This is a genomic window from Streptomyces sp. NPDC017936 (assembly GCF_044328485.1).
GTDB lineage: Bacteria > Actinomycetota > Actinomycetes > Streptomycetales > Streptomycetaceae > Streptomyces.
Genome location: NZ_JBIRHK010000001.1, coordinates 169,236 through 209,927, shown reverse-complemented (window position 1 = coordinate 209,927; position 40,692 = coordinate 169,236). Strand labels below are relative to the sequence as shown.

Below are 40,692 nucleotides of genomic sequence, written 5' to 3'. Positions count from 1 at the left end.
CGGAGGCCAAGGCGGAGCAGGAGCGCGAGAAGGCCGAGGCCAAGGCCGAACAGGCCGCCGCCAAGGAAGAGGCCGAGAGGGAGAAGGCGGAGGCCAAGGCGGAGCAGGAGCGCGAGAAGGCCGAAGCCAAGCAGGCGGCGGCCGAGCAGCAGGCGTTCGTCCTCGCGCAGAACCAGAAGGCGCAGGACGAGGCGAAGAAGGAGCGGGAACGGGCCGCGGCCCAGGCCGAAGCCGACCGCGCCGAGGCCAAGGCCGAGCAGGAGGCCGCCAAGGAAGAGGCGGCGAAGGAGAAGGCGGAGGCCAAGGCCGAGCAGGAGGCCGCGAAGGAAGAGGCCAAGCGCGAGCAGGAAGCCGCCAAGGCCGAGCAGGAGAAGGAGAAGGCCGAGGCCAAGGCGGAGCAGGAGCGGGAGAAGGCCGAGGCGAAGGCGGAGCAGGAGGCCGCCAAGGCGGAGGCCGAGAGGGAGAAGGCGGAGGCCAAGGCCGAGCAGGAGGCCGCGCAGGCCGAGGCGAAGCAGGAGCAGGCCGCCGCCAGGGCCGAGGCCGAGGCCGAGAAGGAGGCCGCGAAGGCGGAGGCCGCCGCCGAGAAGGAAGCCGCCGAGCAGGAGCAGGCCGACGCGCAGGCCAGGGCGGAGGCCCAGCAGGAGGAGGCCCGCCGCGAGGCCCTGCAGGAGAAGCAGCAGGCCCGGCTGGACGCCCAGAACGCCAAGGCCGACGCGCAGGCCGACTACGAGCAGCAGAAGGCCGAGGCCCGCGCCGAACGCGACGCCGCACTCCAGGATGCCGACCGCCAGGAGGCGGCGGCGAGGCAGGAGTACGAGCAGGAGAAGGCCGAGGCCCAGGAACAGCGGGACCAGGCGCGGGCGGACGCCGAGCAGGAACGCGCCGAGGCCCGTCAGGAGTACGAGCGGGAGATCGCCGCCGGCGCCGACGAGGACGAGGCCCGCCAGGAGTACGACCGGCGGATCGCGGAGATCGACGCCGCCGAACAGGAGGCCGTCGAACGGGCCGACGCCGCCGAGGCCGAAGCCAGGAACGAGTACGACCAGGCGAAGGCCGACGCCCAGGCGGAACGCCAGGACGCGCGCACCGAGGCCGAGCAGGCACGCAAGGACGCCAAGGCGGAGTACGACCGGCGCATGCGCGACATCCAGGCCGAGTACGACCGGATCGACGCCGACGGCAAGGACATCGACGAGCTGATCCGGCAGCGCATCGCCGACCTCCCCGAGCCCCCCGACCTCTCCGCCTACACCTCGGGCGGCTCCGCGGGCTCTTCCGGCTCCGCCTACTCCTCCGCGTTCAGCGACAACCTCTACAACCAGGACGACCTCGCCTCGGCGCTCGGGCGTCCGCAGAGCAGCGACGCCCTGGCGGGCGCCTCCGCCGACGCCTCCGGCACGGGGGCGGGCTCGCCGGGGATGTACCCGCCGATGATGCGCGGCGCGGGCGGCGAGGCCGGCGGCAACTCCGGCGAGCGCACCAGGACCGTCATCGAGCCCGCGGTCGGCCGGTCCGGCCGGACGGCCGCCGCCGCACCGAGCGTCGACGACGAGGAGCACCGCGTCATCCCCAGGTCCACGCAGACCAGCAGCAGCACGCCCTTCATGCCGCCGATGGGACCCATGGGCGGGGCGGGGGACAGGCCGCAGACGGAGAGCGGGGACAGGGAACGGACCACGTGGCTGGCCGAGGACGAGGACGTCTGGGGCACCGACGAGGGCGGCGCGCCGCAGGCCCTGGGCCGCTGAGGGGAAGGGAACCGGAATGAGTCAGCCGATGGAGGACCGCGTGGCCCAGGCGATGGCCCACCTCAAGGCGGCGGAGGAGGCCGCGGCCTCGGCACGGGCCGAGCTCGACGCGGCGTCGGTCAGCGCGCGTTCGTCGGACCGCTCGGTACGGGTCTTCGTCGGCGCGAAGGGAGAACTGACCGGCCTGGAGTTCCTCGACGGCAAGTACCGGACCATGGCCGCCGCCCAGCTGTCCGCGGCGGTGCTGGAGGCCGCGAACAAGGCGCGGGCCGAGATGGCCCGCAAGGTCGTCGCCACCCTCGACCCGCTCACCAGGATGACCGCGCGCGGAGCCGCCCCCGAACGGATGGGCGTGAACTGGGAATCCCTCTTCGGCTCGCTGCTCAGCGAGACCGCGGTGGCGGAGGGTCCCACGGCGATGAGCAGGCTCCGGGACGAGATCGTCGAGGACGAGGAGTGGGCCGCGCCCCCGTCCAGGGCGGCCCGCGGCACGGACGACGCACGACAGGAACGGCAGGAGGGCAAGTAACCATGGCCGGCAACTATTCCGCCGACATCCAGGCGATCCTGCAGGGTTCCCGGCACCTCGCCGACGCCGTCCGCTACGGCGACGAGATGCTGCCCCGCTTCGAGACCGGCTGCGCCGCGTACGCGGGCTGGTGGGGCGAGGAGGGCGGCGACGACGACTTCGCCAACGCGGTCGGGGAGCAGGTCCGGCAGGAACAGCAGCAGGTGGCGGACACGGTCCTGGCCATCACCAGCGGGTTCATGGCGCTGGTCGACGCGGTCGCCGCGGAGGCCGACCACGTGCAGCGGCCGCAGACCCAGGCGGTGGACGACATCGAGGCGCAGGGCTCGGAGAGCGAGAACAGGCGCTGAATGGCCATCATGTTCCCGCCCGGACTGCGGGAGTTCATCGAGGTCTGGGTGGGCGCGAACGTCGCCACCGGCAACGAGGACCTGGGCTTCGCCAGCCGTAACCCCTACAAGCGGCTGGCGGACGACGTCAGGGACCTGTCCGACGCGATGAAGGGAGCGATCTCCACCGCCGGGAACTCGCTCCCGCCGCGGATCGCCGGCGAGTTCGTCGCCGCGATGAAGCTCTTCGTCGACGACAACGGCCACAACCACCTGCAGAAGTTCTCCGACGAACTCCGGGACCTGGGCGCCCGGCAGGTGGACCGCTCCATCAAGCTGTCCGAGGCGAAGTACCAGATCCTGCTCGAGTTCATCCTGATGAACATCGAACTGGCCCTGATCGCCGCGCTGGCCGTCTTCACCGGCGGCACGTCGCTCACCGAGATCGCCATCCAGAAGGCGCGCACCGCGCTCACCATCCTGCTGATCCTCCAGCGACTGGGACGGGCCGTCCCCACGCCGCTGTCGGTGCTGCTGGAGGCGATCCAGGAGGCGTTCGTCTCGTTCGCCTCGCAGCTGATCTCCATGACCGCGCCGGACGACCCGGAGCGCCGGCGCGTCAAGTTCGACTGGAAGGACATCGGCCAGTCGGCGGTCGCCGGTGCCTTCGCGGGACTCTTCGGGGGCGTCTTCGGTGAGGTCGGCGGGAAGTTCATCAACAAGTACTTCAAGAACAACACCTTCTGGAAGGAAGCCTCCGAGCTCCCGTTCAGCTTCGTCAACGAGGGGCAGGCGGAAACCTTCGCCGAGGCCTTCACCAGCCTGATCTTCCTGGGCACGTTCACGCTCAACCCCGGCACGTTCCTGAGCGCCGGCCTCAGCGGCCTGGTCTTCGAAGCGGCTTCCACCGGCGCGGAGTTCGGCGGAAAGTTCGCTTACGACAAGTTCTTCCGGAAGCCCGACTTCGGCCCCGCCGACGTCAACGACCTCCCGGGCGGCCGAAACCGGTACGAGGGCGGGAACGGAAGCACCGACCGGTACGAGGACGAGAACCGGTACGGCAAGACGTACGACGGCGGAAGCGCGTACCAGGACCTCCACGACGACCCGTACAGCGCTCCGTACACGAGCAGCGGCACGTACCGGAACACCCACGACGACACGTACAGCGATGCGTACGACGACTCCGGCTCCTCCGTCGGCGACACCAGTGACACCGCGTCGGTCTTCAGCGACACCAGCGACGTCTCGTCCGTCTCCTCCCTCTCCTCCCTCCCGGACTACGGCACCGGCACCGGAACCGGCACCGGCGCGTACGGGCTCCCGGGGGCGACGGGCGCGGTCAAGCCGTCGTCCTACTCCACCCCCTCCTCGAACGCGTACACGAACGCCCACCGGGACTCCTTCGTGGACGACCCGGACACCGACACCGTCTTCTCCACCCTCACCCCGTCGGTGACCAGGACCCCGGGAACAGACTGGACCGCCGGCCCCGACGACGCCCCGCCGGTCGACAGGCCCGCCACCGTCGGCTCCTCCGTCCCGGAGCCGTCGTCGACCCGGACGGGCGGCAGCGGATTCACGCCGGACGGGACCGAACGGCAGCGGTCGACGGGCGACGACACGACCCGGTCCACCTCCGAGGGGCAGCAGCCGGATCCACCGGCGCCCCTCACGACCCACACCGCGCCCGCCCCGTCGACCACCACGCCCCCGGGCCAGGCCGCGCCGAACGCCACCCCGCAGTCACGGCCCCAGACCACACCGCCCGGCGACCCGGCGGTCACCGCCGAGCCGTCGGACCCGGACACGGACGAGGTCGCCCCGGACGGCGTCCGTTCCCCCGCGCCCGAGGAGTCCGGGCAGTCCCGCCCGTCCCCCGCGGTGCCGAAGGACGGGGCCCGGACCACGTCCGACGTCCCGGAGCCCTACCGGCCCGTGCGCACCGAGTCCGAGGAACCGCCGGCCGCCACCGGTTCCACGGCGGAGCACGCCCGGCCCCTCACCGTCGACGAGACGCCGCTCAGCTCCCGGGCGCCGGACGGCATCCCGACCGGGGAGTCCTCCGCGCCCGGATCCCCGGACTCGGTCGACATGATCATGAACTGGGAGGACGACCAGGACGCGTCCGAGTCGGACGTCGAGCCGGCTCCCACCACCGAGGCGCCGTACGACCGGCTGCTGACGGACGTGTTCGGTCCCGCCATCGCCACGAGCCCCCTCCACCCCGCCCTCCGCGACACCCTCGCGCACCTCGACCAGCTCCGGCAGGCCGTTCCCGCGCTCCGCGGCGGCCCGCTCGACCTGGACGCCGTGACCCGCCAGGTGCTGCTCCTGGACGCCGACCGTCCGGTGACCGACGCGCAGCGCGGCGAACTGTTCCGGGTGGCGATGGCCCCGGAGGTGGAGTCGGCGGGCAGCCTGGCCGCCCTGGCCGCCTTCCACCTGGAACTCCGCGGCGCGCTCTCCTCCACCCAGGCGCTGACCGCAGACGACGGCGGCGTGTGGGGCCGCAACTGGACGAACGCCACGATCCCCGACCTCGACCTCACCGAGGTGGGGAAGGTGGTCCGGCAGCCCGACGGCACCCTGGGCCGCGGCGACGTGCAGCCCGCGCCCTGGCACCGGCCCGGTGAGCCGGAGCCGTACGTCGTCATGGCGGAGGGCGACCACCGGCGGATCGTCGTCCGCGGCTACGACGGCGCCCCGCGCCAGGTGCCGATCGACGTGTTCGCCGAACTGCTGGCCCGCGACCCCCGGCTCGCGGCGCTGCCCCCGGGCACCCCCGTGGTGCTGCTCGTCCCCGACGCCGGCGCCCGCGGCCTGGACCTCCCGCGCCGGGCGGCGGACCGGATCGGCCGGGACGTCTGGTCGGCCAACGGCACCGTGAAGGTCTCCCCGCAGCGCGACCCGTCGCAGCCGCACGTCGTCTCCCTGCTGTTCGGGGACGGGCTGCCGCGCGCCGACTGGATCCGCAGCACCCCCGGCCAGGTGCTCGACCCGGCGGAGCGCGAGAACGCGCCGGAGTGGGAGCGCGAGATGCTGTCGCACAGCGTCGTCGGCGACGGGGGCACGACCATCGGCAGGGGCGTGTTCGAGGACTCCGAGGCCCCGCGCCGGATCGCGGTGCTGAAGCTCGCGACGGAGTCGTCGGAGCTGTGGCACTACAACCCGGTCACCCAGGAGGAGACCAGGGACGACGAGCCGGTCCCGTTCGCCGGCAAGCCGGTGTACGTCTTCAGCGCCCACGCCCGGCCGGGCGCGACCCGGGTGCCGACCACGACGGACCCGAGGCACCACACCCGCGGGCGGGAGACCGGCGGGATGCTCAGGCGGCGTCCGAGCCTGGCGCGGCTCCCCCAGGACCACGCCGTCCTGATGGAGGCGTGCTCGAGTGCCGCGTCGCCGGGTGTGGTCCGCACCCGCAGGGGCATCGACGACACCTTCGTCCCCGACCCGCTGGCGGTCGTCAGCGAGAGCCAGCACGTCGCCAACGAGACCGGGCGCACCACGTACGGCGGCACCCACATGGTCAGCTTCGCGACGCGACCGGACGGGACGTTCGTCCACCGCCTCTACACGGACTCGCGGGGGCGGCGCGGGAAATGGGTGGAGCACCGGCCGGAACCCACCGGCGCGCTGCTCGACGACCGCGCCCGTGCGGCCGGCCTGCACACAGACCCCGAACAGCCGGTCACGGACGCCACCCGCGAACGGGCCCTGCGGCTGGTGCGCGCGCTGCGGCTGGCCTTCGGCGCGGCGATCGAGGACGACAGCCGGTACGGCGATCTCCTCGCCGGGATCGGCGCGCTGGAGACCATGCGGGCGGCCGACCCGGCCCTGCGCGACCTCACCCCGTTCTCCATGGACCTGTTCGAACGCGCCGCCCACGCGGGCCGGCTGGGTGACACCGGCCCCGACGCCTACCGGGGCCTGCTCACCGACGCCGCCGACGCCGTACACCGCCGGCCGGGCACCGCACTCTCCGACTTCGTCACCCTGCCCCATGTCACCGCCGCCGCACAGCGGCTGGGCGGCCTGACGGACCAGGACCTGGACACCGAGGCCGCCCGCGTCCTGAACCTGGACGGCGGACCGGCGGCCGTCGGGGAGCCTGAGCGGGCCCGGCTGTTCTGGGCGACGGTCAAGGCCCTGGAGTGGGAGAGCAGAACCCCCGACCCGGACGCCCTCACCGGCAGGGTCCTGCACCTGGACCGGCCCGACCCGGCCCGGCGGCCCGAACTGCTCGACCTGGTCGCCCGGGCGGCGGCCGTCGGCGTCGACGTGGACAACCCGGTCGAGCTGGGCGCGTTCCACCTGGAGACCCTGGGCGCCCTCGCGCCCCGGACCCAGTTGCTCGACCTCAACGGCGTGCCCACCGGGCGGCGTTGGTCCCCGACCCCGCCGGACGCGCCCACGACTACGGTCACCGACCGTGTCGTCGTCGCCGCCCCGAAACAGGGCGGCGGCTACCAGGCCGTGGGCCAGGAACGCCCGCCGTGGAGCGCCCCCGGCGGATCACCGGCCTACCTGGTGTGGGCGGGCGGAGGCCGGGACCACCTCCTCATGACCCTGCCCGGCGGCTTCCGCGCCCGGGTCCCCTACGACGAGGTCGCCGAGCTGCTGGCCCGCGACCCGGTGCTCAACGCCCGGCCGCAGGACACCACGGACATCGTCCTGGCCGTTCCGAAGGCGGCCCCGGCGGCATCCACCGCACCGACCGGCGGCGGCCCGGACCCCGATCCGCGGGCCGTCGTCAGCGCCGGGACCGGCCGTACCGTATGGGCCTCGCAGGGCAGTGTGAGCCTGGCCCCGGCCGGGCCGTCACGGCCGTACGTCCCCTCCCTCCTGCCCAGCGCGCCAGGGCGTCCCGCGGCGGCCGACTGGGCGGCCGTCCGGCCCGGCGCCGGCGGCACCGGAGTGGACGACGTCACCTTCGCGGACCGTCCCGGGACCGAGGCCCCGTCCGAGCCGCCCGTCGCGCTCGCCGACCTCCTCGATCCCGGACCGGTCGGGGGCCTCGACACCCCGTTGCCGAGCCTGGACGGCCTGCTGGAGGGTTTCGACGCGCCGCTGTCCGACCACCAGGACGACGGCGCGGACGGGGACCGGGGGGCGGAACCGACCCCGGAGGAGATCCGGCACCGGGAACTGCTGGCGGACATCTACGGTCCCGACATCATGTCGAGTCCCCTGTACCCGGACATCCGCGACGGGCTCGCACACCTCGACCGGCTCCGCCGGACCGACCCCCTGCTGGACTCCGGCCCGCTCGACCTGGACGCCGTGGCCCGCCGGGTGCTGCTCCTGGACCCCGCCGATCCGGTGACCGACGTGCAGCGCGCCCGGCTGCTGGGGCTGGCCTCGGCACAGGAGGCGCGGGCGGCGGGCGGTCTGGCCGCCCTCGCCGCGCTCCACCTCCGGCGCCAGGGCGTGTTGTCGCCCACCCACGCCCTGTCCACGGGCCCCGACGGACGCCCCCGCGGCCGCGACTGGACCCGGGGCAAGGACGGGCTCGACGACCTGGACCTCACCCGTACGGGAAGGACCGGTCCCCGGGCCGACGGCGGCCTGTCACGCGACGAGGTGGGGCCCGCGCCCTGGCACCGGCCCGGCGGCCCGGACCCCTACGTCGTGCGGGCGGACGGCGACCGTGACCAGGTCGTCGTACGCGGCCACGACGGCGCCCCGCGCGAGGTGCCCCTCGACGTGTTCGCCGAACTCCTCGCCCTCGATGCCGAGCTGAGCGGGCTCCCGGCGGACGTGCCGGTGCTGCTGCTCGTCTCCGACGCCGGCGGGGGCGGCCTGGAGCTGCCGCGACGGGCGGCGGACCGGACCGGCAGGGACGTCTGGGCGGCCAACGGGGTCGTGGACGTCGCCGAAGGTCCGGACGGCAGCGCCTCCCACCCGTACGTCGTGCCCCTGCGAAGTGCCCGGGGCAGTGACCGCACCGACTGGATCCGCAGCTCTCCCGGCCTGCTGCCCGACCCCGCGGAGTCCGCCCGCGCCCCCTTCTGGGAACAGGACCTGAACTCCCACACCATCGTCACCGACCAGGGACCGATCGGCAGGGCCGTGTTCGAGGACGGCGACCGCGTACGGCTGCTGCGGGGGATCCGGCACGCGGCGACGGCGACCGAGCTCTACCACGTCAACCGGCAGGACGGGACCTGGGTCAAGGACGACGAACCGGTCCCGTTCGCCGGCGAGCCGGTGTACGTCTTCGCCGGGCACGGCTCGCCCGGCGAGACGGCGCTGCCGACCCGGTCGAACCCCCGCCACCGCAAACGGGACCGGGCGGTGGGCGGCATGCTCAGGCGCCGGCCGAGCCTGGCGCGGCTCCCCAAGGACCACGCCATCGTCATGCAGGAGTGCTTCGCCGCGACACCGCCGGGCGTCACCCGCAGGCGCAAGCTGGTCACGGACACGTTCGTCCCCGACCCTTTGACCGACATCAGCCAGAGCCAGCACGCGGCCAACGAGACCGGCCGCACCGTCTACGGCGCCACCCAGGAGGTCGGCTTCAAGTTCGAGAAGGACGGCCGGGTCGGCCACTACATCACCATGGATTCGCGGGGCCGACGCGGGAAGTGGGTGAAGCACCGGCCGGAACCCGACGACGCCGCGCTCGACGACCGCGCCCGCGCGGCCGGCCTGCACACCGACCCGGTGGGATCGGCTCCGGAGGAGGTCCGCGAGCGGACGCTGCGGCTGGTGCGCGCACTGCGGCTGACGTTCGGGGTGGCGATCGAGGACGACGGCCGCTACGGCGAACTCCTCGCGGGCATCGGCGCGCTGGAGTTCCTGCGCGCCGCCGATCCGGTGCTGCGCGACACCGTGCCCTTCTCCATGGACCTGTTCGAGCGCGCGGCCCGCGAGATCCGGGCGACGGAACACGGCGATCCGGACGGCGAGCTGGGACCCGACGCCTATCGGGACCTGCTGGCCAGGGCCGCCGACGCCGTGCGCCGGGACCCCGGCGCCGTGCTCACCGACTTCGTGACCTTGCCGCACGTGACCACCGTGGCCGAAGGACTGGACGGCCTCACGGACGAGGAGGTGAACGAAGAGGCGGCCCGATTCCTGGGGCTGGACCCGGACCAGGTGGTCATCGGGGCGCCCGAGCGGGCCCGGTTCTTCTGGGCGACCGTGAAGACCCTGGAGTGGGAGAGCAGGACCCCCGACCCGGTCGCCCTCACCGGCAGGGTGCTGCACCTGGGCCGGCCCGACCCGGACCGGCTGTCCGACCTCCTGGACCTGGTGGCGCGCGCGGCGGCCGTCGGCGTCGACGTGGACGGCCCGGTCGCGCTGGGCGCGTTCCACCTGGAGACCCTGGGCGCCCTCGCGCCGGACACCCTGCTGCTCGACGGCTCGGGCGCCCCGGCCGGCCGGAGCTGGACGCCGGGCCCACCGGGTGCGGTGGTGGACGTCAGGTCCGCCCTCGTCATGGCGGCGACACCGGACGGCGGCCATCGTCCGCTGCGCCAAGCGAAGATGCCGTGGACCACCGACCCCGCCAAGCCCGCCCCGTTCCTGGTGCGGGGCGAGGCCGGACCGGACCACCTCACCATGGAGCTGCCCGGCGGATTCCGGGCCGCGGTCCCCTACGAGGAGATCGCCGAACTGCTCGCGGTGGACCCGGTGCTGAACGACTTCCCGCGCACGGCCGACATCGTCCTCGCCTCCACGGCCCCGACCCGGACGGACCCGCAGGTCACCGACCGGCGAGCCCTCGTCGGCGCCGGGACCGCCCGCGCCGTGTGGACCTCACCGGGACCCGTGGGCCTGCTCGCCCAGAGCGACCCGTCGCTGCCGCACGTCCTCTCCCTGCTGCCCACGGCGGACGGTCGGCGTCAGCAGGCCGGAGACTGGTCGGCCGTGCGGCCGGCCTCCGCGTCCCCGGCGGACACCCGCCTGTCACCCACCACGGCCTCGACCGGGAAGGAAACCGTCACTCCTCCCGGCCCGCCGCCGGACCCGGCGGCGGCCCTCGTCACGCCGACCACCGAGCCGGACCCGCCGTCTCCCGACGCCCCGCGCCTCGACCCCGCCATGGCGCCCCCGCCGAGGCGCCGCACCCCGGCCCGGTTCCAGGACGGCCGACGGATGCCCGCGTACGTCGACGACCTCCAGTCGCTGCTGCCGTCCACCCTGACCGCCGCCGAGATCGAACAACTCCTCGCCAATCCGGGCACGTTCGGCCAGAGCACGGTCGTCCTGCGCGGCCTGGAAGACGTCCTGGACACCATCGACCGCGAACTGGGACGCAGGCCGGACGCCCGGCCCGCGGACGGCGCACAGCTGCTGGACGACGTCCGGCGGACGCTCCGGGACAAGCCGAAGACGCTGGCGGACGGCGAGGGACGCCCGTTCCCGTACGTCACCGCGGACGGGAAGGCGCGCGTCCTGTGGGTCAGAGCGCGTCACCACGGCAACTGGGCCCCGTTCGACGACGGCATCGGCGACTCGACGAAGATCGACAGCATGCACCGGGCGGCCGCGACCTTCGGGCTGACCAAGAACATGCAGGCCAACTCCCAGTACGGCCTCGGCGGGCCGATCGGCCCGGCGGGCACCGCGGCGTTCGGCGGCTTCGGCCGTCTCGCCCTGCGGTTCGGCTTCATCAACAAGGTCGGCTACACGCTGACCGACCAGCGCATGAACCAGATGGAGACCCGGACGCTGGACAAGTCGCGGGCGTTCCTGGACGACATCCACTACGAGTTCCGCGTCACCGATCCCGCCGGGCGGGTCGTCACGGGGATCGACCCCGAGCCCGGCACCGCCCCCGATCCCGGGACCGACCCGGCCGTGCCCGCCCGGTTCTCCTTCGGCGTCCGCAAGGGCCTCCTGGTCCGCCTGCCCGACAGCGTGACGAAGATCCCGAAACCGGGCCGGATCCCCCGGTCGATCACCCTGGACCGCGACTCCCAGTACCGCTTCGTCCGTATCGAGGGGTTCGGCCCCGTCGCGGCGATCCGCGACTGGGCGGCCCGGCAGATCGGAGTCCTCCCCGGCAGCTCCGCCTACACCGAGCTGGACATCTTCTTCTCCGGCGACAGCTTCCAGCGGCACGGCGGCACGATGGCGCGCGGCCGCGTCACCACCCCGCCGCTGTTCGCCGACGACAGGAAGAAGTCTCCGCTGGGCGTCTTCGTCGTGGAGGAGATGATCCCGCAGACGGCGATCCTCGTCGGCGAGACCGACCAGGCCGAGATGCGGGACATCAACACCTCGACGGTCCGCAGCGAACGGAGCCGGGCCGACGGCAGGAGCCTGCTGCTGCAGGCCGTCGCCGGACCCGCCTTCAACTTCTTCGACCCCGGCACGGCCCCCTTCGACCTGCGGCTCCAGTTCGGGCCGACCGCCCAGTACTCGTACGCGAAGACCTGGTCGGTCGGACTCGGCGCGGCCGGCACCCTCAAGTCGGCCGGACAGGTGAAGGGCCCCAGGACCGCGCTCTACCTGGTCGTGAAGTCGGTGCGGGTGCGGCGGGCCGGTGACAACGCGCCGCCGACGCGCTTCCTCACCTGGAGCCTGGACCGGATGACCAGCTCCGAGGCGCGGCGGCTGGCCGGATGGGACGACGGGACCACACTCGCCCTGCGCAACGGCGCCGCACCACCGTACGCGCCGCCCTACCTGACCGTGGACCGCCCGCGCACCCTGGGCATGCACCGGGTGAAGGAGTTCACCTTCGACGACGGCCTGCGCACCCGGGTCACCCCGGACGCGGCGGACGGCGTCGGCCGCACCCTGCTGGACGCGTTCGCCGACGGCGTGGTCGACGCCGTCTCGAACCTGAACCAGGACCTGGTGGTGCCCCTCGACCAGCTGCTGCCGCCGGACCTGCCGAAGGGCTGGCGCACCCGCTTCGACGACCTGCTCAGGCGCAAGCCCGACCAGGTGCTCCGGGCGGCCCAGAGCCTGCCCGTGCCGCCCCGGTGGACCGATCCCGTCAAGTACCGGATCGCGCTCCAGAACACCCTGCAGATCCTCGGTGTGCTGTCCCAGCAGAGCGTCACCGCGAACCTGGAGGCGCTCACCACGGTCGGCCTGCCGGTCAGGCTCAGGGACCCCGACTCCGTCGGGACGACCTACTACACCCTCCTCGTGCACGGGACGCTGACCGGGCGCCGCTACGAGGGCAAGGACGTCGACGAGGGCATGCGCTTCAGCGCCCAGGGCGTCGACCGGATCGACGGCCAGACGAGCGCGAAACGAGGCGTGGACCTGGGCTTCGAGGGCACGTTCTCGGGCCGCGACAACGACCGCGACGAGGCGGGCCTGCCCCGGAACACGCTCGGGCTGACCCTGGGCGCACGCCAGGGCCGGCAGTGGGAGTCGGAGACCGGCTTCGGCTCGACGGTCACCAACGAGCCGATGTCGGTGACCAACCAGCCCACCCACCTGTACCGCTACGACCTCGCCCTCACCGCGAGCCTGAGCGGCTACTGGCGGCCCCGCGGCCTGATCCGCGGTCTCGGCCTCGGACTGCCGGGACTGCTGGTGCTGGACGAACCGGTCAACGTGCTCTTCGGCCGGACACCGCGGGGCCACCTGCGGGGCGGCGGCCCGATGACCGGACAGGTGCTCATCGGTGTCCCCGTACAGCACGCGCCTGACGCGGACCCGCACGCGGACGGGGCGCTCAACCCCTACCTGTCCGACGAGCCCGCGCCCACCTCCATGACCAGCGAGCGGGCCCTCGCCCTGGCGAAGGGCGACCTCGTCCTGCCCGCCGGCACCGGCGCGCAACAGCCCGCCGGACGGCTCGCCGACCGCGGGACACCGCAGTTCAAGGAGTTCCGGCAGCACCCGTTCGTCATCGTGAACGTGGTGCTGTCGCCCACGCTGGCCGCGGAGGTGGACCGGGTCCTGCGGACGGCGTCGGGCAGCGCCTGGCAGCTGGTGAAGGAGGGCGCCCCCACCCGGGACGCCATCGTCCGCACCTTCACCCCCCAGCAGCTGACGTCGAGCTTCGACCAGAGTTCGGGGCCGCTGGGCCTGGTGGGCAGCGGCCTGCTGGGCAAGGGGCCGTACGGCGAGCTGTGGGGAACCTTCCGGTACACCACGACGGTCGGGAACCTGCGCGCCCTCACCCCGTCGATGTCCATGGACACCGAGATGACGCTCGGCGGCACCCGCCAGGCGGCCGGCAAGACCAGCAACAGCACCGGCTTCGTCTTCGGCGGCCAGCTGGTCTACTCCGTCGCCCGGAATCCGGGGCACGGACTCATGGGCGCGTACGGAATCGTCGCCAACCCCGTCTTGAGAACCGGCACGTACAGTCTCAGCGTCGTACGCACCGTCGTCGCGGACATGAACCGCAAGGGCTTCACCCACCAGGTGCTCGTGGCCGGCGATGTGCAGCACTGGTTCGCGCTGTTCACCAGCCGGCTGGGCACCGGCCGCGTCGGAACGGCCGCGGCGGGCAGCGCCCTCGTGCCGCGTTCCCTCGCCGGAGCCGCGGGGACCGCGCTGACCAGCCCGGGCGGTCTGCTGGGGCATCTGCCGGAGAAGAGCGCCCACCGGATGGGGCTGATCGACGACGGCATGGGCGACGTCCCCCGCTACACGAGCCAGGTCTGGACGCCGCAGCCCTGGATGCGCGGCGCCGCCTTCGGCACGTACGCGGTGAACGCGCTGGACCCCACGGACGTGCTGCTCGCGTTCGACAAGCGGATCGGGAAGCTGGGACTCGACGACGAGAGCCGGGAGCGGATCCGGCAGCTGGTGACGGGCCGCGCCACCCGGGCGCTCAAGGGGGAGATGACGACCACCGGTCCGTCGACCCTGGTCAAGGCCGGCGGCTGGGGCTGGGACAGCATCCGGATCGGCAGCCGGCGGGTGCGGGCACGCGTCGAACTGATCCCCGGGACGCCCGTGTTCGACGGACTCGACCACAGCGCCGAACTGGAGGAGAACCGGCGGGCGATCGAGACCGCCCAGCAGAACTCCGAGTTCTCGGCCGGCGCGGACCTGGGCTTCCTGACCAGCCAGATGGTGTACACCGGCAACTCCCAGGTCCCGGCCGCCGGACCCACGTACACCGAGGGCGGATCCAACCGGAAGACGGTCGCGTCGAGCCACACGGTCACCACCGTCACCATCTACCGGGCGGCGTCCACCGAACCGCACGCGGAGGTCGTCACCCCGTACCGGATGCGCATCACCCTGGAGGCCGACGACACCCCCCACACCGGCGCGCCGGCCGACCCGGACCTGGAGGAGGCGGAGTCCACGGCCCTCGACCGCTTCCGGGGCCGGCTGAGCATCGTCGAGGAGGACGACGTCGGCGAGCTGCGCGAACACGTGCCGCTCAGCCTGATGGAGCCGGCGCCGTCATCCACGGGGACGGACGGGACCGGCACCTCCGGGGCCGGCCGACGGCTGCCCGCGCCCGACCCGGCGGCCGACCCCGCCCTCGCCGGTCCGCCCCGCCCGGTGCCGCTCTCCGGGGTGGAGGGGAAACTGACGGTCCGGGACGGGGACGGCGTCACGCGCCGGTTCACCTTCCCCGAGAACGGCATGCACCCGCGCGGGATCATCGGCATCGAGAACATCCGCATGGCCGGCGACCTCCTCCTCACGAAGGCGTACGACGTCGGCTTCTCCCTCCGGGCCCTGGAGGCCGAGGACGGTCCCGACGACGACGCCCTCACCGACCTCCTGCGCAGAACCAGGGAGACCGGGCTGACCCGCCTGGGCACCGGCTCGGCGCAGGCACTGGAGGACGGCACCAGCTCCACGGCGGTCACGGCGTTCTTCCCGCGCACCACCGAACCGGACGGCTACCAGGTGGCGGGGCTGACCGAGAAGTCCCTCGTGGGCACCGACACCGGACAGCTGTCGCTGCGCTCGGCCCCCGACTTCAGCCGCGCGCTGCTGCTGACGGTCGCCGACGGCAAGAAACTGGAGGTGCTCAGACGGTACGGGGACAACGCGGGCACGTCGTCGTCCGTCGAGCACAGCCAGTCCTCGGGCCTCGGCGGCGGCTTCCTGTACGACTCTCCCGACAACGCGGGCCTCAACCAGATCGGAGCCTTCGGCCCCGGTCCCAACGACCTCGACGGTGACGTCATGCCGGTCGGGGACGACCACCTGACCTCCCGCAACCTCAAGCCCAAGACGGGCCGGTCCTTCCTGTTCGCCGTCCCGGCCACCTGGATCGGCGTCGGCGACGTGCACCGCGGCATCGTGGACTCCAGGCTCGCCAACCGGATCCGGGGCGGGACCTTCGCCAAGGCCCGGTCGGGCCCGCAGGCGATGGAGTCCGAGGCGTACGTCGTCACCTGGATCCGGGAGGACGTCGCCCGCGAACTGCGGGTCATCACCGACACGAACTTCCCCGAGCGCGTCTCGAAGGCGTGGGACGCGGTCGAGAGCGCGAGCAAGGCGTGGGTCGACGCGGACAAGGCCTACTGGAAGAAGCGGCGCGCCTCCGGCGGGCTGCGCGCGGACCTCGACGCCGCGCAGGCCTCCCTCGACAAGGCCGCCGGGATCGCCCGCGCGGCGGCACGCCCGGTCGACCTCGCCCGGACGGGCGTCGAGGACGCGGACAGGGCCCTGACACAGGCCGAGGCCGACGCCCGCCGGGACCACGGCATCGCGGACGCGAACGTGGCCGCCGCGCGGGCCGAGGCCGACGCCTTCGCCGAGGACGAGTACACCGCGCCCGAGCACGACGGCTGGGCGGAGCTCCTGCGGGACGAGCAGGACGCCGCCCTGGCCCGCCTGGCCGACGCGGAAGAGGCCGCCGGGAAACTGCGGAAGGCGGCCGACCTGCGGCTGGAGACCGCGCGCACCGAGAAGGCGTTGGCCGACGGGCGGCTCGACGCGGCCCTGCTGTCCGCGAGGGAGCCCCGCCGGGCCCTCGACGAGGCCACCGCCCGCCGGGACACGGCACGCGACGCCTTCGAGACCCGGCGCGCCGAACTGGACGCGCTCAGGGACACGGCGGAGAAGGCCGCGGCGGAGTACCACCGGGTACGGGCCGGGGCCGACCAGCTCACCCGCTGGCACCGGCTCGCGGCCACCGAGGAGGGCCGCAAGCAGCTGGACGGTCTCGCCGAGCCGCCCGCGGTGACCTACCAGGCGCCGCCCAAGGAGTCCAAGGCCAAGCCCCCGGCCCCGCCGCGCTACACCAGGACCGGTGAGGCACCGGACACCGTCCTCACGTCGCCCACGAGCGAGACGTACACGCTCCACGACGTGCCGGAGGACGGCGACGCCTTCTTCCGCGCGCTCGCCGAGGGCCTCGAACGCGCCGCGCCGGGGCTGCTGGCCGCGCAGGGCATCGACCTCACCGACCCGCGGGCGATGTCCGAGATGCGCCGGAGGACGGTCTCCTGGCTCACCGACCACGCCGACGAGGACCTGCTGGCCGCCGTCGCCCCCGACCACTCCGACGCCTTCAGCGCGGAGGAGATCGCCGCGGCGGGCCTGGACCTCGGGACGGACACCCCCGCCCGCCGTGAGTTCGACGGCCTCGGCGGTCTCATCCCGCACGCCGTCGATCTGAGTCCCGCCGAACGGGCCGAACTGGCGATCGCCCAGCTCCTCCGCCGGGGCGACGCCCCGTCCGAGGCCGGCTGGAACCACGCCGCGGCCGACCTGCTCCCGCTGCTCGCCGCACGCACCTTCGGCGTGCGCGTCACGGTGGTCGGGAGCGACGGCGGCTTCCAGGACTTCGCCCCCGAGGACCCGACGGGCACCGGCGACCTCCAGAAACTCGTCGGCCCGTCCCCCCACTCCGGCGCACACGTGGTCCTGAGCCTCGACGACCGCCACTACCGGCTGGCCCTGCCGACCAACCCGGACCCGAAGCCGGACCCGAAGCCCCCGGCTCCGGAGCCGGCTCCGAAGGCGGAGCCGAAGCCGGAGCCGAAGCCGAAGCCGGAGCCGGAGCCGGCTCCGAAATCGGAGCCGAAGCCGGCTCCGAAGGCGGAGCCGAAGCCGAAGCCGGAGCCGGAGCCGGCTCCGAAATCGGAGCCGAAGCCGGAGCCGAAGCCGGACCCGTCTCAAAAGGACGGCAAGAAGGGCTCCGAGTCGGAGAGCGACAACGGTCGGGCGAGAGGCCGCCGGGTGCCGGTGCCCGGTACGGGGGAGTGCCTTCTGTACTCCTTCATGGCCGGTGACCCCGTGCACGTCCGCAGCCGTCTGGGCGGCCTCGCCGCCACCGACCGCGCCGCGTACGACTGGCTCGGGGACCCCGACGCGGTACGCGCCGAACTGCGTCACCAGACCGAGGTCCGCGCCAGGACCGGCAAGGCCCCGACCAGTCCCTCACAGGCCGCGCTCCGGGCCATGCGGTCCCACCTGGAGGACTACGTGGCCCGCAGCGCGGGTCGGCTGCATCCGCAGATCGTCGGCCAGTTCCGGCAGACGGTCGCCGACGCGTTCGCTGCACGGGTCCGGGGCATGAACCGGGCCGAGAGGCTCGCCCTCCTCGCCCACCACGGCGTCCGACGCGTCCCCGTCCCCGAGGCCCTCGACCCCGCCGAACTGCTGAAGCGGTACGTCGACGCCCGCATGGCGTCGCTCCCCGCCGACCCGGGCGTCTCCCCGCAGGACGCCCGGGCCGTCCTGGAGGCGGAGGCCGAGGACCTGAGCCCGCGCCGGATGTTCGAGCACCTCGATCAGCACGGCCTGCTGCCGACACCCGACGAGCTCGACGACCGCGCACTGGGCCGCCTGCTCGGCACCGCCCACACGCAGAGCACCGCACCGCTGGACGACACGGAACTGTCCGGGCTCCTGGACGCCGTCGTCAACTGGGAGCAGCGCTGGGGGACGCCGGAGGGAGAGATCTTCCTGCCCCTCCTCGCGCACGCGTTCGACCTTCGGGTCGACGTGGTGCGGTCGCTTCCGTCGGGCGCCCGACGGGTCAGCGAGGCCGGGCCCGACAACGCCACGCGGCAGACGGAGGTCTACTACAACGGCGTCGACCACTACGACGGCAGCGACGCCGGAGCCCGCGACCGGTTCGGTGCCCCGGTCCTCCCGAAGCGGATCAAGGACGAGGAACGCGACCAGGACGGCGACGTACGGCTCAACCCCCTGTGGGTGCCGCTGGACGAGGTCGACCCGGACCTGCTGATCACCGGCAACCGGGACGCCGTGTGGCTGTACACGGTGACCGATGACGGGCGGGTGATCCTGGGCACGGAGGACCTGAGCGGGATCGTCACGCCGGAGCAGTTCGACGCGCTGCTGGCGGGGATGCGGGAGAAGGACCCCGACCTGACGGAGGAGTCGCTGCGCCGGACGCTGGACGGGCTGGGCCACACCGGCATCGCCGCCGGTTTCGCCGGCGACGGCGGGGAGGAGGCCGGCCGGACGCTGCCGGGCCGCAGCCGGGTGTCCGGCGAGTTCCGCTGGAGCGAGAAGCTGCGTTCCTGGGTGGTGAACGACAAGTCGGGCCGCTACATGAGCGAGTCGGTCCGGCCGGGTCTGGACGCGGCGGAGGCCGCCGACTGGCTGACCAACGTGGCGGCCCTGTTCAGCGACCGGCTGGGCGTCGTCGTCCGGACCGACCAGGTGAAGACCGCCGCGACCGTCCCCGCACCGCCCCCGGCCCCGCCGAAGGAACCCGCACAGCCCCCGCCGCCCGCACCCCCGCCCCCGCCGTCGGCGCCCACCGCCACTCCGGCCGCCCGTGCTGTTCCGGCCCCCTCGGGAACGCCGGGCACGCCGTCCGGTGACGACACCGGCAAGCTGGACGTCGCGCGCCGGGTCGGCGCCGTGCTGCACGGCCTCGGCCACCCGGTGGTGCTGGCCGGAGCCGCCCGCGGCCGGGTGCAGTTCGGTCAGTCCCGGCCGCTGGGCGCCGTGCAGTTCCAGCTGTCCGCGGCCGCCCCGCCCGCCGCCGACGGGATCCGCGGGGCGCTGGAGCGGGAGATGCCCGGAGCGTCGGTGCGGGTCCGGCCCGTCACGGGCGGCCGGGTGCTCGACCTGTCGGTGAACGGCGTCGACATCACGGTCACGGCGGTGGACCGGCCGGACTCCGGCACGGTCACGGTCGACGGCTTCACCGTGCCGGAACCCGCGGACTCCCTGGCCGACGCCGCCCTCGCCCTGGCCACCGGGACCGATCCGGAACTGCGCGGACGCGACCTCCTCGACCTGCTGTGGGTGCTGCACCGCACTCCCGCCGACGGCCCCCGCACGGTCACGCCGGTCCTCGCGCGCGAGGACGCCTACCGTGCCGCGCGGCCCGCCGGCGCCGCCGACTCCCTCGCCGTACGGCTCAGCGAACTGCTCGACTCCGCCGCCCTGGACCCCGACGCCCTCGCCCGCCACGAGGAGACCTGGCGCGCCCTCGGCGTCACCGACGCCGACCTGCCCGCGCTGCACGCCGAACTGACCGCGCTGGCCGACGGGCTGCGGGTCCGTCCGGAGGTGACCGCGGACCCGGTCCGGACGCTCGCCGCCCGGCTGCCCGGCCTGTCCGCCGCCGACCGCGACGCGGCGCTGGCGTCGCTGCCGCCCGCGGACCGCGAGCGGCTGGCCGCCGACCCCGCGCTCGTGGACGCCCTGCGCGCCGGGCTCGCCCCGGCCGAGTTCGCCTCGGTCGCGGCGCGCCTCATGACACAGGTGCCCGACGGGGTCGAGCAGCCCGTCTCCGCCGGTGACCGGGCCCGCACCCAGATCGCCCGGCTGCTGCAGGACCCCGACGTCGCGGCGCGGCTGCTCAAGGGCGGTTCGCGGGTCGTGGTGGTGCCCAGGAACGAGGCACTGACCTCCCTGGACGCCTTCCGCTTCCTGCGGGGCGCCGTCACCGGCGACGGCCGCCCCTGGGACGACGTCCGCGGTGTCGGCACGCGCACCGCGGCCGTCACCGAGGAGAACCTGCTCGGCGAGCGCACCACCGTCGGCACCGGCAAGTCCGCCTATCCCGACGGCTACTCGACCACCCTGCACGAATTCGCCCACACCATCCACCTGCACGGTCTGGACGCCGTCGACCGGCAGCGCATCACCAACACCTTCCGCACCACCACACGGGCCGGCGAGGCGGGCAACTGGCCTGACGGCCCCCTCCACGGCTACGACGCCGACGGCCGCCGCAGCGCCCCCAACTACAGCAGCCGCAACGAGCTCGAGTTCTTCGCCCAGCTCACCAACGTCTACCTCATGGCCAACGGCGGCAGCGACCCCTACACCGGGCTGCCCCGCAACAACGCCGGCCCGGAGTGGGTGCGCACCCGCCAGCCCGCCCTGTACCCCCTGCTGCGCCGGCTGTACGGCGAGGGCCCCCGGCCCCGCCCCCGTCATCCGCGCAGCGTCGAACCGGCCCGTCCCCGCGGGTCGCGCCCCGCGGACGTCAACCCCGTCGAGGCCACCGACGTGGAGAACGAGGCGCTGGCCCGCGCCCGTGCGCTGTGGGACGTCGCCGAGGGCGACCCGGGTGACGGCGGCGACCCCTACGTGGCCGTCCGCGCCCTGTGGGACGGCGCCACCGGCGCACACGCGCCGCAGCCGCACACCCCCGCGCCGTTGCCGTCGCCGTACCCGGCTCCGGTGCCGGCGGCGCGGTCCGCCGCCGCACCGCCGCCCACCGACAGCGCGGTCCAGCGACGTCTCCAGGAACTGTGGGCACTCGTCGACGCCACCTTCGGCTCCCGGCCGCTCTCGCAGGAGCTGCGCACCGGGCTGTTCAACTCGCTGCGCGTGATCGAGGCGGCGCGCGCCGGACACCGCCGCTTCGGCGCCGGCCTGGACCTCGACGGCGTCACCCGGATGCTGTTGCACCTGGCGCCGGACGAGGAGGTGGACGCGGCCCGGCACTACGACGCCCTCACCCTCGCGAGCAGCGCCCATCGCCGGGGCCGCGCCGGCAGCCTGGACGCCATCGCCGCCTACGGGCTGACCCGGCAGGGTTACCCGCAGCAGTCCGCGCTCAGCGGGGCCGACGGCGCGCCGTACGGCAGGAACTGGACCGGGCGTCCCGGTATCCACCTGCACATGGACGTGGTCGCCGGTCCCCGGGGCGTTCCCCCGTCGCCCTGGGGGCCCCACGCCTACGCGGTGGTGGCCGAACGGAACGCCGAGGGAAGGGTGCTGGTGGGCGGAAGCCCGGTGTCGGACGAGGAGTTCGCCGAACTGGTGCTGCACGACCCGGAGCGGCGGCCGGACGTGCCCGTGGTGGTCCTGATCGGGGAGCAGGACGGCCGCAACGAGGTCCTCGCACGGGCGATCGCCGACCGCACCGGCACCCGCGCCTGGTTCACCTACGGCGACCTGCGCCTCGAAACGGCTCCGACCGGCCGCCGGGTGCCGTTCCTGACCGCGCCGACCCCAGGGAGCGATCCGGCCGGCACCTGGGTCCCCGCCGACCCGGAACTGGTCCCGGACGACCCGGAGGCCACCGTCAGGGCCTCGGACGGCACCCTCTTCCCCGACTCCGACATCCACTCGTACCCGCTGGTCACGGTCGACGGGCAGGCACTGACCGGGCGGGCGTTCCTCGACGCGCACGACATGGCGCTGCGGGAGGAGGCCCTGCGGGTGGTGTCCGCCATCCAGCACTACGTCAACGTCATGGAAGGGCTGCCCGGTGTGTACGCCGGGCGGCAGAGCGGCCTGCTGCCCCTGCCGCGGGGCCTGGCCGGCTCCTACATCGCCGTCGGCCACGGCGACAGCGGACGCACCACCCTGCCCCGCCGCAGCACCGGCGCCAACCAGGCCGTCCACCCCCGGCAGCTGGGCCGGGTGCTGGCGCGGCGCAGGAGCATGCGGGCGCTGCCTCCCGAGGCGCCGGTGTGGCTGCTGCTCTGCGAGCTGTCCATGACGCGCGCCGACCAGGACCTGCTCGCCCATCCCTCCTCCGCCCAGTACGTCGCCAACGAGACCCGTCGCACCGTCTTCACCGTGGACCGGCAGATCTCACCGAGCGAGGCCGAGGACGGCCTGCCGCCGCACCTGGTCGTGTACGACGACCCCGACAACCCCGAGGGCCACGTCGAGGAGTTCCGTCCCGAGCCCGGGACCGCCGCCCTCGACGCGCTCGCCGACCTGGGCGGGCTCCCCGACGACCTGCCGGGACGCGCCGACCGCGCCCTGCACTGGGTGCGGGCCCTGCGCCAGACCCACGGCGTGCGCATCGACTCCGACCCGGCCCGCGAGGAGGAGTTCCACGAGCTGATCGAGGGCTTCGGCGCCTTCGAGAAGCTGCGGTTCCAGGCGGCCGGCAACGCCGACCCCGGCCTGCTCACCTGGGGCGGGCTCCGGCACACCGTCGGCCGGTACGCCGCACGGCAGGGCTGGGACCGGTCGCTGACCGCCGGCTCCCTGGCACACCTGCTGCGCGCCGCGCACGCCGGCCGGCTGCAGCCCTCCGACGCCGCGGAACCCACCGCCGCCGCCGCGCCGCCGGCCTCCACCGGCACCCTGGCACCGGCGGACACGGCGCCGCGGCCGACCGGTCGGGAGGCGCTGTCGGACCCCGCCCCCGACCCCGACTCCGACGCCGACGTCGACGAGGCCGGGAGCGTGACGGCGGCGGACGACGACGGACCCGCCGAGCCCACCCCGGTGCCGCCCCCGCCCGGGGCCCGGGTCGCCTTCGAGCACCGCCACCGGGACATCACCGATCCGGTCCAGCGCCGCCGACTCGCCGACCTGGCCGAGCAGATCGTGGTGTCCGGCCTGCGGGACCTCAGGGCGGGCCTCCGGATCCCCCGGATCACGGTCACCGGTTACAGCAACGGCCCCCGCTTCGCGCTGTCGGGCGCCGCCGTCGAGCACGCCGGGACGGTCGGCCGGCAGCGGGCGGAGGGCGTGCGCGACCTCCTCCTCGAGGAGATCCGGCGTCAGCTGGAGCTCCACGAGCGGGCCGTGCGCGACGTGGCGGAGGTACGGGGCGGCACGGTCCGGGCCGAGGACTTCCCGATCACCACGGAGAGCGGCGGCCGGGACATCGGCGCCGTCGGACCGTTCGACGGGGTCACCGGGCGGGCCGCACGGCGACAGGCGGTCGTCACGGTCGACCGTTCCCCCCTGTCGGCGGCCGTCGCCCGGCTGGCGGAACTGAGCCCGGAGGACTTCGGCCCGGAGGACTACTTCGCCGGCCCGGACCGGCTCGCCAGGAACCTCCTGCACCTCGACGACAACCCCGGGGACGACCCCGACTCGGACGACGACTCGGACAGCGACTCCGGCGGTGAGTCAGGCAGCGACGCGGACGGCGGGTCCGCGCACTCCGCTCCCGCACCGGTGCGCTTCGACGCCGACGACCTGTCGAACCGGGTGCGCCGGCTGTACGAGCTGGTGGACGAGGCGATGACGGCCGGCCGGGCGACCAGCCCGGCGGCGCTGACCGCCTACCACCTGGGCAAGCAGGGCCTGCTGTCCGACGCCACCCGCCTGACCGCACCGGACGGCACCCCGCTGGGCCGGAACTGGACGGGCCGGCCCGGCCAGGACGTGGACGTCTCCTCGTACGACGTGGTGGACGGCGACGACCGGGACCCCCGGCCGCCGCTGTGGGCCCGCCGGCCCGGTGCCCCCCTCCCGTACGTGATCGGGACGAAGGACGGCGACCACACCAAGGTCGGGCTGTCCCTGCCGGACGGCGGCAGGCGGTGGCGGCTGTCGCCGGAGGAGTTCGCCGAACTCCTCGCGCTGGACGAGGAGCTGGCGGGCCGCGAGGACGCCGCCGAGGTGGTGCTCGTCTCGCCGAACGCCGGCGCCATGGGGCTGGACCTGCCGCGCAGGGCCGCGGCCCGGGCCCGCAGGACGCTGTGGTCGCACAGCGGCGAGGTCGCCCTCAAGCCGGACCCCGGCACCGGCCGGCACCGCATCGAGGTGACCGACGACCGGGCCCTCGGCGACGAGCCGACGGACGAGCCGCTGGGCGAGCCGATGGGGGAGTGGATCGCCAGCGACCCGGACGACCTGGGCCCGGACGAGGGACGGCCGGAGTCCGGCGCGGGCGTCCTGCACACGATCGACGGGAGGACCCTCCGGGACGCGGACGTCAAGTCGGTCACCCTCACCGACGAGGGCCGGCCCGTCGGCCGCGCGGTGGTCAACGGTGCCGACCTGCTCCGGCGCGAGCCGTGGCTCCAGGCACTGACCCGGTCGACGGAGTGGTCCGTCTACGACCCGGTCACCGGCGAGCCGGTCGGAGCGCCCCGGCCGGTGCCGTGGAAGGGCCGCAAGCCCTACTTCTTCCTCGTGCACGGCCTGCCGGGCCAGACCCTCATGGTCGAGCACATGCTCCAGAACGACGTCCCGGTCCGGGGCACGGAAACCGGCGGCTACCTCCGGCGGCGCCGCAGCGTGACGCGGCTGGACCGGGACACCCCCCTCGTGTTCCTGTCCTGCTGGGGGAGCGGACCGGAGGGGTACACCGCCGCCGCCCTGAAGCGGAGCCGCCCGTTCGTCCCCGACCCGCTCGCCGTCTCGTCGGCGGCCCAGGACGTCTCCAACGTGACGGGGCGCGAGGTCTACGCCCCGACCCGGGAGCACTGGAGCCGCTACGCGAACGGCAAGCTGTACGACCACGGCATCCCCACCACGCCGGCGAACGACCCGGTGGACATGGTGAAGGTGCGCCCCGAACCCACCCCGGACGAACTCGACGCCCTGGCCGCGCGGGCCGGCCTGGAGACGTCCCCGGACTTCACCCCCGCCATGGCCCGGGACACGGCGCTGCGCCTGGTCCGCGCCCTGCGGGTGACGTTCGGCGTCGACGTGGAGGACGACAGGGACGTCCCGCCCGGCACGTACCACCGGCTGCTGCGCGGCATCGGCGCCCTGGAGGTCATGCGTCGCGGGGACGGGAACCTGCGGGAGCACGGCGAGCTGACGCTCGACCTGCTCGACCGGGTCACCCGCGCGCACCACGGCCTGACGACCGCCCCCGGCGCCCGCCCCGCGCCGCCGGACCCGGCCGACGTACGGACGATGCTCGAAGCCGCGTCGGCGCGCCTGTCCACCGGCCCCGGGTCCGCGCTGTCCGGCTTCGTCCGCCTGCCCTCCGTGGACCGGGCCCGCGAACTGATCGCCCGGCACGGTCCGGACCAGTGGGCCCGCGCGGTGCTGGGCCTGCGCACGTCGGCGCACGTCACCGCGGCCCACCGGCAGAACGCGCTGTGGGCCACCGTCAAGGCCGTGGAGAGCGTGGAGAACCATCCCGATCCCGACGCCCTGACGACGAAGGCGCTCCACCTGGGCACCGGCACGGATCCGCGGGACGAGGCCCTGCGGGCGGACCTGCTGCGGATGGCGGCCACGGCGGCGGCCCTCGGCCGCGACACTTACGACCCCACCGCACTCGCCGCGTACGACCTCGAACGCAACGGCGCGCTGGACGACCGCACCCTCATCACCTCCGTGAACGGCACGAGCACCGGCCGCAGGTGGACGGGGAAGCCCGCCCCGAGCCGCCTGTGGGCGGACCGCTACGTGATCTCGCCCGACGGCGGCCTGAACAACAGCCGCGGGGCCCTGGCGCCCTGGCACCGGAAGGGCGCCGGAAAGAGCGACCACCCCGGTGGATACGTACTGGACATGAGCGGCACCACCCCGGGACGGGTCGACATGCCCTGGCCGGACGGCACCACCCGCCCGGTGCCCTACGACGAGATCGCCGAACTGCTCTCCCACGACCCCGTCCTGGCGCGGCTGGACCGCGACGTCACGGTCGTCCCCGTCGGGGTCGGGGCGGGGGACACCGACCTGGCCGAGGCGGTCGCCGCCCGGACGGGGGCCGCCCGGACGGTGTGGCTGCCGACGCGGCCCCTCCGGCTCCTCGACCGGCGGCCGGCGGTGAACGAGAGCCTCCTGGTGCTGACCGCGCCCCAGGACGACACGGGAGCGCACTGGTCGCGGACCCGTCCGCCCGCGTTGGCGGACCGGCCTGCCGAACCCGCCCCCGACGTCATCACGGCCGGCGACGGCACCCCGCTCGCGGCGCCGCCGTCCGAGGACGCCCGGCGCCGGTGGATCACCCGTCAGGTGACGACGGAGGACCTGCCCGCCGACCCGCCGGGGTTCACCGGCGCCGACGTCGTCACCCTGGCCGAACTGAGGGACGCGGGCGTCGGGATCACCCCCGGAATGGACGTCGAGGCGCAACTCGGCGGCGGCGTGCGGGGCAGCGGACTGGCACCGCTCGACCGGGTACGGCTGCTGCTGGCCCGCCCCGGCCCGTGGCCGGACGCCCTCGACGCCGTCGTGGCCGCCGCGTCGCGCCGCATCTGGCGGTCGGCCTTCACGGACTTCGAGAGCACGACCGCGCACACGGACGCCGTCCGGGCCTGGGACGCGGCCCTCGGGATGCTCCTGCCGGGCGACCCGGACTCCGTGCTCGCGGACTGGCGGTACGCCGGGGAGGCGTACCGCGACGCGGTGCGCCGGCTCGCCGGCCTGCTGGCGGCGGAAGGGACGGACCCCCGGACGGTCACGCGCCTCGCCGCCCGCTTCCGGGAGATTCTCGGACTGCCACCCCTCGGGAAAGTGAATACGGGTGAATGAGATGAGTGAGCGGAGCGGGGCGGCGATGCCCGCACCCCCCGATGACATCGTCGAGGCCGCACGGCTCGCGCCGGAGCACTGGATCAGCATGATCGACCCCGGCTGGCACGGCGAGGGCGTGCCGCCCGACCGGGTCGTGGTCGGCCGCTGGCGCACCGGAGCGACCGGCGAGATCGAGGAGTGGGAGGACAACGAGGCGTACCGGCCCTCCCCGGAAGCGCTCGGCTGGCCCGAGGCCACCGACGACGTCGACGAAGCCCTCCAGCTCGCGGCCACCGGCCACGGACCGGCCGAGGACGTCCTGCGCGCGCTGGCCACCGCCGAGGTGGCGGTGCTGACCCTGCCGGACGGAACACCGGTGACCGCCGCCGTGGCGGACGCGGGGCTCGTCGTCCCGGTCTTCACCGCCCCGCCCCACCTCGACGCCGTGGGCGGCTTCGCCTTCGCACGCGTCACCGTCGCGGACCTCCTGGACCGCCTGCCCCCCGATCACGCGCTCTACGTCAACCCGGCCGGCCCCGCGGGCACCGTGCTGCGGTCCGACCGGCTCAGGGCCCACCTGGGAGGACCGGCATGACCGGGCCGAGTGCCGCGAGCACCACGAGCACGAAACCGGGAAGCGGAGCGGAGTCACGGTCCGGTTTCGCCTGATCGGACATCGAAACCCCAGGTCAGCGGCGTGAGACGGTGGTCGCGGCGTGGATCTGTGCCGATGGCCACAGCAAAGGGGGTGCGCGAAGGCGCATACTGAACCATGACCAAGCCTGCTGCGCCGAAGCGTCACCTGCCCACCAGCCCCTTCAAGGCCCCGGTCACACCGGTTCCCCCGCACTTCGCCGTGGGCGACCAGGTCACCCATGACGTGTACGGCCTCGGCCGGGTGATCGGCGTCGAGGACGGGATCGCGGCGCTCGTGGATTTCGGCCCGGCGCAGATGCGGATCTTGAGCCCGTACGCCAAGATGACCAAGCTGTAGAACCGCTGTGCCCCGTCACGGCACACCCAGGTCCCTCCGGGGACCTGCAACGAAAGAGAGTCCTCCCATCGATACGACGTCGCTGTTCTCCGCCCTGGAAGGGCAACCCCGCCGCTCCGCCGCGGCATCCCCGCCTCCGTCGACCGATCCCTTCCGGGCCCCCGACTTCGGGGAGGACGAGATGGCGCCGCTCGAGGACGTACAGGAGCCCGCCCCGGGCCTGCGTGCGGCTCGCCCCGAGGCGGCTTGACGCTTCGGTCGGCGGATCGAGCGCCGGGGCGTGGCACATCGGCGCACGAGGCTCGCCTCTCGGGGCGTCGTCACGGCTCCGCCGGCCCCGGCGACCTGGGTCAGTCGAAGAGGGCGACGAGTCCGTTCACCCAGATCGCGAGGAACGCGAGGACCGCCACCAGACATCCGGCCCCCGCCAGGAAGCCGGAGAAGGCGCTCCCGGCGCCGGCCGCCTCCTCGTCGGACGGCACCGCGCCCCAGTCGACGGGGCGTCCCATGGCCTCGGAGCAGGCTGCCCGTACCGCCGCCAGTCGCTCTTCGGCGAAGGCTGTTCCGGCGAGCGACTCCGGACCCTGCCAGGCAAGTGCCCGCATGCGCTGCGGAGCCGTGCGGTACCTCGCCTCGAAGGCGGAGGTCTCCGCCGCGTCCCGGTCCTGTTCGAGGTACATCCAGCGGCCCGCCTCCGCAGGCTCTCCGTACAGGCGGTACACCTCGGCCAGGCGCCGGCGAAGCATCAGGTCGTCCGGGAAGGACGACACCAGCCCGCGCAGGCGCTGGCGCGCGACGGGGACCCGGCCGGCGGCCAGGTCCGCGTCGACTCGGGCAAGGGTGTCTCTCACAGGCATGAACGCATGATCGGGCACCGCGGTGACCACCGTCGACCCGGTTTCGTCGCTCGGCACGGGCTCGCCCCCGACGGCATCGGCCGGACCGCTCCCGCTCGTCGAGCTCGCCCGGCGGACGCGTCGTCGGCCGCGCCTGCGCTGCCCCGCGGTCCCCGGGGACGGGTCCGGCGCCCCGGCGACGGCTTCTCGGCACGGCACCGGCATCGCCGACCCGGTCAGGACTGCCGGGATCCGGCAGTGCGGTGGGGCGTCGACGCGGGGCAGGACGGGCGGCGAGGGGAGCACACGCAGGAGGTCGCGATGCCGGGCACCGGCGGGTGCCCGGCATCCGGCCGCCGAGCCGTGCCGCGACCGCGCGTCTCTCCGTCCGGCCCCGGGAAGGGAAGCGTTCGGGGTATCGGGGGCAAGGCCCGGCGGGCTCCGTGCCTTCGCAGCGCCTGTGTGCGAAACCCGGGCAGGTCTAAGCTCGGCGGATGACCTTGAAATGGCAGCATGTGATTGTCCACTCGGCGGATCCGGCGGCCCTGGGGCAGTGGTGGGCCGAGGCCCTCGGCTGGGTCGTGGTCCACTCCTCCGACGTGGAGTTCGCGATCTGCCCGGAGCCGGATCGCCGGCCGGGGCTGGAGTTCGTCCTGCTCGACGAGCCCAAGAAGGCCAAGAGCCGGCTGCACCTCGACTTCGTGCCGGACGATCAGGACGCCGAGGTGGCCCGTCTCGTGGCTCATGGTGCACGGCGGGTCGACATCGGCCAGGGTGATCAACCGTGGGTCGTCCTGGCGGACCCCGAGGGCAACGAGTTCTGCATCCTCGGCCGACGGGACCAGTGAGCACTCCTTCAGGCGTGGACCGGGCCGGCCTTCTTGCCGGGGCGCACAGCCGTTCCTCGTCATCTGTCGCTTCCGGCGCGGACGTGGAGCGGTACAGGGGGGTGGGGTGCGGGTCGCGCGGCGCGCACCGTCGGGCCCGCCGTCGTTTCCTGACGTGCCTCATGGCCTGACCGCGGGTGCGGCAGGCGCTGCCGGACTGTCGGCTCTTGCCCGGAAGCGGGCGCTTCCCCCCTGAAAGGGCGCGAGCGCCGGGCGGTGACCGGACGGGCGAAAAAAACAGGCATGAGTCGTGTCTGCCGGGGTAGCCGGATGCCTGCTGGGGAAGGGCCGTCGTACCTGGGGAGGTCGAAGCGGCCCTTCCCTTCTCCTTTCTTCCGCTCCCCGGCTGGTCCTCGGCGTGGCGCCGGTGAGGTCGAGGCCGGTCGCCGTGGCCGCGAGGGACGACGGCGTTCTCTGCGCTGAACGGGGGCCGAAGTGGTGCCCGGCCGCACCGGCCACCGGAAGCCCGCCGACTGATACGTCCGCTGTGCGCGGTGAGCGCGGTGGTGTCCGGTTCTCGCCAGTCCGCGGTAAATGCCTGGACTGAGAACATCCCCGGACGGGAAACTTCCGACTTCCGAACCTCCGGGAGTGTGATGGGGACTACAGAGACGCGAGGGCCGGCGCCGGGCAGGAGCGCGGTCGTCCTGGCGCTGCGCCGCTACGGCCGGGAACTGTTCCGACTACGAGTGCTGGCCCTGCCCGCGCTGCTGCTGCCGGCCCTGGGGAACGTCGGCACCCGCTACGTCGCCCCCCTGCTGATCGCCAAACTGGCGGGGCAGGCCGCCGACGACGGGGGCCTCACCCTCGCCTCGGCGCTGCCGTACGTGCTGGGCTTCGGCGTGACGCTGCTGCTGGCCGAGGTCGTGTGGCGGGCCGGGCAGCACTGCCTGAACCGAGTGGACGCCCTCGGCATGGAGCACCTGTACGTACGCGGAATGGACGAACTGCTCGCCCAGGACGCGGCGTTCTTCCACGACAACTTCGCCGGATCCCTCACCAAACGGGTGCTGAGCTTCGGCAGGCGCTTCGAGGACTTCGTCGACACGATGACGTACCGGGTCGTGGGCAGCCTCGTCCCCCTGGTGTTCGGCGCCGTGGTGCTGTGGACCTACGAACCGATGCTCGTCGTCGGCCTCCTGGCGATGATCGCGCTGACCGTGGCGGCCGCGACACCTCTGGTCCGACGCCGTCAGAGGCTCGTGAACGACCGTGAGGCGGCGATCGCCCGGGTCTCCGGCCACGTCGCCGACAGCCTCACGAACATGGAGACCATCCGGGCGTTCGCCGCCGAGCGGCGGGAGGCCGACGAGCACCGCCGCCGCGTCGCGGAATCCCGGCGCCTGACGCTGAGGTCGTGGGACTACGGCAATCTGCGCGTCGACGTCCTGGTCGCCCCCATGTCCGTCCTGACCAACGTGCTGGGCCTGGTGGTCGCCATCGCCTTCGGCGGCTCGGGCCAGGGAGTCGAGGAGATCGTCGTCGCCTTCGCCTACTACTCCAACGCCACCCAGATCATGTTCGAGTTCAACCAGATCTACCGGCGTCTGGAAAGCGCGATGACCGAGGCCGCGCAGTTCACGGAGCTGCTGCTGGACCCGCCCACCGTGCTCGACCCGACGGAACCCGAACCGCTCGCGCCGGAGGACACCGGCATCCGCTTCGAGGCGGTGAGCTTCGCCCACGCCGGGGCGAAACCGATCTTCCGGGGTCTGGACCTGGACGTGCCCGCCGGCGCACGGATCGGTCTGGTCGGCAGGTCCGGCGGCGGCAAGACCACGCTCACCCGGCTCCTGCTGCGGATGTCGGACATCGACGACGGACGCATCCTGATCGGTGGTCAGGACATCAGCCGGCTGCGCCAGAGCGACCTGCGCTCACTGATCGCCTACGTCCCGCAGGAACCCGCCATGTTCCACCGCAGCCTGCGGGACAACATCGCCTTCGCCCGGCCCGGCGCCACCGACGAGGAGATCCACGCGGCGGCCGCGGCCGCACACGTCACCGAGTTCGCCGACCAACTCCCGGACGGCTTCGCCACCTTGGTGGGGGAGAGGGGAGTGAAGCTCTCGGGCGGCCAGCGCCAGCGCGTCGCCCTCGCCCGGGCCGTCCTGCGCGACGCTCCGATCCTGCTGCTCGACGAGGCGACCAGCGCGCTGGACTCGGAGAGCGAGCTCCTCGTCCAGGACGCCCTCTGGCGGCTGATGGACGGACGCACGGCCCTTGTGGTCGCCCACCGTCTGAGCACCGTCGCCGGCATGGACCGCCTCGTCGTGCTCGACCACGGAAGCGTCGTCGAACAGGGCACCCACGAGGAGCTGCTCACGGCGAACGGCGCCTACGCGAAGCTGTGGCGGCACCAGTCGGGCGGCTTCCTCGGCGAGAACGGCGAGAACGGCGAGAGCAGTGAGAGTGCCGGGTCCGCCCCCGGATCCCCGGTTCCGGGAGCCGGTCCCGGTGGGCTGCCAGGACCGGCCGACCCGGTGCCGGACGGGGACGACAGGACGTCGTCGCACGTGCGTACGAGCACCGGGCCCACGTGACCAGGATGATTCCGGCCATTCTCGACCGCCGGTGACGTCACGCCGTCACCTCCCCCGCACGCCGCTACGGGCGGGGGAGGCGCCCGCGGAGCCGGAGCGATCGCCCCGCTTGCCGTCCGTTTGCCGCCCCGCTCGGCGATCCCGCAGAACACCGGGCCGCAGGGGAGCGCGGTGAATCATCGACCCGATCGGCGGGACCGCGGGTATCGCCCGGGGCGGCAAGGGAACCTGTCCGTCATGAGCGCACTTCACCGCCCCGTCATGGACCACACCCTGCCCGCGCTGGCCGAGGGCTACGCCTGGCTTCCCAACCGGATGAGGGAGAGCCCCGGCCAGGTGGTGCGGACCCGACTCATGGGCCGGCCGACGCTGGCCGTGCGGGGCCCGGAGGCGGTGCGCTTCTTCTACGACGAGCGGCACGTGCGCCGCCACGGCGCCATCCCCGGACCGGTGCAGAGCACCCTGTTCGGCCACGGGGCCGTCCACACCCTGGACGGGGACGCCCACCGCGCGCGCAAGGCCCTGTTCCTGCCCCTGCTGCACGTCGACCGGATCACCGGTGTCGTCGAGCACGTCACCGCCGCGTGGGACGACGCGGTCCCCTCCTGGGCCGGGCGTGAGCGGGTCGTGCTGCTCGACGAGGCGAGCGTGGTGCTCACCCGCGGAATCTGCCGCTGGGCGGGTGTGCCCCTGGACGAGGAGGAGGCGGAGCCGCTGGCCCGTGACCTGGTCGCCATGGTGGACGGGTTCGCCACCGCCGGGCCGCGCCACTGGCGGGCCCGGCGCGCCCGCGCCCGGCAGGAGGCGCGGCTGGCCCGGCTGGTGGAGGACGTGCGGTCCGGCTCGGTCACGGCACCCCCCGACTCCGTCCTGGACCAGGTGTCCCGCCATCGCCACGCGACCGGTGAACCGCTGGAACCGCGGACGGCCGCGGTGGAGTTGCTCAACGTGATCCGCCCCACCGCCGCCGTCTGCTGGTTCGTCGCCTTCGCGGCACACGCGCTGCACCGCCGGCCGCAGAACCGGGAGCGGCTGCGGGCGGGCGACGCGGCGTACACCGCGGCGTTCACGCACGAGGTCCGGCGTTTCTACCCCTTCGCCCCGTTCCTGGGCGGCCGGGCCGTCACCGACCTGTCCTGGCGCGGCGAGCACGTTCCGGCCGGCGGGCTCGTGCTCCTGGACGTCTACGGGCAGAACCACGACGAGAAGCTGTGGGGCGATCCGTACGCCTTCCGCCCGCAGCGGTTCCTCGACCGGCCGGTCGAGCGCGACGAACTGATCCCGCAGGGCGGCGACGACCCGGCGACCAACCACCGCTGCCCGGGCGAGGGCGTCACCATCGGCCTGCTGGAGGCCCTCGCCGCCCGCCTGGCCCGCCTGGACTACACCGTCCCGCGGCAGGACCTCTCCATCCCGCTGCGCCGCATCCCGGCGCGGCCCCGCAGCGGCTTCGTCATCACGGACGTGCGCGCACCCGCGCCCCGGTGATCCCCGAGCGCCGGCGCCACGACGGAAAGCCGTCCTCGGTGAGGAGTCCCGCTCGAACCGGACCCTGCCCGCCGGCCCGGTGGCCCCTCACTCCCGCGGCGCCCGCAGCCGCCGTACCCGTGCGGGCGCGGGGCCGGTCGACTGGCGTGCGACGTAGGCGGTGCGCAGGGTGTGACGGCGGGGGCGGGCCGTGGAGCCGTTGATGCGGCGGACCAGGATGTCCGCCGCGAGCCCGCCCAGTTCCTGCACCGGCTGGCTGACCACGCTCAGCCGGGGCCGGACGAGCGTGGTCCACTCGGCGTCGTCGAAGCCGATGACGGAGACGTCGTCGGGAATGCGCGCGTCGAGGTCGAGCAGGGCGTCGAGGGTCCCGAGCGTGGCCACGTTGTCGGTGGTGAACAGTGCGGTGGGCCGGTCGTCGGAGCACATCAGCTCCAGTACGGCGGAGCGCGCCCAGGTCCGGTCGTATCCGGTGTGCCGGATCAGCTCCGCCTCGCGCGGGATGCCGGCGGCACGCAGCGCCTGCCGGTAGCCGGTGAGCCGCTCGGTCGTGGTCCAGATGTCCGCACCCGGTGCCAGCCGTGCCGAGTTCACGTCGGGGGACGCCGAGGTGACCACGGCGATGCGGGTGTGTCCCGCGTCGGTGAACCGGGCCACCGCGGCTTTGGCGGCACCGCGGTTGTCCACCACGACCGTGTCCAGCGCGGCGCCGCTCACGACACGGTCCAGCAGGACCACGGGGATGCCCGCGGCGACGGCCTTGTCGAGGTGCTCGTGGTCGGCCGCGGCGGGCGCCACGACCAGTCCGTCGACGCGCCGCTCGATGAACAGCTGCACCACGGACTTCTCCGTCTCGCCGTTCTCGTCGCTGTTGGCGAGCACGACCTGCAGGCCGGCCTTGGCCGCGACGTCGCTGACGCCGCGCACCGCGCGGGCGAAGTAGGCGTTCTCGACGTCGGCGACGACCACGCCCAGGGTGTGGGTGCGTCCGCTGATCATGCTGCGGGCCACCGCGTTGGTGCTGTAACCCAGCTCGGCTGCGGCGGCCAGCACCCGTTCCCGGGTGGCGGCGCTGGACGATCCGTATCCGCCCAGGACCCGGGCCGCGGTGGCCTGCCCCACGCCGGCGTGCCGGGCGACGTCGGGGATGGTGACGCGACGCGGTGGCCGTGGGGTGTTCGGCATGCGGGGTCTTTCCGTGAGTGACGGCCCGGCGGACGCCGGGGAACCGGTCGATGAAATCCGGCGCCATTCAACCATTGACGGACGGCGCCTGCCGATGGGTAAGGTACGAGCCCGTTGGTAACGTTATCAATCTCTCCACGGCACCCGCTCCGCCTGCTTTCCCCCGGGCCGGCCACGGCACGCTCCTGCCCGCGGCAGCCCCGATCCGACGCCCCGATCCCGCGTCTCGAACACCGGAGGTACCACGGATGGCACCCGACACCCTCTCGCCGCCACCCGCCACAGGCGCGGCCGTCACCCTCGTCGACGTGGTCAAGGACTTCGGCGGCGCCCGGGACGCGGCGGCCGTCCGCGGCGTCAACCTGACCATCGGCGAGGGCGAGTTCTTCTCCCTGCTCGGCCCCTCCGGCTGCGGGAAGACCACCACCCTGCGGATGATCGCCGGCTTCGAGGAGCCGAGCGGCGGACAGATCCTGCTGCACGGCCGCGACATGGTCGGCGTACCGGCCGACAAGCGCGACATCAACATGGTGTTCCAGTCCTACGCCCTCTTCCCGCATCTCAGCGTCGCCGACAACGTGGCGTTCGGACTGCGCCGCAAGCGCGTGCCCAAGGACGAGATCCGCGACCGGGTCGCGAAGATCCTCGACACCGTCGAACTCGCCGACAAGGCCGACCGCCGCCCCCGCCAGCTCTCCGGCGGCCAGCAGCAGCGCGTCGCACTCGCCCGCGCCCTGGTCAACCGCCCCCGCGCGCTGCTCCTGGACGAACCCCTGGGCGCCCTGGACCTGAAGCTGCGCCAGTCCATGCAACTGGAGCTCAAGCGGATCCAGCGCGAGGTCGGCATCACCTTCATCTACGTCACGCACGACCAGGCCGAGGCGCTGACCATGTCCGACCGGATCGCGGTGATGAACCACGGCCTGGTCGAGCAGGTCGCCCCGCCCCAGGAGGTCTACGAACGGCCCGCCACCGCGTTCGTCGCCGGGTTCATCGGCACCTCCAACCTGATCGGCGGACGGCTGACCTCCGTGGGAACGGACACCGGGGTGCTCGACCTCGGCGACGGCCAGCGCGTCACGGTCCCGCTGCGCGGCGGCGCCCGTACCGCCGGAGCGGCCGTCGAACTCACCGTGCGGCCGGAGAAGGTCACGCTGACCACCGGCCCCGTCGACACGGCCAGCCGGATCCGCGGCACCGTCCGGGAGGTGGTCTACCTCGGCACCTCGACCAGCTACACCGTGGACACCGCCACCGGCGCGGAGATGACGGTCTTCCAGCCCAACGACGGCACCGCCACCGTCGACCCGGCCCGCGGCGACACCGTCTGGCTCTCCTGGGCCGCCGACCACTCCTACCTGCTCACCACCGCACCCGCCCCCGCGGCGACCGCCGCGCGGCCGGCGGACTCCCTCACCCCGCGCTGACGACAGGCAGACCACCATGCCCGAGCACTCCACACCCTTCGCGCCCCGGCCGCGCGCGCTGACCCCGCGCGGCCTCTCCCGGCGCGGCCTGCTGCGCGCCGCGCTCGGCACCGCCGCGCTGGCCCCGCTCGCCGCGTGCAGCGTCCCCGGCGCCCGCGTGCACGTCCCCACCGGCAAGGCCGAGATCGCCCAGGCCGTCAGCGACTTCTGGACCGGGAGGACGAAGTCCGGAAAGCTGGACTTCGTCAACTACACGCAGTACATCGACGTCGACCCCGCCGACCAGAGCAAGCACCCCACCCTCACCGCCTTCACCCGCGAGAGCGGCATCGAGGTCACCTACAACGAGCTGATCGACGACAGCGCCTCCTGGTTCGGCAAGATCCAGCCCGAGTTCGCCTCCGGCCAGGGCATCGGCTACGACCTGATGGTCGTCGGCGGCGACAGCTACCTCACCAAGTACATCCAGCTCGGCTGTCTCGCCCCGCTCGACCACAGCCGGCTGCCCCACTTCGCCCGGTACGGCGGAGCCGCGTTCAAGAACTCCTCCTTCGACCCCGGCAACGTCTACACCGTCCCCTGGCAGTCCGGCATGACCGGCATCGGCTACGACCCGGCCCGGGTCGGCCGGAAGATCACCAGCTGGCAGGACCTGCTCGACCCCAAGCTGCACGGCAAGGTCGGCATGTGGAACGACGCGGTGCAGATGGGCAACGTCGCCCTGCTGGCCGTCGGCGTGGACCCGGAGACCTCCACCCCCTCCGACTGGCGCAAGGCGGCGGCCTGGCTGCGCAGGCAGCGCGACGCCGGCATGGTGCGCTCCTACTCCACGGCGACCTACCAGTCCTCGCTCCAGCGCGGTGACCTGGCGGCGTCGCTCGTGTACTCGGGCGACGTCTTCCAGGCCAACCAGAGCGGCTCACGGCTGGAGTTCGTCATCCCCGACGAGGGCGGTCTGCTGTGGACCGACAACCTGTGCATCCCGTCGACGGCCGCCCACCCCGTCGACGCCCTGACCTACATGGACTACGCCTACCGGCCCGAGGTCGCCGCGAAGATCAGCGAGACCGTGCAGTTCGTCTGCCCCGTCCCCGACGCGCAGCGGGTCGTCGAGCGCGACGCGGCCGCCGCCACCGGCAAGCGGCACACCGTGCTCGACGCCCTGAGCACCAGCCCCCTGGTCTTCCCGACCGAGAGCGACGAAGCGAAGCTGCGCCACCTGCGGGTGCTCGACGAAGAGGAGGAGAAGCAGTGGAACGCGCTGTTCGAACCGATCTACCAGGCGTGACCCGGCGGCGGCGCCGTCCCGGAGCCGCACTCGCCCCCTACTGGCTGATCCTGCCGGGCTGGCTGTGGCTGGCCGCCTTCTTCATCACCCCCGTCATCGTGATGGTGTCGCTGTCGTTGCAGACCGGCGACTTCATCGACGGCTTCCGCCAGACCTGGCACTTCAGCACCTACGCCGACGTCGTGCACACCTACCACGTGCAGCTGGTGCGGTCCCTGCTCTACGGCGCCGCGGCCACCGTCTCCTGCGCCCTCATCGGCTACCCGGTCGCCTACTGGATCGCCTTCCGGGCCGGCCGGCACAAGTCGGTGTTCCTCTTCCTGCTCCTGCTGCCGTTCTTCGTCTCCTTCGTCATCCGCACCCAGTCCTGGAACGTGGTGCTCGCCGACCACGGCGTCCTGCTCGGGCCGCTGAAGGACACGGGCCTGCTCTCCGCGGACTTCCACCTGCTGGCCACGCCGTACGCGGTGATCGGCGGACTGACGTACAACTTCCTGCCGTTCATGGTGCTGCCCGTCTACGTGGCCCTGGAGCGGGTGGACCCCAAGGTGATCGAGGCCTCCACCGACCTGTACGCCTCCCGGACGGCCACCTTCCTGCGCGTCGTGCTGCCGCTGTCGCTGCCCGGCGTCTTCGCCGGAGTGCTGCTGACCTTCGTGCCCGCCTGCGCCGACTACGTCAACGCCGGCATCCTCGGCGGCCCCTCCACCACGATGATCGGCAACATCATCCAGACCGAGTACTTCACCAACCTCGACTACCCCGGCGCCGCCGCCCTGTCCTTCGTCCTCATGGGCGCGCTGCTGCTGGCCGTGTTCACCTACGCCCGGACCCTGGGCACCGACGAGGTCCTGGAGGCGGCCGCGCGATGACCCCGCAGACCCTCGCCCCCGCCGCCCCCCGGCCACGTCCCGCCCGGCGGACGCGCCGCCGCCGCGCCCTGTCCCTGTACACCGTGCTCGTGCTGGCCTGGCTGCTGCTGCCGATCGCCGTCATGATCCTGTTCGGTTTCAACGACACCGCCAGCAAGGTCAACTTCACCTGGCAGGGCTTCACCCTCACCTGGTACCGGCACCTGTTCGCCATCCCCAACCTGACCTCCGCCCTGGTCAACAGCCTCACCATCGCCCTGGTCGTCGCCGTGGTCGCCACCCTCCTGGGCACCCCGATCGGCCTCGCGCTCGGCCGCTACCGTTTCCGCGGCCGCGGCTCCGTGGACCTGCTGTTGTTCGCCGCCGTCGCCGCCCCCGAGATCGCCCTCGGCGCCGCCCTGCTGTCGCTGTTCGTCGTCCTGGGCGTGCCCCGCGGCTACTGGACGGTCGTCATCGCGCACGTGGCGTTCTGCATCCCCTACGTCGCCATCACCGTACGAGCGCGCATGGCCGGGTACGACCCGACGCTGGAAGAAGCCGCCCGCGACCTGGGCGCGGGCCCCTGGACGGCGTTCCGCCTGGTCACCCTCCCGATGCTGCTGCCCGGCGTGGCCTCGGGCGCCCTGCTGTGCTTCGCCCTGTCCATCGACGACTACGTCATCACCAGCTTCAACGCCGGCCGTACGGTCACCTTCCCGTTGTGGGTCTACAGCGCCAGCCGTACCGGCGTTCCGCCGCAGGTCAACGTCATGGGAACGCTGATCTTCGTCGGCGGCCTGATCATCGCCGGAGCGAACGTCCTCTTCTCCCGGCGTCGCGCGGTCTGACCCCGACCGGTCTCCGCGCCCGTAGGACACCGGCTCACCGGCATTCGCCGGCCGGTGCGGAACAACCCCCGAAGGAAATCATCACCGTGCACTCTCTGCTGTCCTTCAACGAAGCCGAGTTCGTCTCCCAGACGGAGAGCCTCGTGGCGCTGCGCCCCGAGATCGAGAAGGTCGTCGACCGGCTCGTCGACGACGGCTACGACAACGTCCTCCTCGTGGGCGCCGGCGGGACGTACGCGCAGATGTGGCCCTACGAGCACCTCGCCCGGCGCTCCTCGCTGCTCCCCGTCCGCGCCGCCGTCGCCGCCGAACTGGTCGTCTCCGGCGACGCCCGCCTCGGCGCGCGCACCGCCGCCGTCTTCACCTCCGTCTCCGGCACCACCGAGGACAGCCTCAAGGCCATCGACTACTGCAGGTCCCGTGGCGCCCACACGATCGGCTTCACCGGCCACCCCGAGTCCCCCGTCGCCCGGAGCGTCGACACCGCGCTGATCTCCGAGCCCAAGGCCTGGCCGTTCGACGTCCAGTTGCTGCTGTTCATGGGCCGACTGCTGTCCCGGCGGGGCGAGTTCGAAGGCTACGAGCGCCTCGCCGACGAACTCGCGGGCCTGCCCCGCATCCTGGTGGACGTCGCCCGGCAGGCCGAACCGGTGGCGGCGGCCTTCGCCGAGGCCCGCAAGGACGACGACTACCACTTCCTCATCGGCGGCGGGAACCTGTGGGGATTCACCTACCTGTACTCCATGTGCATCCTGGAGGAGATGCAGTGGCTGCGCACCACCCGGGTGCACAGCGCGGAGTTCTTCCACGGCTCGCTGGAACTGCTGGAGGAGAACACCAGCGTCGTCGTCTTCCAGGGCGAGGACGAGACACGGCCGCTGACCGACCGCGCCGAGGCCTTCGCCAAGCGCGTCTCCCAGAACGTCACCGTCTTCGACACCCGTGACTACCCCCTGGAGGGCATCAGCCCGGAGTTCCGCGGACTGCTCGCCCCGCTGGTCCTCGACACGGTGATGGACCGGGTCAGCAAGCACCTGGAGCGGGTGCGCGACCACTCGCTCGACCTGCGCCGTTACTACCGCGTCATGGACTACTGACCCGCCGGACCGGTTTTCCCCTTCGTCCGTCCACCCCGCGCGCCCGGGCCCCCGCCCCCCCCCCCCCCCGGCGGGGGCCCCCCCCCCCCCCCCCCGCGCCCCCCCCCCCCGGGCCCCCCGGGTAAAGGCCCAGCCCGCCCCCCCGGCCCCACCGGCCCGGGGGGGGGGCCCACA

15 protein-coding genes and 1 pseudogene are annotated in these 40,692 nt (G+C 73.7%); 14 read left to right on the top strand and 2 right to left on the bottom strand.

Translation table 11 applies throughout. The features are described 5' to 3' along the window. The 6 genes and pseudogenes from ACH4F6_RS00875 to ACH4F6_RS00850 form a co-directional block, all read left to right on the top strand. A pseudogene (locus ACH4F6_RS00875) lies at positions 1-1,748 on the top strand (hypothetical protein); the annotation flags it as partial. A 16-nt stretch (positions 1,749-1,764) separates the two neighbouring features. Further along, on the top strand, positions 1,765-2,277 hold the full coding sequence (locus ACH4F6_RS00870) for a YbaB/EbfC family nucleoid-associated protein (protein WP_397957652.1): 513 nt from the start codon (positions 1,765-1,767) through the stop codon (positions 2,275-2,277). 2 nt (positions 2,278-2,279) lie between these two features. Beyond that, positions 2,280-2,627 (top strand): hypothetical protein, encoded by a 348-nt coding sequence (locus ACH4F6_RS00865; RefSeq protein WP_397957651.1) that lies wholly within the window; start codon positions 2,280-2,282, stop codon positions 2,625-2,627. After that, positions 2,628-27,092: a lonely Cys domain-containing protein gene (locus tag ACH4F6_RS00860; protein WP_397957650.1), complete on the top strand. Its 24,465-nt coding sequence runs from the start codon at positions 2,628-2,630 to the stop codon at positions 27,090-27,092. A 25-nt stretch (positions 27,093-27,117) separates the two neighbouring features. Further along, positions 27,118-27,669, top strand: a complete 552-nt coding sequence (locus ACH4F6_RS00855; protein WP_397957649.1) for a type VII secretion system-associated protein — start codon at positions 27,118-27,120, stop codon at positions 27,667-27,669. 177 nt (positions 27,670-27,846) lie between these two features. After that, complete coding sequence (locus tag ACH4F6_RS00850; RefSeq protein ID WP_397957648.1) at positions 27,847-28,068, top strand: hypothetical protein; 222 nt, start codon at positions 27,847-27,849, stop codon at positions 28,066-28,068. A gap of 350 nt (positions 28,069-28,418) precedes the next feature. On the opposite strand, the gene ACH4F6_RS00845 is transcribed toward ACH4F6_RS00850, so the two are convergent. Beyond that, positions 28,419-28,925 carry a DUF6584 family protein gene (locus ACH4F6_RS00845; RefSeq protein WP_397957647.1) on the bottom strand — a complete coding sequence of 169 codons (507 nt, stop codon included), beginning with the start codon at positions 28,923-28,925 and terminating at the stop codon, positions 28,419-28,421. Between the two features lie 473 nt (positions 28,926-29,398). Here ACH4F6_RS00845 and ACH4F6_RS00840 point away from each other — a divergent pair, with 473 nt between their 5' ends. The 3 genes from ACH4F6_RS00840 (at position 29,399) to ACH4F6_RS00830 (ending at position 33,822) form a co-directional block, all read left to right on the top strand. Continuing rightward, on the top strand, positions 29,399-29,752 hold the full coding sequence (locus ACH4F6_RS00840; protein WP_397957646.1) for a VOC family protein: 354 nt from the start codon (positions 29,399-29,401) through the stop codon (positions 29,750-29,752). A 635-nt stretch (positions 29,753-30,387) separates the two neighbouring features. Continuing rightward, the gene (locus ACH4F6_RS00835) at positions 30,388-32,334 is read left to right on the top strand and encodes an ABC transporter ATP-binding protein (RefSeq protein WP_397957645.1); all 1,947 of its coding nucleotides are present in this window, start codon (positions 30,388-30,390) and stop codon (positions 32,332-32,334) included. A gap of 237 nt (positions 32,335-32,571) precedes the next feature. Next, on the top strand, positions 32,572-33,822 hold the full coding sequence (locus tag ACH4F6_RS00830; protein WP_397957644.1) for a cytochrome P450: 1,251 nt from the start codon (positions 32,572-32,574) through the stop codon (positions 33,820-33,822). A gap of 87 nt (positions 33,823-33,909) precedes the next feature. Here ACH4F6_RS00830 and ACH4F6_RS00825 read toward each other — a convergent pair whose 3' ends face one another. Then, on the bottom strand, positions 33,910-35,007 hold the full coding sequence (locus ACH4F6_RS00825; RefSeq protein ID WP_397957643.1) for a LacI family DNA-binding transcriptional regulator: 1,098 nt from the start codon (positions 35,005-35,007) through the stop codon (positions 33,910-33,912). Positions 35,008-35,255: 248 nt separating this feature from the next. On the opposite strand from ACH4F6_RS00825, the gene ACH4F6_RS00820 reads away from it, so the two are divergent. The 5 genes from ACH4F6_RS00820 (at position 35,256) to ACH4F6_RS00800 (ending at position 40,518) form a co-directional block, all read left to right on the top strand. Next, entirely contained in the window at positions 35,256-36,434 is a 1,179-nt protein-coding gene (locus ACH4F6_RS00820; protein ID WP_397957642.1) for an ABC transporter ATP-binding protein, read from the top strand. Between the two features lie 16 nt (positions 36,435-36,450). Beyond that, the gene (locus tag ACH4F6_RS00815) at positions 36,451-37,722 is read left to right on the top strand and encodes a spermidine/putrescine ABC transporter substrate-binding protein (RefSeq protein WP_397957641.1); all 1,272 of its coding nucleotides are present in this window, start codon (positions 36,451-36,453) and stop codon (positions 37,720-37,722) included. Beyond that, positions 37,719-38,594 (top strand): ABC transporter permease, encoded by an 876-nt coding sequence (locus ACH4F6_RS00810; protein WP_397957640.1) that lies wholly within the window; start codon positions 37,719-37,721, stop codon positions 38,592-38,594. Before ACH4F6_RS00815 ends, ACH4F6_RS00810 begins: the two co-directional genes overlap by 4 nt. Next, on the top strand, positions 38,591-39,421 hold the full coding sequence (locus ACH4F6_RS00805; RefSeq protein ID WP_397957639.1) for an ABC transporter permease: 831 nt from the start codon (positions 38,591-38,593) through the stop codon (positions 39,419-39,421). The genes ACH4F6_RS00810 and ACH4F6_RS00805 overlap by 4 nt, the downstream gene beginning before the upstream one ends. Before the next feature lie 86 nt (positions 39,422-39,507). Continuing rightward, on the top strand, positions 39,508-40,518 hold the full coding sequence (locus tag ACH4F6_RS00800) for an SIS domain-containing protein (RefSeq protein ID WP_397957638.1): 1,011 nt from the start codon (positions 39,508-39,510) through the stop codon (positions 40,516-40,518). Positions 40,519-40,692 lie beyond the last annotated feature (174 nt).

What these genes read in the sequence shown, in the direction of transcription:
- ACH4F6_RS00870 (WP_397957652.1), top strand. Translation starts at nt 1,765, where the DNA reads ATGAGTCAGCCGATGGAGGACCGCGTGGCCCAGGCGATGGCCCACCTC.
- ACH4F6_RS00865 (WP_397957651.1), top strand. Translation starts at nt 2,280, where the DNA reads ATGGCCGGCAACTATTCCGCCGACATCCAGGCGATCCTGCAGGGTTCC.
- ACH4F6_RS00860 (WP_397957650.1), top strand. Translation starts at nt 2,628, where the DNA reads ATGGCCATCATGTTCCCGCCCGGACTGCGGGAGTTCATCGAGGTCTGG.
- ACH4F6_RS00855 (WP_397957649.1), top strand. Translation starts at nt 27,118, where the DNA reads ATGCCCGCACCCCCCGATGACATCGTCGAGGCCGCACGGCTCGCGCCG.
- ACH4F6_RS00850 (WP_397957648.1), top strand. Translation starts at nt 27,847, where the DNA reads ATGACCAAGCCTGCTGCGCCGAAGCGTCACCTGCCCACCAGCCCCTTC.
- ACH4F6_RS00845 (WP_397957647.1), bottom strand. Translation starts at nt 28,925, where the DNA reads ATGCCTGTGAGAGACACCCTTGCCCGAGTCGACGCGGACCTGGCCGCC.
- ACH4F6_RS00840 (WP_397957646.1), top strand. Translation starts at nt 29,399, where the DNA reads ATGACCTTGAAATGGCAGCATGTGATTGTCCACTCGGCGGATCCGGCG.
- ACH4F6_RS00835 (WP_397957645.1), top strand. Translation starts at nt 30,388, where the DNA reads ATGGGGACTACAGAGACGCGAGGGCCGGCGCCGGGCAGGAGCGCGGTC.
- ACH4F6_RS00830 (WP_397957644.1), top strand. Translation starts at nt 32,572, where the DNA reads ATGAGCGCACTTCACCGCCCCGTCATGGACCACACCCTGCCCGCGCTG.
- ACH4F6_RS00825 (WP_397957643.1), bottom strand. Translation starts at nt 35,007, where the DNA reads ATGCCGAACACCCCACGGCCACCGCGTCGCGTCACCATCCCCGACGTC.
- ACH4F6_RS00820 (WP_397957642.1), top strand. Translation starts at nt 35,256, where the DNA reads ATGGCACCCGACACCCTCTCGCCGCCACCCGCCACAGGCGCGGCCGTC.
- ACH4F6_RS00815 (WP_397957641.1), top strand. Translation starts at nt 36,451, where the DNA reads ATGCCCGAGCACTCCACACCCTTCGCGCCCCGGCCGCGCGCGCTGACC.
- ACH4F6_RS00805 (WP_397957639.1), top strand. Translation starts at nt 38,591, where the DNA reads ATGACCCCGCAGACCCTCGCCCCCGCCGCCCCCCGGCCACGTCCCGCC.